Genomic DNA, 57671 nt, shown 5'->3' with positions numbered 1-57671 from the left:
GACTCATCCTTGTACACCAACTTTCATCAATTCATTCAAAGACTAATGAAGATTCATCAAAGGGATGAAGTGAAACAACTGCAGCCAGAGGGATTTGAACAAATCATATTCCATCCTTTTACGAACCCTTACATCATACAAGCTTTGCAAGGGGACCATTCTTTGAAAAGAATGGAGGAGGAATTAAAGATTCTCCATCAAGATATCGAATGTATACAGATGGACGTGTTCGATGTTTAGGATATTCCGTCCTAATCATCGATACGATAAATCGTTACGTCTAACAGTGACGAATGCGATGCCTTATCTAATCAGGATAAAGAAGATGTAAATTTGATTCGACAGCCATGGGTATCTATTGTTCGGTACCATGAAAGGAAACGAAAAAAGATGACCTCCGTTGAACTGCATTTCAACGGAAGTCATCTTTGTTTTTTTAGAACTTCATCATAATTTTCATGTTCCCTCCGCTGTTGCTAACAAATCGATTATTCTCATCAAATGCAAGAGGTCCTATCGCTGGAAAAACAAATAGACTATCTCCTTCACGCATTCTTTCTTCATAACGTATTCTGGCAATGGCCCATGCTTCCTCTAATGACAAAGCTCCCACAACATCCATTAATTCATCTTTCTCTTTTGTTCTAAGAACGACATAATACTGATTCATAAATAATCCCTCCATCAAAAATGTTGATAAATAAAAACATCGGCAAGAATGCCAACGACTGTTTTCGTCAAACATCCCTACCGATGATTTTTAACCCATTCTCCGGACCCAAAAGGCCATCGTTTATTCAATTGCTGGAGTAAAAGTAAATAAAAAAGAATCGTACACTATTATTCTAACGGATGCTTTTTCAGGTTTTAACCCAATCTACATATATTCCAGCACAAAAAAGCGCAGTCATTCTTTATTTGTTACAATGGATAAAAAGCATTGTATTTAAATGGGATAGACTTTTATGCAGCAGGAATCAACAAAAAAATCAATAGAAAGATGGACACAGGCAACATCCTTCCCTGCTCCTATCCCCTATCATTGAACAAGAAAACGAGCGTATTTCCCATTCGTCCGTTGATTGGACCATACCAGCGGCAAAAGGGAAAGGCCGCTTCAAGAGACAAATCGAACCGAATCCATAGGGAGGGACGTGAAAAAACATGGATGAGAGCAAAGAATTCTGCCCATACTGCGGCGCTGATTTGCAGGGAGATCCGATTCCAAAAGAACTACAGCGGCATTACGGCAATGCTACCCATTTTAGCAGAAAAATTGGCATATCAAGTCTAGAGGAAGATCGAGTAATTAAATGGCAATGTCCTGACTGTGGGAAGGAATGGGACCGGGAGAAATAAAAAGAAGGAAGGAGCGGTTTGTGGCGTGGCATAGGCATAGCAGCGTATATGAGAATAAAAAGTCCTGCAGAAAATTCCTTCTGCAGGAATTTCGACATTTTCCGAGTAGTGGTGACAGGCACCGGACCAACTGGAGTCTGGCTGGGAAAGAGCAGTTAAAAGTGAACAGGCTAAAAGTGCTTATTCTTCACTGGTCCGTTTTTGGAAACGAGATAAAACGGAAAAGAGAAGAGGTTTTGATTAAGGTTTCAGATGACTAGATATCATCCATTTCAGGGTAAAGCCATTGTCGCTTTGCCTTTTTTCTTTTTAATTGAAGAAAGGAAAAAGAAAAGCCCCGCAGAGATTTCTCTCCACAGAGCTTTTCGATATATTTCGCTCGATGATAAAGCACTATTTCCTAAGAAGATTAGTCACCAACAACTACTTTTACAGGTACTTGATATCCACCAAAGTTAAATGTTGCTTTAAACGTTTCACCATTATCAGCTCCAGAGATAGCCACAGAAGCAGTACCGTTACCAATAATTGTATGATTTGCTGTGCCGACACTTGTATAGTCAGTAACTAGAATTGATGATGATGCTGTAGTTGTGTCTGCAAAAGTAATTGCACCATTTGCAGGGTTGATTGTTACTGTTTCACCATATTGATCCTCTACAGTTGCTCCTGTTACTAATGCAAACAGATTAGCAGCACTAATATTACCAGATGAATCAGCTACGTTAGCAACACCGTTGTCCACGAGATTTTTATCAAATTTAACAGAAGCTACTTGAGGTTTCGCTTGTGTAATTGTAAACTCTTGTGTTAACTGTTTACCATTAGCATTAATAGTAATTACTGCAGTACCTTTTGCCTCAGTGGCATCTTTTGCATATTGAACAAGTGATGTTCCTGTTCCTGAAGTTTCAGCAGCTTGAACGTTTAATTGATAACCGTGTGATGTGTTTGGTTGAATTACTTCAATACCTTTTGTAGAGCTTGTAACAGTGTATGCGCTTGATGGAAGTACAACTTTCTGACCATTCGCTAATACACCATATACTACAACATCACGAACATAAGAATCAGTATCTGAAGCGGCATTGATATCCACTTTAGAATCATCATATAATGGGTCAATTGCTTTTACTTCGTATGATACATATTCATCAGCTGCTGCTACGCGAGAAGTAAAGCTAAATTCGCTACCTGCAATAGGATTTCCTGCATTATCAAGAAGCGTAAGAGTAACTGTTTCTGTTCCTTTAGCTTGACCTTTAAGAACAATTTTATCTGCATTAGCGTCAATTGTATCTTGAGATGAAACAAAGTCAAGAACTGTATTAGATGGAATCATAGCCTTAATTTGATATTGACCTGCGCCCGTACCTACTTTATCAGTTAATTTGAACTCACGCTCATATTGGTCTTTTACTACAATATTGCTTAGTCCAAGTTCAAATTTTTGACCTACTTCTACGTTAGTAGTAACATCTTTCACACCAGCAATGTAAACTGGCTTAGCTGCTTCTTTTACATCAACAACGAGGTTCACAACTTTTTGAGTTGGTGTAATAGCTGTTACTGTTACTTTTGTTGGATTAGTGACACTTGTTAAGTCTAATACAAGGTTTGTAGTATTTGCTTTTGCATCTTTAACAAATGCAACACTCCCCGCTGTTGAAGTAACTCGAACTGCATTCAATAATTCATATTTATTAACTTTGTTTCCTTGTTTATCGTAAGCCTCGAATGGAAGCACAACTTTTTCTTTTGCTACAGCTAGTTCAGGTTGAGAAAGAACAAAGTTATCTACCTTTGCTCCTTCTTTAACTTCAACTTCATATTGTGCAACTTTTGCAGATGCTAGTGAAATGATTGAAACTGTTGTTTTACCAGCTGTTGCAGTTGAAGTATCAAGTTTCAATGCAATACGTTTTTTGCCATCTACTGTGATTTCTTTAAAATCGCTAGCTGTAGCTTTCGCAACTAGTGGGTTTGAAGAGTTAACAACTACACTGCTCGCATTTAAATCACTAGCTTTCAATTCGTTACCATACTGATCTTTTGCATTGATTAATAGGTAGAAATCAGCATCTCTAGTGTCTTCACTAAGTTCTTTTTTATCAGCATTGTAAAGACCTTCAATTGTTACTTCGCTTACTTTTGAAGCATCACTAACAGTTAATACTTTACTTGTTGCAGTTGCAGTTTCGCCATGAACGAGCGTTAAGCTTAATTTGTCACCTGCTTTAGGATTTGTTAAACCTGTAATATTAACGATACCTTTCGCTGCGTCTGCAGATGCAGAACCAGAACTTGATGTTGCAGTGATTGTTGTTTTTGCAGTGATATCTTCACCATATTGGTTATACACTTTGTAACCAACGCTAACCGAAGAAGTACCTGTTAATACTGCAAGATCGGAAGCAATTTCAATTTTTGCAACTTTTTCGTTTTCAACTTTAACAGTTCCAGTCAATACTTGGTCTGTTAAACCTGTTACGTTTACAGTATAATCTCCAGCAAATAATTTGCTTGCAAGTTCAATTTGAGCTGCAGTTTTATCTTTATTCCAAGTGATTTTTGAAACGTTAGCAGTGATATTGCCACGTTTTACTTCAAATTTAGCTTTAGTATCGTCAACAGCTTTGTTAAATTTAACTTCTAATGTTTTAGCGTTAATCGCACTTACCGACACAACCGCCGGCGCAACATTCACGTTCGCCGCTTTAAACACAAAGCGCGCGAAGTCGCCGCGGGTGATGTTTTGGTACGCGCCGAAGCTTGTCGGCGTTTTGCCGCTCGTTACGCCGTTGTCATACAGCGCTTTGACGAACGGAGCCCACGTTGCGTTGACATCCGTGAACGGCAGGGCGCTGTCGTTTTGTTTTTCTAATTTGTAGGCGTTGGCGACGATTTTGGCCATTTGGACGCGGGTCAGTTTGTCGTAGGCGCCGAATTTGCCGTCGCCTTTGCCGTTCAATACGCCTGCTTCTACAAGCGCGTTGACGTATTTCGCGCGGTCTTTCGGAACGTCGGTGAAGCCGGCGTCTTTGGCGTTGTCAACGTCGAGTTTCAAGAGTTTGGCCAGGATGACCGCCGCATCCAAGCGGGTGATTTCTTCGTACACGCCGAATTGCGTTTCCGTTTTGCCGTTGGTTGCGCCTGTCGAGACTAAGAAGTCGACCGCTTCTTTGTATTGCGGCGCTACGTCGGTAAATCCTGCAGCTAAAGAGGCGACAGGAGCTACCGCAGATGCAACCATGGCTGCTGTTGCTGTTGTCGCAGCGAACTTGCGATAGGACTTAGGTTGATAAGCCATGAAGATTTCCTCCCCGTTTTGCATGTGTTTTTTATTTTTATAGTGAATCGAAGCCTGGGCATAGTGCGCCCATGTCTTCGATCGGCTAACGAGATCGGGAATGCAGCTGAACGTTTTGGCCATAGGCCGACGGATACCACACATGAGTATGTATGTTGGCGCGGTGGAAATGATTCCACCGTATGGCGTTTCACTGCTAAATCTCCCAAGCTCAACTACTATTCTATCAAAAACATGGGATTTTTCAACTGCTTTTTACAAATTTCTTGCATTGTTGGCCAGCTAGGAAATATATAACTCACAAACTTCATTATACAATAAATTCAGAATTTGTAAATGGTTTTCGAAAAAAATCCGCAGGCGTTACGCCTGCGGTTGGGAAGGGCGGGCGGCCGCCTCGTGGACGAACGCCATCGCCAAGCCCGAGATGAGCCAAAAGATCGTGTTCAGCTGCGGGATGAAGATTAAGTTGTTCGATAGATTTTGCACCAGAAAGGTGGCGCTTCCGGCGATCAAGGCGACGGTGATGAGCTTGCATAGGCGGTCGGTTGACGCGCGGTAAAGGCGGAACAAGTATGCGTAGTAGACGATGTAAATGGCCACGAACGCGATCAAGCCAAGAAAGCCCGTTTCCGCCCCGACTTTTAAATACGAGTTGTGGACCGAGTATTGGTCATGGCCGATATCAAGCTCTGGGTATTTCGTCACGTACTCTTTGTAGCGGACTAAATAGTTGCCGATGCCGACACCGATGACCGGGTTTTCTTTCATCATCGCCCAGCCTGTTTTCCAAAGGGTGACGCGGGAGACGACGGCGCGGTTGGTCGTCGCTTCGTCTTCCGCCGTTTCGTCCCCGTCCGCTTCATCGTCCAAAAATCCGCCGCCTTCGTCGCCGTTGCCGCCGGCTAGGCGGTCGGCGATGCCGCCCGGGAGGTGTTTGCTTACGATTTTCTCCATGGCGTACACCGCCGAATACGTGCGCGACTGCACGTCAGGCATGAAATAGACGATCGTCAGCAACACCATAAACGACAGAAGCATGTGCGGACGAACGGCGTTTTTGATGAACGTTTTCGGCATGAGCAGCACCACAAGCGCCAATCCGCCGAGCATGGCGACCCAGGCGGCGCGCGTGTACGTTAAGATCAAGTTGATGACATACATTGCATAGACGGCAAACGTGAGCAGCTGCGCTTTTTTCTCCCGCCAATAGACGACGGCAAGAAGCAGGAAAGCCGGAATGAGCAGGTTGACAAACGACGCGTAGTAGTTCGGATTGACGAGCGTCGAGTCGACGCGCCCTTTCGCTTCTTTCAACGCATACAGCCCCGCCGTGTTGAGCGAAATGCCGAAGATGTACTGGACGATCCCGTACGCGCCGACGATGAGGGCGGACAGGCCGAACGACTGGGCAAAACGCCGGTATTGTTCGCGGGTAAACTGCACTTTGACGACAATGAAAAACAACACGACATACGAAAGATAGCGGGCCAGCTCCATGATGGCCGGAGCGAGGCTCGCCGCCTTGACGAGCGAGATGACGGCGATGACGAAAAAGGCCGCGAACGCGATGGCGATCGGGGTGAACGGAAAGTCGTTCAGCTTGATCCGCCGCTTTGAATAGTCCGCCAAAGCGGCCACTGTGATGAGCGGGATCAGCACCACTTCGGCGGAAAGCGGCAGCGGGCCGACATACGTCTTGTACGGAACGAGCGGAATGAGAAAGAGCGCCGCTAACACGGCGTAATACGTGAATGGTTGTCTCGCTTGCATCGTTTAAACTCCTTTGTCCCTAGTTCGGTCGATGGCCAAGACGCGCTCGTATGTGGCCATCGTTTCTTCATACAGGCGCCGAAGCGAAAAATGGGTGGAAGCGTGCTTGTACAGCCGCTCTCCCATCGCTTTCAGCTCGTGTTTCCGTTGTTTCGCATCGCGAATGGCACGGGCGAGCGCCGCGCTGTCGCCGACGGGCACGACCCAGCCCATGTTTTCGGAGGCGATCAGTTGCTTCACCCCGCCGACATCTGTCGAGATGACGGGAAGGCGGGCGTTGGCCGCCTCAAGCAAGGCGAGCGGGAAGCTTTCGCTGTATGACGCCAATAAGGCGACGTCAGACAGCGCGTACAAGTCCGCCACATCGCTCCGGAATCCGAGAAATTGCACGCGGCGACCGATGCCGGTTTGCGCCGCGGTGTCTTGCAGCTCGCCGGCGAGCGGGCCGTCGCCGATGACGAGCAGCTGAATGTCCGGGGCGGAAAGGGCGGCGAGGGCGGAAAAGACGAGGGCATGCCCTTTGACCGGGTGGAGGCGGGCGACCATGGCGATCACCAATTCCTCGTCCCGAAGCCCGAGATCGGCGCGCTGCAACGTGTGCGGACGCGGGATGTCGTCAAAGTCGATGCCGTTGTAGACGGTTTGGATGCGATCGGCGGCCATGCCGAGTTCGATGAGACTTTCTTTAAACCGTTCCGAGACGGCAAAAAAATAGTCGACTTTCCGAAGCGCCCATAAGTTGAGACGGGTGAACAGCGCCCCTTTGATCCCCGTTTTCATAAAGTCCAAGCGCGGGTCGCTATGGATGGTCGTCACCCAAGGGATGCGGATGTTCCGTTTGATCAGCGCCCCGTACAAGTTGGCGCGCGGCCCGTGCGTATGCAAAAGATCGAACTTTTCGGCGCGAATGAGCGCGACGAGTTTCGAGAGGACGGATAAGTCGTAGCGGGACGACTGGGAAAGAAGGCGCACATCCACCCCGAGTGCGCGCGCTTCGTTGGCGAGCGGTCCGTCTTGGAAGACGGCGAGCGCCGCCGTGTTGGGGGCAAATTTGGACAGGAGGGTGACGACGTGTTTGCGCGACCCTCCTGTTTCCCCGCCGCTAATGACGTGCAACACTTTCACCGCGATCTCTCCTTGGCGGCTGTTCGGTGGTCGGCCGCTTCTTTTTCGGTCAACACTTTCCAAAGAAACTTCGGCAAGGCGAGCTGCCGTTTGAACCGCTTCGGATCGGTGATGAGGCGGTAAAACCATTCCAGTCCGAAGGTTCGGAACAGCTTCGGCGCCCGTTTCACATGGCCGGCGAAGACGTCGAAGCTGCCGCCGACGCCTTGGAACACTTTGACGTCAAGTTGATCGAGATGCGCCCGAATCCACAGCTCCTGCCTTGGGCTGCCGAGGGCGACAAACAGCATATCGGCGTTGGCCGCTTGAATGGCGCGGACGACCGCCCCGTCATCGTTGACGTAGCCGTTCATATACCCGGCGATGCAAAGGCCGGGGTATTTCGCTTCTAAGTTTTGTTTCGCTTTTTGGACGACTTCTTCTTTGGCGCCGTACAAAAAGACGCGGTACCCTTTGTTCGCGGCCAGCGCGATGAGCCGTTCCATCAAGTCGATGCCGGTCACCCTTGAGGCGAGGCGGCCGCCTTTTAGTTTCGACGCCAGGACGACGCCGATGCCGTCAGGGATTTGGTATGTCGCCGCGTTGATGAGCTGCTTGAGCTCGGGGTTTTGGCCGGCGGCGATCAGTTTTTCCGGGTTGACGGCGATGATCGTCGATTTTTTTCCGGCGGCCATGCGCTGTTCGATGTCGGCGAGAATGTCGTCGTATGTGAACGTGGACACATAGACGCCTAAATATTGTTCCTTGTTCATGCCGCTCATACTCTCTCCACATCTTGAATGGCTTGGACGACCGATAAATGGCCGATTTTGTATACGGTCACGTCTTCGCTGTCAAGCGCCACGCAGTTTTTCGTGTCGAAGATCACTTTTGTTTTCATCGGCGCCAGTTCTTCGGCCGTCATCGTTTTGAATTCGTTATGGTCCGCCAAGACGACGACAAGGTGCGCCCCGTCGAGCGCTTCGTCTTTCGCGGCGAGCGGAAACGGCACTTGCGACGGCTTGACGTGCGGGTCGTAGGCGCGGACGTCAAACCGTTTGTTCCGCCGCAGCTGTTCGTAAATGTCGATGGCCGGGCTTTCGCGCACATCGTCGGTGTTGCCTTTGTACGTCAACCCGAACACGGCGATGACCGGCGATGCGAGTTCGGCCGTCATGCGTTCGATTTGTTCGACGACAAAGCGCGGCATTGAATTGTTGATGCGGCGCGCCGTCTGAATGAGCTGCGACTCTTCTTTCGCTTTTTCGACGATAAAGTACGGGTCAACGGCCAAACAATGCCCCCCGACTCCCGGGCCCGGGAGGTGGATGTTGACGCGCGGATGCTTGTTGGCGAGCTCGATCACTTCATGAGCGTTGACGCCGATGCGTTTGGCGATTTTCACGAGCTCGTTCGCCAAGGCGATGTTGACGTCGCGGAACGTGTTTTCCATCAACTTTGCCATTTCGGCGGTGACCGCTTCCGTTTCGATGACATCGCCTTTGACGATCGCCCGGTACACATCAGCGGCCCGCTTCGCCGCCTCTTTCGTCACACCGCCGACAATTCGGGTGTTTTCTATGAGTTCAATGAGAATGCGGCCCGGCAAGACGCGCTCCGGACAATGGGCCAAATAGACGTCCCGCTCCGGATCGAGCCCGGATTCGCGAATGATCGGAGCGACAACGTCATCCATCGTGCGCGGCGGAATCGTCGATTCGACGATGACGATGTTGCCTTTGCGCAAATGGGGCGCCACCGATTTGGCGGCGTCAATGACATAATCAATGTTGGCCGTATAATCGTCGTGAATGGGCGTCGGGACGGCGATGATGAACACATCCGCCGCTTCCGGGGCGAGCTGGGCCCGGAATTTCCCTTCTTTGACGACCCGGTTGACGAGTTCGGCCAACCCGGTTTCTTCAATATGAATGCGGCCGCTGTTGATCGTCTCGACGACGGTTTCGTTGACATCGACGCCGATGACGTCAAATCCGGCATCGGCGAATATCGCAGACGTCGGAAGTCCGATGTAGCCGAGTCCGACGACACATACTTTTTTCATTGTGACAACCTCTCTTTATAGACTAGAATTGCGTTATATTCGAGCCCTTTCGACCAATCACGTTATAGTATAACAAAATGCGACTCGTTTTGCATCATTGAATCTAGCAAGGGCAAATGCTACAATTAAGGTTGATTTTTGCGGAACGATGTTCGTTTAGAGGAGGAGTTATGTCGTTGAAAATTGTGATCTCAGGCTTTTACGGGCTCGGCAATACAGGGGATGAGGCGATTTTGGAGGCGATTATCGACAACCTTCGCGCCGCGTTGCCGAACCCGGATATTACGGTGTTTTCGCTTTCGCCGGAACAAACCGCGAACACGCATAACGTCAAAAGCGTCTACCGCGGATGGCGCCGTGATAATAAAGGAAAAATTCGGGCGCTGCGCGAGGCGGATTTGTTGATCAGCGGCGGCGGGGGCCTGCTGCAAGATACGTATCCGACGCGCTTTTTGTTCGGCCCGCTTCCTTATTATTTATTAATTGTGTTTTTGGCGAAGCTGTGCGGAACGAAGGTGATGTTTTTCTCGCAAGGAATCGGTCCGGTGAACACGAGATGGGGGAAGATTTTAATGAAAGTGTTTGCCAATATGGCCGATTTTATTACCGTTCGCGATGCGTACTCGAAACAGCTGCTTCATGAGCTTGGGGTGACGCGGCCGGAAACGGTCGTCACCGCGGATATTGTGTTTGCCTTTCATCATAAGGAAGATGACGCCTGCCTCGAAAGCCTTCCGCTTCGCGGCGATGAACGGCTCGTGGCCGTATCGGTGCGCCCATGGCTTGACCGGCGCGACTATTACGGGCACATCGCCAAGGCGCTTGATGAGCTGATTGAGCTTGAAGGCATCACCCCGGTGTTCGTGCCGATGGAAGGGCATCATGACGTGCGCGCGTCCGAGCAGGTCGTCGGGCAAATGAACCACCGGTCCGCTTGCCATATTCTCGGTCCGGACTTTACCCCGAACCAATATTTGCATTTTATAAGCCGCTGCCGCTTGACGATCGGCATGCGCTTGCATTCTCTCATTTTTTCCGCCTTGGCGGGCGTTCCGCATATCGGCCTCAGCTATGACCCGAAAGTGGAAAGTTTGCTAAAGCGCTCCGGCATGTGGGACTATTCGTTTCGCCTTGAAGACATCGAAGTCGGGCGGCTTGTGGATAACGCCCGGTATATGCTCGCCCATCGCGACAGCGTGAGCACCATTGTCCGGCAAAACGCGGCACAAATGCGGCAAGAGGCGATGGAAAACATCCGCCTGCTGAAAGCGAAATTTCTCTCGCAAGGAGAAGATGGCCGATGAACATTTTACTCGCAACTGTTTTCAACTACCCTCACGCCGGAGGGTTGTCGACCCATGTGACGACGTTGAAAGCCGGGCTTGAAGCGCGCGGGCATCACGTCGACGTCGTATCGTTCAGCGACGTTCCCCCGGCTGTGCAGACGCTGTTCGCCAAAGGGCCGAGCTTTTTGTTGAATAAAGCGGCGAAAGGAACGGGCATTCTATGGAGCCATGCGGTCCGGCAGCGGCTTCTTTCCAGGCTGATCGCCGAAAAAGCGGCGAGCCGGCGGTATGATGTCATCAACGCCCAAGAAGTGTATGCGACGCTGGCGGCGCTGCCGTCCGGCATTCCGACGGTGACGACCGTGCATGGCTATATGACCTATGAAGCGATCAGCCGCGGAGCGGTGGTGGAAGGAAGCCGGCAGGCGAAACGCTTGCTTGAAATCGAGATTGAAGCTTACACGAAAACGCGGAAAATTGTGACCGTCGATCAGCGCATTAAAGAGTATGTACGGGAAAAAGCGGGCGTGGACGCGACCGCCATCCGCAACTTTATCGACGTCGACCGCTTCAAGCCGGAGAAGGCGAAGCGGCTCGCTTATCGGAACAAGCACGGTTTGCCTGAAGAGGCGGCGATCATTTTCGTGCCGCGGCGGCTGACGAAAAAAAACGGGGTCATTTACCCGGCCCTCGCCTTGCCGCGTGTGTTGGAAACACATCCGAACGCCATGCTCATTTACGCCGGCATGGGGGAAGCGTACGACGAGCTGAAGGCGCTCATCGAGCAGCAAGGACTGGGCAGCCAGGCGAAGCTGCTGGGCGCCGTTCCGCATGAGACGATGACCGAATACTACGCGCTTTCCGATATCGTGCTCGTGCCGAGCGTCCACTCGGCCGGCGTCGAAGAGGCGACGTCCATTTCCGCTTTAGAAGCCATGGGGTCAGGGTCGCCGCTCATCGCGTCGGCCGTCGGGGGATTAAAGGAAATTGTCGAGCACCGAAAAGACGGCCTGCTTGTGGAGGAAAAAAATGTGGACGAGCTCGCCGAGGCGATCATCGAACTGCTCGACCGCCCGGAGTTCGGCCAGCAGCTGGCCGCGGCGGCGCGCGCGAAAATTGAAGAACATTATTCGCACTTATCGGCGGCGAAAAAATACGAAGACATTTATCGGGCTGCGCTGGCGCTGTAACGATATGGCCGTCTCTTTGCCAGAAGGGGCGGCCTTTTCGATGTTGAACGAAGGAAGTGACGACGATGTCCTCATTAAAACGGACGGCCGTTTGGATCACCTTGCTCGCTCTCGTTGTCAAGCTGGCGGGATTTTTGCGGGAAAGCGTGATCGCCAAGCAGTTCGGCGCCAACGAATACACGGACGGCTACTTGCTGGCGTTTTCCTTTATTACGCTCGTTTTGGCCGTCATTTCCGTCGGGTTTAATAACGTCTTTCTTCCTCTCTATATTCAAACGAAACAGACGGACCCGAAAGCGGCGGAGCGAAACGCCAACGGCATTATGAACGCCACGGTGGCCATCTTTCTGCTCATTGCCCTCGTTGGCTATTGGTCCGCCCCTTCATTCGTCCCCGCCATCTTCGGGCGGATGACGGCGGCCACTGAAGCGGTGGCAGTGAAGATTACGCAGCTTTTCTTCTTGTTTATGGGCGCGATCGCTTTAAACGGCATTTTGGATTCGTACTTGCAAGGGCGGCGCATTTTTGTCCCGTCGCAAATATCGAAACTGCTCGCCACGCTGATGGGAGCGGTGTTCGCCTTGCTGTTTGCCGATGTGTGGGGCATTTACAGCCTCGCCTACGGATTCGTCTTTGGCATTGTCCTCGGCGTTGTGCTCATGTTTTTCTATTTATACCGGAGCGGATACCGATGGACGCCGACGCTGGCTGTGGATCCCGATTTCCGGCAAACGTTTTTGCGCCTGCTTGTCCCTTCGCTGCTGAACGCGTTTGTCGGGCAAATGAACATGTTTATTGATAAAATATTCGCCTCCGGAACGATCGGGGGAGCGGTGACGTATTTAAACAACGCTTCATTGCTTGTCAGCCTTCCGCACACCATTTACGGAACGACGATCGCCGCCATTTTGTTTACGCTGTTGTCTGAACAAGTGCAACGACCGCGCCAGTTCCAACAAACGTTTTTTGCCGGTGTCGAGCTGTCGCTCATGACGTTGCTGCCGGTCGCGGCCGGGCTGTGGGTCGTCGGCGACGCCGCCCTTTCCGTGATCTACGAGCGCGGCCAGTTTACGGCAGCCGACACGCATCGCACCTATGTCGCCTTGCTTTGTTATTTGCCGCTGATCGTCACGCAAGGGGTGCAATATATCGTCGCCAAATCGATGTACGCAAAAGGCAAAACGGCTCTCGTATTGCGGATCAGCGTCACGACGATTGCGCTCAATATCATCTTGAACAGTCTGTTCGTCCGCTCACTCGGCTATGCCGGCATTGCGCTGTCGAGCTCGCTCGTTTCGCTCTACTATGTCACCGCCTGTTCGGTCGCCGTGTACAAAGACTTTGAGCGCGGGGAGGCGAAAAAGCTTTTGTCATTGTTAGTCCGCGTCGGCGGCGCAACGGCCGTTATGGCCGGGGTGTTGTACGGGGTAAAAGAAGCGGCGCAGATCGGCGACTGGCCGGCGCTGTTGGAATTGGCGGTGCTTGTGCCGCTCGGTGCGGCCATTTACATCGCCAGCACGTACGTCTTGTACCGCGAAGGCTTTGACCGCCTGCTGCGCACGCTTCGCGCAAGGCGGGGCGCGAAGCCGTCAGCGTAGCGCAAGGGTTGGCCTTGAAACATCGTCCTTCTAGATAAAAAGGTGTCCCGGCAAAAGTCGGGACACCTTCTTTTATGACGATTCGCAACAACGACGCGTCGTTACTTCGCCACCGGCAGCGGCGATAACAAATCGCTGCGGATATACGCCGAACCGGTCGCCGGCAAGTCGGGAACGATTTCATACCATTCATAGCCGTCCGGCTGTTTCGGCGTTTTGCCGATCACCGCCACCGGCGTATTGGCCTGTTTGTACTCATACCAAACCGGCGGAACGACAGCTGGCTGCAACCGGACGTTCACACTGTCGGTATTGGTTGCCATCACCATATATTGGCCAAAGTCTTTGCCGCCGAGGAACTTGTCCGCTTGGTACATCCATCCGGCGATTTTTTGCCCCCAATACGGGTCGGACGCATAGCGGATGTTAAAGCCGACCGATTTGTCCCCGAGCACCGCGCCGTTGTAGCGCCAATCGCCCGGATTGGCGTATTGCCCGGCGACGATCGTTTTCGCCATATAGTCGATGCACTCGGCGAACGAAGCGAACGAATCGGCGCTTCGCAACGGGTCGCTATCATACGCTTTAATGCCAAACAAATTGTTTTTCGTCTGCGCGAGTTCACTGAGCCCCCAGTTGCTTTCCAAAATCGCATGGGCGAGCAAGTACAGGGCGTTGACTTGATACTTTTCCTCCGCTTGTTTAAACGCCGCGCCGAGCTCTTTCAACGGGCTCGCCGCGCGATAGGCCGCGACAAACCGGTTTAGCTCATCGGCTGTATAATTGGTTTTCGTTCGCAGCGGCAACACATTGAAATATTGATACGCCGTTCCGACGAGCTGACCGGATCCGTTATAAAACACGTCGCCGTTCCAGCTGTAGTATTTCTGCCCTTCTTGCATAAACGACGGCGCTTTTCCATACACATAGCTTGCATATGTATTGCTCGTCGTGTTGTAAATGACATGGACAAGGGTTCCATTTTCCACTTTGTAATACGACCGTCCCTGCAAAAGCGCAGTCGGGACAAGGAGCACATCCGTTTGTTTCACATAGCCGACCGTGTCAGCGATTTGCACCTTCACCTTTTCCTCGTCCGCCTCTAAATACTTCATTTCCGTATTGGGAGCAACGTAGGTGAGCGAAGCGCTGAAACCGGCGTTGTAAACCGTTGTCGTCGACTTGCCCGGCGCAGGCTGAGCGATCGCATGCCCGCTTGCCATTTTGACAATTTTTGTGCCTTGGACGATCACTTGCGACGATGGATTGGTCAGCGCCGCCTCTGCTTGGTCAAACGTCGCATACCGCTTCGGCCAGACGATGAGCTCCCCTTTTTCAATCACGCCGATTTGATACGCCATCTCGGGCATCTGCTCGGCCCACACGTCAAGCAGGCGGTACAAAAACGCCGCCGCATGCGCCCGCGTCGCTTCCGCTTTCGGGTCAAAACGGAACGAAACGCCATCTTCGTTTGGAATGCCGCGAATAATGTTGTAATAGACGTTATGGGCGATCGCCAGCTTCGCGACCGAGGACAGCTCGCTGACATCCGTAAACGAGGCAAGAGACGCCGGTTGTGTTGGAATTCCTAAATAGCCAAACACCCGGTCGATCATCAACGCCATTTGTTCCCTTGTAATCGGGTCGTTGATGCCAAAAGAGCCGTCATGATACCCTTCGACAAGGCCGGCCGCGCTCGCCTTGTAAATGCCATCCGCCAGTTTGGAAGACGGCGATACATCGGAAAAAGCAACCGTTCCTTTCGCTTCAGGCAGCTGCAGCGCCCGAGCCACAAACGTGGCGAACTGGCCGCGCGTAACTTGTTCGTTCGGACGATATCGCCCATCTGGATACCCTTGAACGACGCCTTGACTCACCATGGCCCGCATCTCTTCCTCAAGCGCGATGCCGGTAATGTCATCAGCGAAGGAAACGGAACTATTGACAAACAGCAAGCTGAACAAAAGGACAAAACTAGCGACAAAGCGCAACAGCGTTCCCCTCCCTCGTTTTCATAGATTTATAGAATCATAGGCAAAAAGCGGCCTATGGCGCAACGACAAAATCTCTTATGTTCTGGCTTAAGCATAGTCATATTTTAGCAAACATTGCCGAAACTTGTATTACGTTTTCGTTACATTTTTGTTACTTTGGTAATGTTTTTGATAAAAATTAGAAAAATAGAAGGTATTTTTTTCAATAGTATCGTAATCTTTTTGTGTGATGTCCAATTTTTCAAAAGGAGAGAGCGCTTTGCAACTATCACACTGCTTCCGTACGTTGTTATCGCTAGGGATGGCGGCCTCACTCGCCTTTTTCGGCAGCGGCCCGCCGCTCACCGCATCGGCCGCCGTCACGAAAAACGAAACCACTGTGGCGTCTTTGCTCGACCGCCTCGGCCTTTCGGAACAATCGGGCAAATTTCAAGCGGCTGCGCCAAACAAGAAACAGCCACCGCCTGCCTTTAGCGACAATGAATTGATCATCAAGTACCGGCAACCCCTTTCTGCCAAGGAACACGAACAAGCAGGAGGCAAACTGCTCAAACGCATCGCGTCGTTGCACTATGACATTGTCCAGTTGACACGAAACACAAATATGGACGAGGCAATGCGCCGCTATGCGAAAAACGGTCATGTCGTCTCCGTTTCGCGCAGCGCCCGTTTCGTCCCGTTGTCCGTCCCGTCCGGCGACCCGAAGCATGATCGCGCCTATTATTTAACAGCCTTGCACATCGAACAGGCGCTCGCGCTCGCCGGTCCGCACCCGGTCAAAATAGCGGTCGTCGACACCGGAGTCGATGCCCGTCATCCCGAACTCGCCGGCCAAGTGATCGCCAACTACAACGTCATGAACCCGCTCCAAAAAGGGGCTGCTGATGTCCATGGAACGCATGTCGCCGGCATCATCGCCGGCAAGAAAGACAACGGCATCGGCGCACACGGCGTCTTCCCGGGCGCCCGACTCATTTCGATTGATGTATTCAACCGCTCATTTTTCAGCTCCGATTATGTGGTAGCGGAAGGCATTTTGGAAGCCATTCGCCAAAAGGCGCAAGTCATTAACTTAAGTTTAGGCTCGTCGGTTTCGTCCCCGATCGTCGAAGAAGCGATCCGAAAGGCGCTGGCCGCCAATATTACCGTTGTGGCTGCTGCCGGCAATTCGGGAACAAGCATGTATGAGTATCCTGCCGCCTATAAAGGGGTCATCGGAGTCGGAGCGGTGAACGATCGACGCCAGCTTGCCGATTTTTCCACTTACGGTCCGACCGTGGATGTCGTCGCTCCTGGGGAAGACATTTACAGCTCCGTATACGACGTGGACAAAAAATCGACATTTGCGGAATTGAGCGGAACATCGATGGCCGCCCCAATGGTGACGGCTGTTGCGGCCATGCTGCTATCAAAGCACCCGAACTTGACGCCGTATGAGATTCACTACATTTTAAACAAAACGGCGAGCGATTTAGGGAAAAAAGGGTACGACTTGCAATACGGATACGGCCTTGTCAACCCCGTTGCCGCTTTGCGGTTCGACCTGAAGCATATCCCGGCTCCTCCATCGGCAACAGGGACAAAAGTCCTGCAAAAAGCGAAGCGGCTGACGATGGACCGGGCCACGACACAAACGGGCACCATCACACAACTAGGTGAGACGGACTGGTACGCACTTTCGGTCCGCAAAGGGGACTATATTCAAGCAAAAGTGAGCGGCGCTGCCGATTATGACTATCAATTTGATCTGCTCTTTTTCCAAAACGGTCAATCGGCGCCAACCGTTTCAGTGCCGGTTAATGATGCGGGCCAAGGAGGGGAAGAAGGCGATTTGTTCATGGCGCCAGCCGACGGGACGGTCGCCATCGGCGTGAAAGATGCGCTTGGCAACTACAACGAGAACGGATCGTCGAAGTACACGCTGTTTGTCGGCCGAGAAACGGCACCGCTCGATGACGGCAACACCGTCGAGCAACCGTTTGTGATCCATTCCTTGCCGTACCATTCGCGGCAACAGCACGGCCCTCTGTTTTTCACGAATGAGCCGCCAAGCCCTGTTCAAAACGAGCCGAACGAGGAGAAAACGGAGTCGAAAGCGAAGGCAGGAGAGAAAGAGGCGCCATCCCAGCATCCAACGACTCTGCCTGGCGACAGCGACTATTTTTCCTTCTCGCTCCCTGTTTCAGACGAACCAGCAGACCAAACGGTTCACATCTCCTTAAGCGGGGTGGCTGGAATTGATTCGGCGATCAACGTGTATGTGATGGAACCTAAAGACCCGAATTCGGAAAATGGCGAGGACACACCTTCTTCCGATGAACCTCCGGCACCGGAGACAAAGCCCGCAATGAATCAGTGGCCGATCGATTCTGCGAATATGAACGGGTACGGTCAAGGCGAAGAGCTGACCTTTACGGCGACTCCAGGGATGAACTATATCATCGAAGTGACGAACAAACCGATCAGCGACCCGGCGCTGCTGCCATTGGCAAATGAAATGAGGATCGATCTCAACCGCAACTTCTCCTCGCATTTGCCTTACGAGTTGACGGTGGATGCCGCAACCTTGCCTGCGGATGAAGACGGGTTTCCGATGGCAAGCGGACAGCTAGAAGAAGAAGTGAAAAACGGAAACATGGAAGCATATAGAACGAAAAAAGAAGAGTTGCAAAAACGTTGGCAACAAATGGCGTCCGGCCTTGTCGCGTTCTATGGCGATGAGGACTGGAGCAAGGCCGTGCGCCAAGCAGCCCGGCCGTATGAAAACGGGCAAACGGCCAATGGCTATTTCCAATACAGCGGCGATGAAGACTGGTTTGCCTTCGCCCCTAAACAAGACGGCGTTTACGAATTCCGATTCGCAGCCGATCACCAACATGACGTGCCGATGGCGACCATTTTCGTCTACAGCGAAAAAGAAAAAACATTCAACTATATCGGCTCCAACGCGAGCTATGATGGCTTCAACTTCAAACCAAACGCCCGACTGGCCATTGGTTTGAAAAAAGGAAAAACATACTATATTCAGCTCAATGACAAAACATATCGCCCTTCCGTCAAAGCGTATGCCTTAACATCCGCTTTGCTCGCGAGCCATATCAACGACCGGTTTGAAAACAACGATGATTTCGATGCGGCGACAACGATCGGCTTAAAAGCCATCACGGGAAACTTCGCGGCCGCACAAGATCTCGATACGTATTACTTCGAGCCGAAGAAAAACGGGCTGTACGGGTTCGCTGTCACCCCAACAGCGATTCCGTCCCGCTATGCGTCTTTGCCTGCAGAACTGAAAGGGCCGATTGACCCGGTCATCATCGTCGTCGAAGATACAAATAAAAACAAACGGCTCGATCCGGAAGAGGAAGGGCGCACATGGCTCATTGACAGCGGGCTGGACAATGAGGAAGAGCGCGGTGCGCTGCGGGCCGACCAAACGAAAGGATATTTTCTCGTCACCGCCGATTTTTACGGCCATACGTCCGTGACGCCATACGTGCTGTCTTTAGCAGCAGCCGACCGGCCAGATGAAGACCGCGGCTCCGTCGTCCGCCGCGGCGTGCCATCGAAGCCGCTGGCCCTCCGGACGCCAAAGTCAGGTACGTGGTACAATAGCGGTTATATGAATGCCTCAACCGCGCAGGGGGATGCCGACTACTACGCGTTGACAGTCCGCACGGCAGCCACATACACGTTGCAGCTGCACGTCCCGTCCGATCTTGACGGCGTGCTGGCCGTGTACAACGCGAACGGCAAACTCATCGCCAAAGGCGACTACTATCCAAAAGGCGACGATGAATACATGACTGTCAAACTCGCAAAAGGAGCCTATTTCATCAAAGTGGAAGACGCCTTTGGCAACGCGAGCGCCAGCCCATACAAACTGGTGATCCGGAAGCCGTAACAGCCTCCAAGCGGCGCGGCACTCATCGTCCGCCCTCTCCGGTCAGCCCAAAACAAGAAGGTGTCCCATCGTTGAGGGACACCTTCTTATTGTTTATCGAAACCGCTCATTCGACGCCCGGGCGGCAAACACAAAAAACTCAAGCCGTTTGACAAATTGATACGGCCGGAACGTGCCGTTCGGATACCCATCGGCAATCCGGGCGGCGGCCAGCTTGGCGATGGCATCGTGCCCGGTCACGTTCGGTGTGACGTCGCGAAACGCCACCGGTGCACCATCCGGAAGATCGTAAGCGCGCGATAACACAATGGCGGTCTCCGCCCGCGTAATCGGTTGCTGCGGCCGGAACGTGCCGTCCGGGTACCCGCTGATCAACCCGCGCTCATAAGCGGACTGGATGTAGCCGGAAGCAAAATCGGCAGAATGGACATCCCGAAACACCGTCTCCCGTTTCGTTCCGTCAAGATGGAGCGCGCGGCCGAGCATCACTGCTGCCTCGGCGCGCGTAATGGTCGCATACGGCCGAATCGTTCCGTCACGATAGCCTGACACAATCCCTTGGCTCGATAAGTAGACGATCTCCGGCATATACCAAGAGTGGACGGACAAGTCTTTATAATACGGATCAGAAACGACGACCTCCATAAAACCGATCGGTTCTGATTCCGTTCCGTCACGATGGACGGAAGAAAACGCATACCGGTACGTTCCTTTTACAACATAGTCTTTGTATATCGCCGCTGTTTGCAGCGGTTCGATCAATGTTCCGTTGCGATAGACGCGGTATCCTTTCACCTCGCTTCCCGACGGGGTGACGGAAAACGAAACTTCTCCGCGGTTTGCCGACAACAGTTTCACCTCGAGGTCGGGAGGGGTATTAGGCATGGCTTGCACGAGCCCGTAACCGTACCATGGATCCTTGCCGGGCGCTCCTAAATCAAGGGCGCGGTCTCGCAACATTTGGCGCAACTGGGCGTTTGTCCGCTCCGGGTATTGCTGCTTATACAGCGCCAACACCCCGCTGACAAACGGCGCCGCCATCGATGTTCCCGACATGTGTGTATACCCGTCGCCGCGGCCGTCAGGGTCAAGGGACACCGGCACTGTACTATAAATCCCTTCACCCGGCGCCGCCATTTCGACAGCCGGCCCGGTCGCTGAGTATGGCACGCGGACATGATCTTGATTGACGGCGGCCACGGCCACAACGCTATCATATTTGGCCGGATATTCGACCGTATCGCCGGCTCCATTTGCATGGCCGTTGTTCCCGGCGGCGGCCACGACGAATATTCCGCTTTTATACGCCTTCTCCACCGCTTCTTTCAATACGGGGGCATCTTCTGGAGCGGCTAAACTTAAGTTGATAATATCCATCCGATGTTTGATCGCCCACTCAATGCCGGCTAAAATGGTCGACACGTTGCCTTCCCCGTAGCGGTCTAACACTTTCAGCGCATAAACGCTCGCACCGGGAGCCACGCCGACCGATCCTATATTGTTATCTTTCGCCGCAATAATGCCGGCGACATGTGTGCCATGTCCGTTATCATCTTGGTACGAATTCGGACAATAAGATAAGAGGCAGGCTCCGCCGGCGACCGACAAATCCGGATGACGCAAGTCAACGCCGGTGTCAAGAATCGCGATTTTCACACCCTTGCCCGTGACCCCACGGGTATGCATGACCGTCGCCTTCGTTTCAGCTACCCCCCAGTTAGCCGCTTGGCTGTCGATCGCGACTGTCGTATCTTGCTGAACGTAGTCGACACCCGGCCAACGGCGCAGCAGCTCGACCGCCGAAACCGGCACGGACGCCGCTACGGCCGGGAGAACGTCAAACCGTTTTATAACGCGCCCACGCAACGATTCCACCGCTTGCTCATCAATTTGCTGCTGAAAGACCACAATCACATTAACCGCCAACGGATTGGCGGCCTCGGCCGCACCAGCCGCCCGTCCCGGGGCCACAGCCGCCGCCAACATCAGTGCCATCACGAACATTCGCCACATTTTCCCCATCGCCGTTCTCTCCCCCCAACTCCCACACGAACAAGTCCTTGCCGCGTTTCAGCAGCTGCGCCCGCAGCGGCGCGATGTCATGAAACGGGAGAAGCTTTGTCTTTGTCGCTACTGAACCCGATCGTACAACGGCTGAAAATCCAGCCCGCTTTCGAGCGCATAGTAATCGAGAATGCCAAGATAGATCGCTTTCGCCGCCTGCTCCTGCCAATATGGCGATCCGAGTTTTTCCGCATCTTCCTTGCGGTCGATAAAGCCAAGTTCCACTAATACGGCTGGCATGCTGTTTTCGCGCAATACGTGCAAATTGCCTCTTTTTGTTCCGCGGTCAACAGCGTTCCACGCCTCCACGAGCCGCTTTTGGATGCATTGCGCCAACTTTTCGCTTTGTTCCACATACGGGTTGGTCGCCGCGGCGCTGTAATAATACGTTTCCGTTCCTGTTCCGCCCCCGGCATTCGTATGAATGCTGACGAAAACGTCACCCCCCTGCTCCTTGGCAAAGGAGACGCGGCCGCTTAAAGGAACGAAAACATCCGTTTCGCGCGTCAATGCGATGCCAAATCCTGTATTCTCAAACAACGATTTTACTTTTAAAGCCACATTTAAATTGATCTCTTTTTCCAAGAGTCCATTCGCGACCGCGCCAGGATCGTAACCCCCGTGCCCGGGGTCAATGATGATCGTCTGCGTTCGAACGTAATCGAGCAACTCATTGTTTTCACCGGGCTCGGCAGCACCGCCGGACAAATAAGCGCGGCTCACAAATCCTTCAATGCCCGATGAACGGACGTACGCCCAATTGCCGACAACGTGCAAAAGGTCCACCGATTGCCCGCGATACAGCAAGCCGACAGCACCATAATTCGTCGACGGACCTTTGCGGACATTTAACGCCGAAGCCGTGACCGTCGCCTCGCCTATGGATGACAGCTGGGGGTTGACACGGTATTGCGGGTTAATGGCTCTTGCCACAAACACAGCAAAATCCGCGCGAATGATCGGCTCGTCTTCGCCAAACGTGCCATCCGCCTTCCCTTCGGCAATCCCTCTCATTTTCAATTGCTGTACGGCGGCGGAAAGCGTCGTGCCGCCGAGCGAATATGCGCGGTTAATGAGAAGCGCCATTTCTCCGCGCGTTACAAACTGGTCGGGCCGGAATGTGCCATCTCGATAACCGTTGATTATGTTATGTTCGACCGCCTCTTGTATGTATCCGGAGGCAAAATTCCCTTTCCCGACATCTTTAAAACGTGTGGCCCGCGGTTCCCCGTTAAAGTTTAACGTCCGGCCAATAATCGCCGCCGCTTCCGCCCTCGTCACATACTTGGCCGGATAAAAGCGGCCGGATAGGCTCCCAAGCACAATTTGCCCCTCTGCCAAGTAATAAATTTCATTTTTGGCCCGGTGGGTCGTGCCCACGTCGTAAAAGTATGGAGCCGCCTTCGCATGGTGGAGCGGCGCAGGCCATGTCGCCAACATCAAAAGACAAAAAACGATCCATAGTTTCTTTTTCATCATCTTTGGCGAGGAGCCCCCCACTGCAACGACTAAAGGGAGAAAGTGGGGGGAGGGGTCGCCTTTCCTCCTTTCTCCTTTTTCGACACATTTTTCTCTCATTCTACCATAAGTGACATCTATCATGAATAGATAATGAAGCGCATTTTTGATCCAAAAAAAGCGATGACCGTCTCGCATTCGGCCATCGCTTCAGGCTGTCAACCTGCTCTATTCCTAATTTTCCATTCCGAAACATGGAAGAAAGGGAGGCCTTCATCTATTGTTTTCGACAGCCGGTGTTCGAACACCTGTTTAGAGGCCCGCGGCCTCTCCTCCTTTACTGTTTTCCATTTTGGCTGCGCCGCCCGGTTTCTTGTTCTGTTAACCGGCGAATGTGGTACTTTGCCTCCATTTTGCATGTATAATCGATATCGTCTACACCTAACCGCCCGATAAGCTCATTCAACGTCCGAATCTCTTGTTCCGTCGGCGGTTCATTCAATATTTTTTCGATCACGTCGTTAATTTTCTCAGCCAATTCCTCATGAAAACGCGGATCGCGCTTGATTTCGTCATCCAGCTGACGAAACCATGACGCATTCTCTTCCGCGTACGTTCGCCAATAAGCTAAAAATTGGTCGATGGCATATGTTTGTTCGTCCCACTGGATCGATTCCATATATTTCTCAAACGCCGAAGAAATCGATCTCGTCACACTAATTTTCACTTCTTTCGGGAGACTGTTTAACATAATCGCGCTCTTTTAACCTCCTCACTCCCAACGGATTGTTCCCCGCTAGTTTCCCCCTTCACGGCATTGCCCCGGTCACAGTTTACGGGCGGAACATTTCCGGCCGTTTTTCCTTGTAGCCGAAGTAGTACAAAATCGCTTCAACAATCCGTTTGGACGCTTGTCCGTCCCCGTAAGGGTTGGACGCTTTCGCCATTTTTTCATGCTCCCCTTGGTCAGTAAGCAATTGTGACGCCATGCGGTAAATCGTCTCTTCGTCCGTTCCGGCGAGTTTCAATGTCCCGGCTTCGATGCCTTCGGGGCGCTCGGTCGTATCGCGCAACACGAGAACAGGGACGCCAAGCGACGGGGCTTCTTCCTGCACACCGCCGGAATCAGTTAAAATCAAGTACGCCCGGGCGGCAAAATTATGGAAATCGAACACATCAAGCGGCTCAATCAAATGAATGCGCGGGTCGTCGCCCAATACGTCCGCTGCCGCTTCGCGCACCGCCGGGTTTAAATGGACGGGATAGACGACTTGGACATCGTCATGGTCGCGAACGAGGCGTTTGATGGCCCGGAACATGCCGCGCATCGTTTCACCTAAATTTTCGCGGCGATGGGCGGTTAATAAAATCATCCGGTCGTTGCCGATTTTGTCGAGAATGTCGTGGCGATAATCGTCTTTCACCGTCGTTTTCAGCGCATCAATGGCGGTGTTTCCCGTAATAAAGATCGACTCCGGTGCTTTGTTCTCCCGGATTAAATTATCGTACGCCTTTTGCGTCGGGGCGAAATGAAGATCCGTCAACACCCCGGTCAGCTGCCGGTTCATTTCTTCCGGGAACGGCGAGTATTTATTCCAGGTGCGCAGCCCCGCTTCCACGTGGCCGATCGCAATTTGATTGTAAAAGGCGGCGACGCTGGCGACAAACGTCGTCGTCGTATCGCCATGCACGAGCACCAAATCGGGCTGTACTTTCCGCATCACATCATCGAGCCCTTCCAAGGCGCGGGTCGTAATGCCGGCGAGCGTCTGGCGGTCTTTCATAATGTTCAAATCATAATCCGGGCGAATGCCGAAAATGTCCAATACTTGATCCAACATTTGCCGGTGCTGCGCCGTCACCGTTACAATCGGCTCGATCCACTCCGATTGTTTTTGCAGCTCGAGCACGAGCGGCGCCATTTTGATCGCTTCCGGTCTTGTGCCGAAAATCGTCATTACTTTCCGTTTCGTACCCATTGTTTCACCCGCTATTCGTTGTGGTAAAGAAAACTTCAACAAACTACAATATCACAATTCGAGCACTTCCTCAACTTTTGCTTCCCCTTAACCTTCAACACAAACAAAACGGCACGATCCCACTGTAACGGTTCGTGCCGTTGAATTTCTCCAAATGTTGTTCAACCGCCTTCACAAGCTTCCCATGCGCGCCAGCGAACCGGCCCGGGACGGCTGCGCTGCTGCTTTGCCTCGGATCGGCTGAAACGGCCGTCGACAAAGCGGTTTCGGACAGCTGCGCTACAACCGTTTCGCCCCTAAATACCGCGCTTTCCAATACGGATTGCTCAATTGACTGATCGTCACGCCCGTTGAGGCGCCGCTATGGACGAACTGGCCGTTGCCGATGTAAATGCCGGCGTGCGACGGGCCTTTTTTGTATGTTTCAAAAAACACGATGTCTCCGACAGCAGGCGAAGAGACTTGTTTCCCGACGTTCCAAATCTGCGCCACTGTCCGCGGCAAGGAGACGCTTTGTTTCTTGAAGACATAGAGAATAAACCCGCTGCAATCAAAGCCGACTTCCGGCGTTTCGCCGCCCCACACATACGGGGTGCCGAGCAGTTCGGCCGCATCGGCGATAAGCCCGATCGGATCGAACGAAACGGCTGGGGCTTGTCCGATCAGGCGCTCGTATGTATCGCCATCCACAACCCCGGTCGCCGGGAGCTTGGCGTCTTGTTGGAAGCGGCGGACCGCATCGGCCGTGGCCGTGCCGTAATAGCCGGTAATGGTTGGGTAGGTGAAGTAGCCAAGCTGTTTTAAGTTCGTCTGCACGCGTTCCACATCGTGGCCGCGTGAACCGATGGTCAAACGTATGGCGGGGCGGTTCGGTTCAGCGGGCGGAGCGGTTTTTTTCTTTGCCGCATCGGCGATGCGCGCAAGCGTCGCTTCGTCAGCCAAGCCGGTGGCCGGCAGCCCGTTGTCCTTCTGGAAGCGGCGGACCGCATCGGCCGTGATCGTGCCGTAATAGCCGGTTACGTTCGGGTATGTAAAATAGCCGAGCTGTTTTAAGTTCGTTTGCAGTTGGCTGACTTGGGAGCCGCGCGAGCCGATTTTCAAGGCCGCCGGTGAAGGCGATGCGGCAGCCGCCCGTTGGCTCGCCGCCCGCTCGAGGCGCTCAAGCGTGGCGGCATCGGCTGTTCCATTGGCCGGGAGTCCGTTTGCCCGTTGAAACTGCTTGACCGCTTTTTCCGTCACCGTTCCGAAATAGCCGGTGATCTCCGGATATTGGAAGTAGCCGAGTTGCTTGAGACGCTGTTGGAGCACTTTAACATCGTCGCCGCGCGAACCGACCGCCAGCGCCCGGGCGCTTGGGGTGAACGCGCGCAGCTTCGCGTATGTCGCGTCATCGACCACGCCGGTGACCGGCAAGTTCACCGCCCGTTGAAACGCCTTCACCGCCTCTTCGGTAATCGTCCCGAAGTAGCCGGTCGCCCGCGGATAGGTGAAAAAGCCTTTTTCTTTTAATAGTTGTTGCAGCTCTTTTACTTTCGGAGAAGTCATTCCTTCTTTCCATTCCGCTGCTTCCCCGTCACCTGGCGCCAAAAAGAGCGCAGAGGCAAAAGCGGCAGCTAACACGACATGGCTTGGCTTCACTTTCGTTTCCTCTCCCTTCCCCATTCCTTCCTATTTTGAGTCTATATCATTCGTCTAGTGCGCCACATTGCGGCAGAACCCGACAAATCAGGCGCATTCGACAGCAAAGCTTGACGTTTTTTCCTTTTTCTTTAAGTATAACGAACAGATGATGGGAAAGGAAACACTTTTTTCATATACGAGCGCGGGAACTGGTGGTCGAACAGCTTCTTGCTACTTTTCGCGGTTGTTTCGGGCTGAGTATGGAAACAAGTAGGAAATGCGGCGATGATCACAAATATAGATCGACTGCAAAATTTCGTAAATTAACTGTTTTTCCATGGACAGCCATTCATTGGTGCGGATCAACATGTATTTTTGTTGGAGCTGATTCCATTCGTAGAGGGCAACAGCTAACGTTTTCAAACGGAGGTCAAGCTTGACGATAAACATGTAAAGCTGGCTGACGCATTTAAATACCAAATAAAGCTGGGCCTCATCCGAACAGGCGACTGTGCGAAACAACGTCTCGCCCTCGAATGAAAAATTCCCCTTCTCCCCTTTGCTTCTCAAACAGCGGAGCGAATCAGTGAAATTAGTCGGAACGATCGTTTTCAAACGGATGGAGAACGGGTGTTTCATTTCCTTAATGAATATACGGTACATGTTTTCTCCTTTTTTTGCCTCGTTTCGTTCACGGACAACGAAATCGGCGAGATAAATATTCACTTCCATCCCTCTTTTTCCTATGGTAATAGTAAATATTTACCCTTTTTTACTTATTGTACTATGTCTAGTAAAAGGAAAAAAGATGTCGACCGTTGGAGGGGAAGGTAGTATTGTTCTGATTATGAACGTTTAAGGGTGATGGGCTGAAAAGGAACGAAAATCATCATCGCGCTTTCCTATCTTTAAGATAATGATGTAAAGCGTGGTGACAAACGATGGAAAACCTCGGCGAGATGCTGAAAACGTTGCGGAAACAACAGCGCTGGACACAGGAACAACTGGCTGACAAGTTAAACGTTTCCCGCTCACAAATTAGCAAATGGGAAAACGGCAGCTTGCTTCCTGACATACAATCGCTTAAAAAGCTTTGTCATCTATTTAACGTCAGTGCTGATGTGTTGATTGGCAGTGAAGTGCAGCGGCGAGAACTGTTGCGTGAAGTCAAGCAGCTGTACGGGACAACGGACATGGATGAGAAGACGCTCGCCGCGATTGATTATTTGTTGCAAAACCGGGATATGAGCGAGGTGATGTACACGTTGGCGAAACTGCCCGAGAAAAAGCGAAAGCATGCGGAAACGATGTTGATGACGATCATTAAGGAGTATACTGAAGCCCTCGGCTGACTCCCGCCCTTCGACAAAAAAAGCGCTAACATCGGCTGCTAGCGCCATCGTTGGGGAGTTTTTGAGGACACATTTCTTTCTCTTGAGGATTCGTTTAGAAAGGCATGAATGAGGAAACAGATTAGACGTGCTCCGGCCATTCCCGTGTTTTGCCGGAGTGAAGAAACTGAACCGAATCAGCGACGACTTCCGTCACATAGACGCGTTGACCTTCTTTATTGTCATAGCGGCGCGTCTGGATTCTTCCCGTTACCGCCACCATCGATCCTTTCCGGCAGTAATGGGCGGTATGTTCCGCCGTTTTCCGCCATAACACACATGGAACGAAATCGGCATCAATCCCCCCTTCCGTGTTGCGGAAATTTCTCGCCACCGCCAAGGTGACGGTCGTGACGGCCGCTCCTTCGGCCGTGTAGCGAAGTTCCGGATCCTTCGTCAACCGGCCGACAAGTACGACTTGATTGATCATGTTCCGGTGCATCCCCCCTTTCCGTCCACCGCATCCTTATAATAAAGGATCTCGTTTTTTGCCGTAAAATCGCGATTTTTGTATTTTTCTGCGCAATCTATACATACAATCGACGAAAAAAGCGAAAGCTGCATCCACAATAGGGCCGCAAAATGGTGTTTTTGTCATTCCACATCAAAAAATGTGGATCGCTTTTTCGGCCGCAGGCATGTCATCCGGTTTTTCTTCCCATGACCGCCTATGCTATAATCATGGGGAAGACAACGGTAATGAGGTGGACGATATGAAAACGTTCAAGCTTGTCGGGCTCTCGGTCATTGATAGGGAAATGCGCCGCCAGGACATCCCGTTTATTGACGGCTTGATCATTAATAAAGAGGACGGCCAAAACCGCTGGCTTGTCGAAGCGTATTTGGATGATCATTATGAGCCGATGTTTGCCGGCTTGAAGGAACAACCGGAGTTTCAGCTGCAAGTGACGATCACCAATCCGGGCAACGATCCGGCGAACATGCTTGTCGCCGTCCGTTCCATCACGAAAATGAACGGCCATATTAGCGTTTTAATGGAAGGATTGATGATCCCAAGACGGACCCATTTAGCCGAAGTCGTATTGGCCGGCCTTGTCGAGAAAGGACTGCAAGGCGAAGCGCTGCTCAAAGAATTCCGCCAACAAATGGACGAACGGCAAGGCGCAAGAACACATCATGAACGAAACAGATAAACGGCTAGGGAGCGCGCTCCCTAGCCGTTTGATGTTCGATGTTCCGGCTGTCAACTTTTCCATCCCGCTTCCCTTGAAGAGGGGGATTTTTTGCCTACAGATTCCGACAAAGTCGCGCGAACGGCCTTGTCTATCCGGACAGGGCGGGCGGTGACGATATAGCGTTTCGGGGCGGGACCGATGAGGCGAAACGGATAGCACGTCGTCACGGTCAGCGTCGGCCGCGCTTTATCGACTAAAACGGTCCGGTCATCGTCATCGACGATGCGAATATGGACAACACGATAATGAATGACCTCGTCATTTGCCCGAATGATGAGCGCATCGCCGACCCCGATTTCCCCAAAGCGGCGAAACACGGTGTCGCGGTGGCCGGACAATACGACATGCCCGTTGCCGCCCGGCCAGGCGCTCGCCGGGTAATGGCCGACGCCGCGACGGAGCTCTTGTTCCCGAACGCCTTCATATACCGGAATCGCCACCCCGAGCTTCGGAATGGCCAGTTCGCCAAGATAGACGCCAATCGGCAGAGAAAAAGACCCTTCCCGACCGTCAGGCGGATGAACAGCCCGAGAACGCATGTCCGCTTCTCGTTTAGGCGCATGCCATACAGGAGGACGGGCATTGTCTTGCTTTGCCGCTCCCCGCCCAGCCATGTACCAATATCCGTTCCAGCCGGCCATCATCATTCCGATGACAATGAACATGAACGCCGCATACCGAACGGCCCGGCCTTGCCGGGAAAGCCGGTCCGTATATTGCTCACGCCCCATCACGTCTCATCCTTTGAGCCGTCCGACCCGCCAATAAAGAAGAAAACCGGCGGACGCGAGCAGCAGCCCGGCGAGAGTGTACGCCAAGTATGGCGACGCGGTATCCGGCAGTTTTTCCCCGTACATCATCGTTTTCATGTCAAGCGCCAACAATCCGGCATCGATCCCTTTCTTCCCGGCGCGAACGATGTAACCAGATGTCAGCATTTCTCTCGTAACGGCAATATCGGCGATTTCCTCGCCTTGACGATTATACAACTTGATGACCAGCGGCTCCGCACCGGCCGCTATAGCCACCGCTGAAAATCCCGTTTCCCTCCCGTCAACGTAGAGCTTGGCCTTGAGTTGCAACAAGTCGAGCGCTTCTTCCCAAATCGCCCGCAACTCGCGGCGCTCTTCTTTTGTCCATGGCCCTTCCGCTTGTTCAAACGAACTCAACCGCTTGTTGAGCGCCGCCAGTTGCCCGGACAGCTGCGGATTGTCAAGTGAAGCGATATGACGGGTGAGCTCGCGCACTTCTTTTTCTGTCATCCCGAGCACTCCAAGCAAATCGTTCAGTTGCTGCATGGCGGCGTTACGCTTCGTGTAAAAGCGAATGGCCGCGTCCAAATCTTCAACAAACGTATACTCTTGCATCGTTTCACCAAATTGGCCGAGCAGTGCCTCAAGCTCCTCGACAGTCAGCCCGTGCCGGCGCAATACGGCATGGAGCCGCTCGTCTGTCAACGGCGTGCCGAGCCATTGCTTTAACTCCCCCATCGTGCGAAAATCAGCGACGGTCAACCCGTACCGGTCCAAATAGGCAAGCAAGTCGCTTATCGTCCAGCCAACACTTTCAACGTATTGTTCCAGTTCGGTCCGGCTGATGGCGGCAGCTGCACTGACGGGAGATAACGCCACTGTCACTACGAACATAGCCATAACGAGCCATTTCCGCATCGTCGTTTCCTCCTTTCCATTGCTGTTTCATACATTGGTAGTATTTTCCGAACAGCTTCTTCCTATGTACGAAAAACAGCCATGGCGGAAACAAACATGCGGACGGTAAAAAAAGATGCCCGCAACCCGGGCATCCCGTTCCTTCTTTATGACAGCTGACCGACCGTCAGCTCTTGAAAGTAGGCGTTATACAACGCGCGGACGGCCTCGTTGACGACGTCTTCTTTGACGCCAAACATCATGCTCACCTCAGACGAGCCTTGGTTGATCATCTCCAAGTTAATGTTGGCGTTGGCAAGCGCGGTCGCCGCTTTCGCCGCCATCCCGACCGTTTTTTCCATCCCTTCGCCCACAACCATAATGAGCGCCAAGCCATATTCAATCGTCACTTCATCCACGACAAGTTCGCCGCGGATGCGGGCCAAAATGCGCTCATCTTTTCCATCGGCAAGCTGGCTGGCCCGCAAAATAACCGACATGTTGTCGATGCCGGACGGCGTATGTTCGTACGAGATACCTTCATCTTCCAAAATTTGCAACACGCGCCGGCCAAAACCAATTTCGCGGTTCATTAAATATTTGCTGATGTTGATGCTGCAAAAGCCCGTATCGCTCGCAATGCCGGCGACCGGTTCCTCGATATGGTTGCGTTTGGCGACGATCCATGTGCCCGGGGCGGCCGGGTTGTTCGTGTTTTTCACACAAACCGGAATGCCAGCCCGATACACCGGCTCCAACGCCTCATCATGAAAGACGGAAAAGCCGGAATACGACAGCTCGCGCATTTCCCGATACGTAATTTCTTTCAGCTTGCGCGCATCGGCAACGATCGACGGGTTGACGCAATAAATCGAATCGACGTCAGTAAAGTTTTCATATACGTCGGCTTTCACGCCAGCGGCGACAATCGAACCGCTAATGTCCGAGCCGCCGCGCGGAAAAGTCACGATATGACCTGAAAGCGAATAACCAAAAAAGCCTGGGATTACAAGTACACCGCGGCGTTCACGCAGCTGCCGCAGCCTTTCGTACGACTCCGGAAGCACTTGGGCGTTGCCCGGTTCGTCCGTCACGATAATGCCGGCTTCCAGCGGGCTGACATAGCTCGCCTCAAGCCCAACATCTTGCAAATAGAGCGCCATCAGCCTTGCGTTATGATCCTCACCGCTCGCTTTCATCGCATCAAGCAGACGGGCCGGCTCGTTCCGATAGGCACTAATTTTCGACTGTAAATCATCTTCGAGCTCAGCCAAAAAACCGTCAGCTTCCAGTTCAAGCTCATCGGCAATGTCAGCATACCGTTTCACGATCGCCTGCATCGTGTCTCCGTACGGTTCGCCGGCCAACACTTGTTCAGCCAGCCGAATGAGCATATCCGTCACTTTCACATCCTCTTTACACCGCTTCCCAGGCGCTGATACAACGACGATACGACGTTCAATATCCGAGCTGACAATATCCGCCACTTTGCGGAACTGCGCGGCGCTCGCCACCGAACTTCCACCGAATTTGGCTACTTTCATGTCCACGACCCCTTTTATACGAAAATCTCTATAATTGTTTATCATATCACATTTTTTGGCCAGTGGAATCATTCATTTTTTAGAAATTTCCGCAACTAGCGGAAGTCGCCGTCCTTTTTTCAATATTCCCTATGAAACGAGCCGGTTCTCACGTTTGCGCCACATTGCCGCGACGGACATTGGAAATCCCTTCCTTACAAACCCCATACGGCAACCATGAACAATGGCGGCAAAGATGATCCAAATCATCCGGTTTCACGTTTTCCGCCGTCCGCCGGACCAATTCCGACTTCCAATACACCTTGCCCGCTTCAAGCCCTAAATGGCGAATGACGTTCCCATCGAGCGAGCGGACATGCGCGTCGGAATTCGGTCCCGCCTCGCACGCTGTCTCTCCGTGATGCGGACAGGCGAAGCACGCCTCATCCAGCGCCGCTACGACTTCAATCGGAAAATCGTCCTTCTCATCACGGATACGTTCGACGATCTCCCACATTTTTTCGACAAACGACGGGCTGTAACCCATACCGCGAAACCCATGCACACAAAGCAAATGATGACCGCGCAAACGCAGCGGCTTCATGCCCCTCTCCCCCCTTTTCCCTTCTTCTCGTTCGAGCATATGACGGAGGCGTAGGAATATGCCTCCCATATCGTTTCCATCTTGAACACTCTCCCGCTTACACGGACGAGATTCTCCGGCAGACTGTCAGCCAAACCCACCCCATACGTTCCACGATCCTATCACTTTCCAAAAACATTCAACAATTGAACATTCCCCCACCTGCACGTACGCTTAGAGGGGGAGGTGATAACATCATCATACGCCAATCTTGATCTTCCGGCAATCACGACTTGTCCAACGCTTCCCGTCCCGCTTTTCCATTCAAGGGTGGGAGGCCGTGAGGCGGCATGGTACAATGAAAACGATGACTTTGCAACGAAAGGAATGGCGGATGATGACGAAAGAAGAAGCAGCTCGTTTGCTTTCTGTTTTGCTTCACGAACTGACAACGCCATGGCGAAAAGAAAAAATCCATTCCGATGTGCTGGAGATCATTATGAACCTGCGCATCCAGGCGGCGGATGACGAGCGCTACATGCATGATTTGCTCAGCAACATCGCCTTTGCCGGCGAATCGGCGCATGCGTTAAAGCAAATTTGGAGCTACATGCTTCGCGAGCAAACGTTTCTGTCGCCCGGTACGATCGAGGCGATGCTCACGGACGCCCAACAGGCGATCCGCCGCCGTCTTCCCGAACTGACCGCCCGCTACAGCCGTCCGTTTCAACAAATCGACAGCTTAACGGAGCGGAAACATCAGCTCGAACGCTCCTACAGCGCGCTCCTTCTCTTTAACCGGATCGCCACCGATTTTTTGCTTCAGTTTGTCCGGGAAGAAAATGAATCGGCCGCCCGCGCGTTTTTCGCCGCCGATCCGAACGAACTGATCGAAGTGTTCCACCATCTTTGCAGCGTCTATGCGAGCCGCTGGCTTGAAGGACTGGAAGTCGACTAACGCCCCGCCCTGCTCCGGCAGCAGGGCGGTCCGTCTTCCGGTAGTTGACGGTTTTTCGTTTGACAATATTGTCCAGCCATGCTACCCTAATCATCAGGAGGAATTTTCTAAATATTCCTCCAATGTAAGCGAATACGAAATCAATTGAAGGAGGAATCGGGGATGATCTACGCACAACCAGGCCAGCCAGGCGCGCTTGTCACGTTCAAAACGCGCTACGAAAACTTCATTGGCGGCAAATGGGTGCCGCCGGTCGACGGCGAATATTTTGAAAACATTACGCCGATCACCGGAAAACCGTATTGCGAAGTGCCGCGCTCGAAAGCGGCGGACATCGAGCGGGCGCTTGACGCCGCCCATGCGGCCAAAGAGGCATGGGGGCGCACGTCTCCGGCCGAGCGCGCCCGTTTGCTGAACAAAATCGCCGACCGGATGGAAGAAAACTTGGAAATGCTCGCGGTCGCGGAGACGTGGGAAAACGGCAAGCCGATCCGCGAAACGCTGGCGGCTGACATTCCGCTCGCCATCGACCATTTCCGCTATTTCGCCAGCTGCATCCGCGCACAAGAAGGCACGATTTCCGAAATCGACCATAACACCGTTGCTTATCACTTCAAAGAACCGCTCGGCGTCGTCGGGCAAATCATCCCGTGGAACTTCCCGATTCTCATGGCGGCGTGGAAACTCGCCCCGGCATTGGCCGCAGGCAACTGCGTCGTCTTGAAACCGGCGGAACAAACGCCGACATCGATCCTCGTCCTCATCGAACTCATCGAAGATTTGCTTCCACCTGGTGTCGTCAACATCGTGAACGGCTTTGGCTTAGAAGCCGGAAAACCGCTCGCCTCGAACCCGCGCGTGGCGAAAGTGGCGTTCACCGGCGAAACGACGACCGGACGCCTCATCATGCAATACGCTTCACAAAACATTGTGCCGGTCACATTGGAACTTGGCGGCAAGTCCCCGAACATTTTCTTCGCTGATGTCATGGACAAAGATGACGAGTTTCTCGATAAAGCGCTTGAAGGGTTTACAATGTTCGCTTTAAACCAAGGCGAAGTGTGCACATGCCCGTCGCGCGCCCTCATTCACGAGTCGATTTACGACGCCTTTATGGAGCGGGCGCTTGAGCGCGTCAAGCAAATTAAACAAGGAAACCCGCTCGACACCGAAACGATGATCGGGGCGCAAGCGTCATCAGAACAACTGGAGAAAATCTTGTCGTACATCGACATCGGGAAGCAAGAAGGCGCTGAACTTTTGATCGGCGGCGAGCGGAACATGCTCGAAGGAGAACTTTCCGGCGGCTATTACGTCAAGCCGACGATCTTCAAAGGGCATAACAAAATGCGCATTTTCCAAGAAGAAATTTTCGGCCCTGTGTTAGCCGTCACCACCTTTAAAGACCAAGACGAAGCGCTTTCGATCGCCAATGAGACGCTGTACGGCCTTGGCGCCGGCGTCTGGACGCGCGACATGAACACCGCATACCGGTTCGGCCGCGGCATCCAAGCCGGCCGCGTCTGGACGAACTGCTACCACGTCTATCCGGCCCACGCGGCGTTTGGCGGCTACAAAATGTCCGGCATCGGCCGCGAAACGCACAAAATGATGCTTGACCATTACCAACAAACGAAAAACTTGCTCGTCAGCTATTCGCCGAAAAAACTCGGCTTGTTCTAACATTGACCCACCTGCTCTTTCACGGCAAAAGGCAGCGCCGGAGCGCTGCCTTTTTGCCCCTGTTGCACCTGCCGCCACCAAAACCGTGCAAGCACCTTTTGATTCACCTTATTATCTGTATGAAATGGACCAAACAACGAAGCCATCATTCCTCATTCCATTCGAGAAATCAAGTGCAGCCGCGATGAGCAATGCCTGTCTTTGGCCGTGATGCGAAAGGAGGTGCATCCGATGATTGATGAACCGAAAGTCATCGCCACCGAAGCGGCGTTGGCGTTGATTGAAAAACTGAAAGCGAAATACGGCCCGCTCATGTTTCACCAATCCGGCGGCTGCTGCGACGGCAGCTCGCCGATGTGCTACCCGCTCGGCGAGCTGATCGTCGGCGATTCCGACGTGCTGCTCGGCGAAATCGGCGGCTGTCCGTTTTATATCGCCAAGGCGCAATACGAATATTGGAAGCATACGCAGCTGATCATCGACGTCGTTCCCGGGCGCGGCGGCATGTTTTCCCTCGAAGGGCCAGAGGGAGTCCGCTTCCTCACCCGCTCGCGCGTCTTCGGCCAAAACGAGACGGGCGAGAAGTAGCCATCAAGGGCCAACCGCCAGAAGAAAACGGCCGCGCCATCGGCGCCAGGCGTTCGCCCCTCATAAGCCGTATAAGGAAGACCGCTTCCGTTCTCCTTCGGACGCCCCGGCGCTTGGCCGCCGGTCAAACCGAAAAGGCGGCCGCCTCGTTCGCAAGCGAGACGGGCCGCCATGCTCCTCATTCATGTTCCGCCTGGTTCAACGTCTTCACCGCTTCAACCCGATCGGACAAGACAATCCGCTTCAAGCCGAATACGAAAAGCAAGCCGATCGCAATAAAGGCGAGCCCGAACCAAAAGACGGCTTGGAGCGAATCGACAAGCGACTGCTTCAACACCGGCACGAACATCTCCCGCAGCGGCGCCGGAATTTTCGCCATCGCCTCCGGGCTTAACAACAGCGAATACAGCCCTTGCGGATCGGTATGGATCATGTCGGCAAAACGGTCAACAAGCCCTTTCGCTTGCGCCGGGAGCGCTTCAAGCTTCGGCATGAGCCGCTCATCGAGCAAAGCGCTCGAACGATGGTTCATGATGGCGCCAAGCACCGTCATGCCGAACGTCCCGCCGATCGAGCGGAAAAATTGGCTCGATGACGTCACGACGCCAAGCTCCGATTTCGGAAAGCTTTCTTGCAACGCAAGCGTCAAAATCGGCATCACAAGCCCGGTGCCAAGGCCGAGAATAATCATGTACACCGTCGCCGTCCATTTCGATGTGTCAACGCCCATGGTGCCAAGCAAACCAAAAGCCGCGGCCATAATGGCCATGCCGATGATAAGCTGCGGTTTCACGCCGATCCGGTACACAAGCCGCCCGCCAAGGACGCTGCCGATAATCATCGTGATCATCATCGGCGTCATGATCGTCCCTGACTCGGTGGCGCTCACGCCGATGATGCCTTGCATAAAAAACGGCACAAACATAATGGCGCCAAACATGCCGACGCTCATAAAAAAGCCGATCGCATTGAGCAATGTAAACGTCCGATGACGGAACAGCCAAAGCGGGATGATCGGCTCTTCCGCCCGCTTTTCCGCCCAAATGAACAAGGCAAAAGCGAGGACCGACGCCGCAAACAGCGAGACGATTTGCCACGAGCCCCACGGATACCGGTCGCCGCCGAACGTCAACCCGAGCAGCAAACTCACCACGCCGACGGTCAAGGTCGCCATCCCCGCGATATCGAATTTGACCGGCCCTTCGTCTTTATATTTGCTTAATCCCATCGCAATCAACACCGTCGCTAAAATGCCGACCGGCAAGTTGATGTAAAACACCCAGCGCCAGTTCAAATGGTCGACGATAAACCCGCCGACTTGCGGTCCCAGCACCGAGGCGAGGCCGTACAAGCCGCCAAACACCCCTTGCCATTTCGCCCGCTCTTTGCCGGTGAACACGTCGCCGATGACGACCATAGCCATCGGCATCATAATCCCGCCGCCCAATCCTTGAATGCCGCGGTAAAGGATGAGCTCGGTCATATCGTCCGCCATGCCGCACAGCGCGGAACCAATCATAAAAATGACCAATCCGCTCACATAGACAATCCGCCGGCCCAATAAGTCGGCGAGCTTGCCGGCGATCGGCACGACTGTCGTTGACGTGAGCATATACGCCGTCGTCAGCCACGTCATGACGCCCAGCCCGCCGAGCTCGCCGACAATGCGCGGCATCGCCGTTCCGACAATCGTCCCGTCCAACGCCGCAAACAACATGGCAATGATCAGCCCGGTAATGAGCAGCGGGCGATGGCGGATCGTGCTTGCCGGCGCCGCTATTGCTTTTTCCATGTTTCCCTCTCCCATCGGTGAAGTCGTTCATACGTGTTGATTTCTTCGCTCAGCGCATCGACCGCTGCGGCGAGCGAAGGCGCTTGTTGATGACGCAAATACAACATGAGCGCGTCAACAAGATACGCCCTTGGCGGTCCATCTTGCCGAAACAGTTCTTCCTCAAGCGCTGCGGCCGCTCCGCGCACTTCCTCCGCCTGAACCGGCTCCAGCTCCGCGGCCGCCTCGCGAACCGCGACGAATGCCGCAGTGAGCCGCTCCCGCTGTTTTTTCCGCTCACGCTCCTCGAGCTCCATCCATGGCGCGATCGACTCTTCGGTCAAAAGCGGGCGCTCATCCGCCGCGAAACTCGCGACGATCGCATCGAGACGGCGCACAAGAAAGCGCGCGGCTTCTTCCGCATCAAAGGCGTCATCACGGAAAAAGAAGAAAAACAAGTATTGGCGGATCATGCCGTTCGTGATCATCGCCACGTCATACACGTACGGCTTGACTCCCTCGCCGTATACGTCTATCAGACGGGCGCAATACCACAAAAACAAGCGCCCATGCTGGCGGAACATATACCGCTCCACCTCTGGATTGACTTTCGGCAACTGTTCGGACACGATCATGCGCAAAAAGTCTTTGTATTCGCGAATGTGGGAGAAATGGGCCGTCAACTGGCGGATGAACCGCTCCTTTTCCGGGCCGTCCCCGCCGGATGCCGTGAAATCGGCCACCATTTTTTCGCTGTAATAGCGAAGCACAGCAAGAAGCAGCTCTTCCTTCGAAGCGAAGTGATGGTAAAACGCCCCTTTGGAAATGCCCCACGCCTCAACCAAGTCTTGAATCGAGGTCGCATGGTACCCTTTTTCCGCAAACAGTTTCATTGCGGTTTCAATAAAGCGAACGCGCCGTTCATCCATGGCAGCCGTCCATCCCTTTCCCGTTCACTTCCAGCCATTGCTGGTACGACGGCAACGAAACGCGCGGCTTCACCAAGCTAGCACGCACATGACGGCGCTGAAGCCATTCGACCAACCGCTGAACATCAGCCATTCCTTCTCGCCTCCATTTTTTACGCTGACCAATCGGTCACCGTTATTATAAACGACTAGCATCCGTTCATGCAACCAAAACGACGTTAGTTATGACTACTCAGTCATACGTTAATCTGTTTTTTTGAACCGTTGGTCAAACAAAGCCTGTTCTAGAAAAATATACGCATCTTGATAAGCAGCGCTCATGCCAAAGGAAAGCGAAATGCGCCTATCGATTTGTTCAACAAAACCGGCCGCCCATGCCTTCATACGACATGGACGGCCGGCTGGGTTCATCCTCTAGCCGCAGCGGCGAGCGCCAACGCACCTGCAATGCCGGCGTTGTCGCCAAGCCCCGGAAGGACAATATATTCATCAATCCGTCGCAAAATCATCTCGTGCTCGACATACCCGTTGAGCAGTTCCTGCACATAGCGGCGCACAAGCGGCAACACGTGCGTCTGCTTCATCACGCCGCCGCCTACGATCACTTTTTCCGGCGATAAAACGAGAATGTAGTTCGCGACCGCTTGGGCCAAGTAAAACGCCTCGAGCTCCCATACCTCGTCTCGATCGGCAAGTTCCACGCCCTTTTTCCCCCAGCGCCGCTCTATCGCGGGGCCGGACGCCATCCCTTCCAAACAGTCGCCATGGTACGGGCAGACGCCGGCAAACGCGTCATCCGGGTGGCGGCGGACAAGAATATGCCCCATCTCCGGATGAAGCAGCCCGTGCAGCAGCCGCCCTTCGACAATCGCCCCGACGCCGATGCCTGTTCCGACCGTTATGTACAGGCAGCTGTCAAGCCCCCGCGCCGCCCCCCAGCGCTGCTCGCCGAGCGCTGCGGCGTTGACATCGGTGTCAAAGCCGATCGGCACCGGAAAATGCCGCTTCATCGCGCCGACAAAATCGAAGTTTCGCCACGCCTGTTTCGGCGTGCTCGTAATGTACCCGTACGTCGGGCTGCCCGGGCGCAAATCAACCGGGCCGAACGACCCGATCCCGATCGCCTCCACGTTGTGCGGGCGGAAAAAATCGATAACATGCGCCATCGTTTCTTCCGGCACCGTCGTCGGAAACACCGCCCGCTCATGAATGTTCCCTTGTTCATCGCCGACGGCGCAGACAAATTTTGTGCCTCCGGCTTCAATGGCTCCGAGTATCATACGGATTTCCCTCCCTCATCCATTTCCTCCCTCGATCTGCTGCGGCAGCGCATCGCCATTCCCGGCCTCCCGCTGGCGGCGAAAGCTTGTATACAAATGGTGGACCAATCCGGCAAACACGGCAAGCCATGCCGCCATGGCCACGTAGACCATAAAACGGGGGATGACAAGCAAAAACGGAATGTGCAGCGCTTTGGACAGCTGATATGTGCTTGTCGTATACATGGCGAGCGGAAACGCCATTCCCCAAAATTGCGGATCATATTTGAGCGGGTAATGATGGTACAAGTGACGCCACACCATTAAAATGAACAACAGCGGAATCCACCACGTTCCGGTAATCCAGAAAAAGAGCGTGAACCCTCTTAAAAACGGAAGCAGTTCGCCAAGAAACGCCCAGTTGCCCGCATGCAGCATCAAGGTCGAGCCAGCGAGCGTCGTGATCGCCACCGCCCCCATGTTGATCCAATACGGCGGCGTCAGCGCCGCAAACTTCAGCTCAACGAACGTAAAGCGGTAGAAAATGAGGGTAATAATGTTTAAATACAACATACACCCGAGCAAATACGCGCATAAAGCGACAAACAGGACGATGTCCCGCCCGCTCTCGACATGCGGGGAAAGGAGTGTGCCAAGGACGGAAATGGACTGCGTCGCCACCGCCGCAATAAGCCAGGCACCGTTAATTCCTTCCGACAGCGTCGGTTTGTTTTTTCGCACCGTCACCGCGGTGAAAAACGTGTACATGATCATAAGCCAAAGGAAAATGGCCAAACACCACAAATAAAAAGCCGGCTCGTAGCGATGGGCTACGGTAATCAACTGGCTGCCAAATACGCACGTTCCGGCCACCAACGTGAAAAACCCGGGGCCTAGCGTATGGCTTGTCAAATCTTTCACCAGCCGCGGCGTGAAGAAGAGAAGCCGGTACAGCGTCAATCCCCATAAAACGGTATACGCCGCCATATTGAAGTAGAGCAATCCTTTGGAAATGACGTGCATATCAAGCAAAAAGGTTGCGATCGACAATGCGCCGGTCGCCATCACGAGGGCAAAGTAGCCTGGAAATAAGTTCACCGACATTTTTCGAATATAATAGATCACCATCTTTCCCCCAATCTTTGCATCCGCCTTCCCCTCCCTTAGACACCAGGATGGTATCCATAGGCGGTGAACAAAGCCGTTCTGTGCATGCCGCTGTTCAGCATCCAAGCAACCGAAGCTCGCCGCCCCGAACTTCCGCCTTCCGTATAGGAACTACGGAGTTCCTGGCCGGGAACGCCCCATCGTTTTTCACCGCTGCCGCCTCTATGGATGCCATCCTCTACTTTCATTGTATTCAAAACGACAGGCAAAAACAAAGGCGAAACCGTATTCAATGGCAAGATAGAAAAAAACACCGTTCCGAAACAAGCCCGTTGCATCGGAACGGCGTCTCCCCATTCTTCTGCTCTTTTAGCTTTTCCAACGCCTCAGCCGGCAGTCCGGTCAATTCGCAAATCGTCGGCACGTCGCACCCTTTCGCCAGCATCCGTTTGGCCACGTCCATTTTCCCTTTTTCCATTCCCCGTCGCTCGTATGAGATCAGGAGATCGTTCACTTTTTTCGCTTCCTTCGTTTCCATTTGGCTCACCTCGTTTCGCAATTGGATTTCTTCTTGTTCGGACAGCGTCAAATACATCTCGAAAAACCGAAACAACAGCCGCTGCCTCGCCCCGTCAAGCTCCAAGCGGACGAGCATGCGCAACAATTCCCGTTTCACTGCGACTCTCTCACTTTCATGATCCCCCATTTTGCTTAACAAGACAGCGGCAACCGGGTTGTCGCGTGGCGAATGTACTTGCGCCATGGCAGTTTGCACAGTTCAACAGTAAGAAAGCGGAAATCGACAACGGTGAGGAACGGAATTTTCACGGTGAAATGACAAAGCCGCCCGGCGACAGGCGGCTTTGTCAATCGTTTTCGAAGCGGCCGTTTAATGTCCGGCCGCTGTTTTGGTCTGTTTGAAAAATTGCGGCAAATATTCTTTATGCGCTTCCAACATTTCATCCAAAATTTGTTTGGCGACCGTGTCAGACGGCACAAGCGGGTTGATCGTCATCGCGACGAGCGCCGTTTGGTAGTCGCCGGTCACCGCCGCTTCCGCCGCGACGCGCTCAAACGATTTGATTTGCTGGACGAGCCCGCGCACCGCCACCGGCAAATCGCCGACCGCGATCGGTTTCGGGCCGTCTTTCGTGATGACGCAGTTGACCTCGACCGCCGATTCTGCCGGAATGCTGGCGATAGCGCCGTTGTTTCTCGTATTGACCGGCTGGATGTCCCGCTTGTCGTTGTAAATCGAGCTGATCAGGCTGCAAGCGGCGTCGCTGTAGTACGCCCCACCGCGCTGCTCGAGCTGCGGCGGCTTGATGGCCAAGTTCGGATCTTTGTACAGCTCGAACAGCTCTTTTTCGAGCTGCTGCACAACCTCGGCGCGCGTTCCTTTCGTTTTCGCCGCTTCAAGCTCTTCCGCGAGCATTTTGGCCGTTTGAAAGTAATACCGATGGTACGGGCACGGCAATATGTTCAGCCCTTTCAAAAAGTCCGGCTCCCAGCCGAGGTCGACGATGTTTTTCATCGTCACGCCGGAACGATCCGGGTTGGCGATAAGGTCGATCACTCGTTCTGTCACGTCATTGCCGTCCAGGTAGACGTGCAAGCCAAACACCATATGGTTCAGTCCGGCAAAATCGATGTGCACGCGATCCGCCCCGACACCAAGCAGCTTGGCGACGCCCATGCGCATGCCGATCGGCACGTTGCACAAGCCGACGACTTTTTCTTGCTTCGTATAGCGCAAAACGGCTTCCGTCACCATCCCGGCCGGGTTCGTGAAGTTAATGAGCCACGCGTCCGGGCACCATTCTTCCATGTCGCGGATGATGTCCAAAATAACCGGAATCGTCCGCAGCCCCTTAAACAAACCGCCCGGGCCGTTCGTCTCCTGGCCGATCACCCCGTATTTGAGCGGGATGCGCTCGTCTTTCGCCCGCGCTTCCAGCCCGCCGACGCGAAACTGCGTGGTGACAAAGTCAGCTCCTTCCAAAGCCCGCCGGCGATCCAACGTTAAATGAATGTCAATCGGCACGCCGGCCTTTTCCACCATCCGCTTGGCGAGCGCTCCGACGATTTCAAGTTTTTCTTTGCCTTCCGGAACATCGACAAGCCATAGTTCTCCGACTGGCAGTTCATGATAGCGCTTAATCAATCCTTCCACCAGTTCAGGGGTGTAGCTCGAGCCGCCGCCAATCGTCGCAATTTTCAACCGTTTTTCCACACTCCTCTTCCCCTTTCGGCCTGTTAGGCATGGTATAATAATGGCAATGCGAAGGCGAGGTGTCTTGATGTTTACTCCAGAACAAATCGCTCAGTTTTCCGAACTCGACTACGCCATTTACGATTATGTGGTGAAGCACCCACATGAAGTCGTGTACATGCGCATCCGCGAGCTCGCCGAAGCCGTCCACGTCTCACCGCCGACCGTGCTTCGCTTTTGCAAAAAGGTCGGCTGCGACGGCTTCAGTGAGTTTAAAACGAAATGGAAGTTGCATTTGCGGGAAAGCGAACAAACGTCGATCATCAGCAGCCAAGAGGCGCTGCGCGAATTTTTTGAGCGGACGATGACTGCCGATTACGAGCGGGCCATCCGTGAAGCGGCGGCCGCCATCGCCCGGGCCGATCACGTCATTTTTGTCGGTTCGGGCAGCTCCGGCATTTTGGCCGAATACGGCTCGCGCTATGTGTCCGCCTTTCAAAAGTTTTCCGTCTACATCAAAGACCCGTTTTTCCCGATTTACGGTCATTATTTCGATAACTGCGCCGTCATCGCCTTGTCGGTATCGGGAGAAACGCCGCATACGCTCGCCCAAGTGCACCGATTCAAAGAAAAAGGCGGTACGATCATCAGCATCACGAACCGGAAACATTGCACCCTTGCCAGCATCTCGGATTACAATTTGACGTACTACGCCACGCCAGAGCGGACCGGGCAAACCGATGTGACGACCCAGCTTCCGGTCGTCTACTTGCTTGAGCGGCTGGCGAAAGAAATGTACCGAATGCTGCCAAATCGGACAGCGGAAGGCGGAACCCAACCTCAAAGCCGGTAAGCGGCAGGCGGCGCAGGCCGCTTGGCGCCGTTTCCCGCAATGAATCCGTCTACTCTTACTAAACCGCGTTTTCCCCCAAAAGTAAAGGACATGGCAATATATTGGAACAAAAGCAAGCAGAAAAACATTTGTTTCATATCCGTAACGCTATGTTACGCAAAAGTGGACGCTATTCGTAACCGGCATGGCGCCGAAATGAGGAAAACCGGCGGGTCTGACGCCCTTCGACCACATGCGGCGCCTTCGCCCGCTCCGATCAAGCGGCGATGGCCGCCGTTTCATTGAAATGAAAAGTCCCCCGCTGCCAGCGGGGGACAAGGGGCATAGCCTGTTTGCCTGACGCAGGGGATCACGGGCGCCGCTATGGCAAAAAAATTTTCCCCGGATTGAGAATGCCGTTTGGGTCAAACAATTGTTTCAGCCGTTTCATCCACAGCACGGCGTCTCCCTTTTCTTCGCGCAAAAACGCCCGTTTGCCAAGTCCGATGCCGTGCTCTCCCGTGCATGTGCCGCCGCGCGATAAGGCATAGCGGACGATATGGGCGTGCACGCGTTCGATGCGTGCCATCTCCTCTGCATCGCTCGGGTCAAAGGCAAGCACGGTATGATAGTTGCCGTCGCCGACATGACCGAAAATGGCAGCCGTCATGCGCTCCTCATTAACGAGCCGGCGCGTATCGGCGATGGCGCCGGGCAGTTCGGACAGCGGCACGCACACATCGGTTGAGAGCATTGCCTTGCCTGGGTACGCCGCCTGAATGGCGAACGCCGCATGGTGGCGCGCTTCCCACAGCTTCGCGCGGGCGAGCGAGTCGGTCTCCACCGCAAACGAAACGGCCCCCTCCGCCTTGCACAACTCACGGACAAGTTCGGTCCCGTCCTCAACGCTTGATGGGCTGCCGCTCAGCTCGATAAACAGCGTCGGCTTCACCGGGTAGTCCGTTTTTTTGTAGGCGTTGACCGCGGCGATCGTCGCCTCGTCCACCAGTTCGATTTTGCCCGGACCGACGCCGGATCTTAAAATGGCAAATGCGGCCTCCGCTGCCGCCTCCAGCGTAGGGAAGCACGCTTTGATGGCGGTTGTCGCCTCCGGAATGCCGTGCAGGCGGACGACGAGGCGGGTGAACACGCCAAGCGTCCCTTCCGATCCGACGAACAAGCCGGTCAAATCGTAGCCGGCGGACGATTTCACCGCCAAGCTGCCGGTGCGGATCACGGAACCGTCGGCGAGCACGGCTTCAAGGCCGAGCACTTGATCGCGCATCACGCCGTATTTGACGCTGTTTGTCCCGCTCGCGTTCGTCGCCGCCATACCGCCGATCGTCGCGTCCGCCCCCGGGTCGACCGGAAAAAACAGTCCATATCGCTTCAGCGCCTCGTTCAGTTGCATCCGCGTCACTCCGGGCTCGACGACCGCCAAAAAATCATCGGGACGAATGGCGATGATGTTGTTCATCAATGTCAAATCGAGGCTAATTCCGCCTTGGACCGGAATGACGTGCCCTTCCAAACTCGTGCCGGCGCCAAACGGTGTGACCGGAATGCGATGCTCGTTGGCAAACGCCAGCACCCGGCTGATTTCTTCCGCTGTCTTCGGAAACACAACGACATCCGGCGCATGCGGCGCATGATAGGCGATGCCTTTGCTGTGGTGTTCGAGCACCGTCTCATTGACGCTCACCCGCTCACGGTCGCCGATCCATTCAAGCAGCGGTTCGTATATGTTCATCGTTCTCCCCCTTATCGCTCGGATGAAACGGACGCACCGTCCGCTCTGGCCTAGTAACGCAGCAACGTTTCAATTCCTTCCGCAATCCGCTCGGCGTTCGGCAGCCAGTCGTCCTCGACCGACGGCACCGGATACGGCGTGTCGTAGCCGGCGATGCGCACGATCGGGGCGGAAAGGGAAAACAGCGCCCGTTCGCTGATCAAGGCCGCCACCTCGGCGCCAAATCCGCCCGTTTTCACCGCCTCGTGAACGATCATCACCCGCCCTGTTTTTTCCACCGAGGCGATGATCGTGTCGAGATCAAGCGGCTGCAGGCAGCGAAGGTCGATGACTTCCGCACTGACCCCTTTTGTCTCGATCTCGGCAGCGATTTTGGCGACAAGCGGCACCGTCGCCCCCCAAGAGATGATCGTCACATCATCGCCCTCTTTGACGACGCGCGCCTGGCCGAGCGGAACGGTGTACGGTTCTTGTGGCACTTCCATGCGAAACGCCCGATACAGCTTCATCGGCTCCAAAAACAGAACCGGGTCTTCATCGCGAATGGCGGAGATCAATAGCCCTTTCGCATCATACGGATTGGACGGCATGACGACTTTTAAGCCCGGCGAATGGGTAAACAGCGCCTCAAGCGAATCGGAGTGCAATTCCGGCGTCCGCACCCCGCCGCCGTATGGGCTGCGCACGACGATCGGGCACGAAAACCGCCCGGCCGAGCGGAAGCGGATGCGCGCCGCCTGGGCCGCCAACTGGTCCATCGCCTGGTAGGCAAACCCGAGAAACTGAATTTCGGCAATCGGGCGCATTCCGTTGATCGCCAGTCCAATGGACGTGCCGATAATACCCGATTCCGCAAGCGGTGTATCAAACACGCGCCCCTCGCCAAACTGCTCGAGCAGCCCGTCCGTCGCCCGGAAGACGCCGCCGTTTTCGCCGACATCTTCGCCCAGCACGATGATGCGCGAGTCGCGCTCCATCTCCTGGCGCATCGCTTCATTGATCGCCTCAATCATCGTCAATTCCGCCATTTATCTCACCCCGCTCCGTTGTTTGCGCCGCATCACTTCGTCTTTTTGTTCGGCAAGCAATTTGGGCGCCTCGCTGTACACGCAATCGAATGCATCGACAATCGAACCGGACTTGCTGGCGATGGCCGCCTCATACGCCGCGGTGATTTCCTCATTCACTTCGGCGACAAACGCTTCTTCCTGCACCTCCGTCCACAACCCGCGCCGTTCGAGCAGCGCACGCAGACGGTGAAGCGGATCTTTCGTCCGCCATGTCTCGACTTCTTCAGGCCGGCGGTATTTCGTCGGATCGTCTGCTGTCGTGTGCGGCCCGAGCCGGTAGGTGAGCGCCTCGATCAACATCGGCCCCTCACCGCGGCGCGCCGCTTCGACCGCCTGTTTCATCGTTTCGTACACCGCCAGCACGTCGTTGCCGTCGACCAGCACTCCTTTCATCCCATAGGCGAGCGCCTTCTGCGCAATCGTTCGGCTGGCCGTCTGCTTGCGGTACGGAACGCTAATGGCGTATTGGTTGTTTTGGCAGAAAAAGATGACCGGCACGTTGTACACCGCGGCAAAATTCATCGCTTCATGAAAATCGCCCTCCGACGTCGCCCCGTCGCCGAAATACGCCACCGATACTTGCGGTTCGCCTTTCAATTTCGACGCCCACGCACAGCCGACCGCATGAAGCGTCTGCGCCGCGATGATGATTTGCGTCGGGAACATGTTCAATCCTTCCGGCATTCGTTTCCCCGACAGACGCCCTTGCACATAATGGAAAAACTGCTCAAGCGGCATGCCGTGCGTCAAGCAAGCCGCCACTTCCCGGTAGCTGGGAAAAATCCAGTCGTCTTTTCGAAGCGCAAACACGCTGCCAATTTGCGCCGCCTCTTGACCGCTAAACGGCGCATATGTACCGATCCGCCCTTGCCGCTGCATGCGCAGCAACCGTTCATCAATGACGCGCGCCCGCCGCATTTCCCGATAGGCGCAAAGCAGCCATTCATCGGAAAACGCCGCCAACTTCCCCTCATCCCCGTTTCCGTTTTCATCGAGAATTTGCACGACCTCAACCGGCAATTTGTCCGGATCAAACATGGGGTCCCCTCCCATTTTTGTTTTCATGGGCGGCTCGGCCGCCGTTTCCATTTTGTCCTCTTCCGGCGCGAAGCAACGACCCGTCCATCACCGCACGTCCAACAACAGCACTTCCGGATTTTCCAAATAGTAGGCCACCGTCCGCATAAACCGCCCAGCCGGCTCGCCGTCGATGACGCGATGGTCAAAGGTGAGCGACATCCCCATCATATCGCGGATGACGATCTCGTCGCCGACGACAACCGGACGCCGTTTAATCGCATGCGCCCCCAAAATCGCCACTTCCGGATAGTTGATGATCGGCGTCGCAAACCAACCCCCGCCCGCCCCAGTGCTTGTGATCGTAAACGTGCTTCCTTGCAGCTCGTCAAGGCGAAGCGCCTGGCGGTGCGCTTTTTCCGACAGTTCGGCGATTTCGATGGCGAGCTCGCGGATCGATTTTTGATCGGCGTTGCGGATAACAGGGACAACGAGCCCCGCTTTCGTCGCCGTCGCGATGCCGATGTGAAAGCGCCTTTTCAAGACGATTTCATTCGTCTCTTCATCGAGCGAAGCGTTGAACATCGGGTATTGCTTCAGCGCCCTTGTCACTGCTTTGATCATAAACGGCAAATACGTCAGCTTGATCTGCTCTTTGGCCAGCTCGCCGGCAAGGTGCTTGCGAATTTCGACGAGCTTCGTCACATCCACCTCGTCCATGCCGGTCACATGCGGCGCCGTGTACATCGATTTCACCATTTTCTCGGCGATCTTTTTGCGCAAGCCGCGAAGCGGAATGCGTTCTTCTTCTTGGAACGCCGCCTCCACATTCGCAATGGACGTCCATGCGGCTGCGTTCGCCTGCCGTCCTGTCGCTGCGCTCCCGGCTGGCAAAACCGCGGCTTCGTTCCCCTCACTCCGCGCCGCCTCCGCCACTGCCGCGGCCGCTTCCCGCTCGCGGACGTATCGCTCCAAATCGGCGAGCGTCACCCGGCCTCCCTCGCCCGTCCCTTCCACGTCATCAATCGGAACGCCCAACTCCCGCGCCCGCTTGCGCACGGACGGCGCGGCAATCGCCCGCTTGCGCGCAGGACGGGGCGCTTCTTTGTGCAGAACCGGCGCAGGCTCCTGAGCCGAATTGTCGGTCGGCGCCGCTTCGGCCGCCACCGCTGCCTCGGTTTCCACGACAATGAGCGGCTCCCCAACCTTCACCGTCGCCCCTTCCGGCCCAGCGAGCGCCACCACCTTGCCAGCGACCGGCGTCGTCATCTCCACCATGGCCTTATCCGTCTGAATTTCGGCGATCGGTTGGTCGGCCTTCACCACATCCCCTTCACGAATGAGCCAGCGGATGATTTCCGCTTCATGCAGCCCTTCGCCGATGTCGGGCAACTTAAACTCATAGATCATTGCTGCATCCCCTTCCCCTTGTTCTCTTCCTCTGTTTGGAAACGAAAGCAATGGTGTCCTATCAATGGTGTTATGTTTGTGAGGCTATGCAGAGGTAAAGCGCTTACAAGAAAGCGGTTTGGCGCATGATGTTCTGCGGCGGGGTCATGTTTTCTGCAATCAAGCAACATTTCCTGCGGCAACGCCACGTTTTCTACAAAAATGAGAATTGAATATTCTAAATTTTTCAATCTACAAGTTTTATGATAGTATAAACGTTGTCCTACTGTCAATATCATGCTATCGGGCATTTCTCGCCTTCTTCGACAATCATCGGCAACGATTCACATTATGTTAAAATAACAAAACGAAGACAGGAGGAAAAAGCATGCCTCTCACCCGCATTCACCACATAGCCGTTATTTGTTCGGATTATGAACTCCGAGTTCGACAGTGTTTGAGGCCATTTTAGGCAAATGGAAATAACCAGAATGCTGTTATATCAAGGTTTTCAAGGTGCGCTATATACATGCCCCTTGAAAAGTCAACCTTTGCATCACGCTGCGCACCTCAAGCGTCGAAGCACCTATCAACACCGCCTACTTTTGCCTAACAATTGCTTTCGTAAACTCAGTGAAGTCTGTTAAATGGTCGTCGAGTATTTTTTGCAAAATCGTCAAGTTCAGTTCTTGATCATCATGCACAGCGATATTGCGAAATCCGACCATTGCTTTCATTTTTTTCGATAAGGATGGAGAGATGATGCCGTGTTGTTCTAAAAGAGAGAAAGCATCTCGACTTGTTTGTGGAAGTCCGAGCTTTTTTTGCGCAACGACATGCATCGCTAAGTCGATGCTCGCTTCACACGCTCGTTGGAGATTGAGGACAATGGAATCCTGCTTCGTGTAATTCTCCAAATGTTTTGGATTGTTTTCGTATTCTTCATGAATACGTTTCATACACCGTTCAATCACACTTACTTTATTGAATATAACATCATTCATCATAAACCGACCCACTCTCAACAATTTTTCGCAAAATGTCCGCTCGTTCTTCGTTTAGTTTCGCATACATTTTCAACACTCGCCATTCGAACTCCATTTTTTTTGTTCGTCTGAACAATAGATGACCTTGCCGCTACTGATGATTTGTGCTTGAAAAACGGTGCTCGCTTGCTTTAAATCGACGAGATCGACGTCTCGTTGTAATTGCTCTGCCAATTGTTGCGCGAGCATAAATCGTTCATAGTGGTCTAATGATCGTTCATCGCTCAAAAAAGCAATATCAATGTCGCTATCGTGGCGAAGATGTCCTGTGGTTGCTGATCCGAACAAATAAATGACAGAAGGGGAGACCGCATTCTTTAATGTTTCAATAATGATTTGTTCCATCTTGTCACCATCCCGTTTACCATCCCCTATTTCCATGCTATTACAATTATATTATTTTCGATTGTATGTGTCACGTTCCAAGGGAAAACGGAGTCAGTCAAGACTTTGTGGAAACTTTTTTGACAAGGCCGTGCTCCAACCCCGCACACAGAACCCCATACTCTCCCGACAAATTGTGCTAAAATGAAGGGCGACAAGAGTGAAAGGGGAATGACCATGGTTCGATTTGCGACGATCGGCACAAACTGGATCACCGAGTCGTTCATTGACGCCGCGCGGTTGGTCGACTCGTTCGAACTCGCCGCCGTCTACTCGCGGACGGAGGAAACGGCGAAGGCATTTGCGGCCAAAGTCAAAGCGCCGCGGACGTTTACCGATTTGCAGCGGCTGGCCGAAAGCGACGGCATTGATGCCGTCTATATCGCCAGCCCGAACGCACTTCATGCCGAGCAGGCGATTTTGCTCATGAATCACGGCAAGCACGTCTTATGCGAAAAACCGCTCGCCTCGAACGCCCAAGAGGCAAAAGCGATGATCGAAGCGGCTGAGCGAAACGGCGTCGTGTTGATGGAAGCGATGAAGGCGACGCTGCTTCCCACTTTCCTGTCCATCCGCGAGCACGTGCCGAAACTCGGCCGCATCCGCCGCTATGTGGCCAGCTACTGTCAATATTCATCGCGCTATGACGCCTACAAACAAGGAACGGTGCCGAACGCCTTCAACCCGGCTTTTTCGAACGGGGCGTTGATGGATATCGGCGTCTACTGCCTGTACCCGATGGTGGTGCTGTTCGGCAAGCCGAAGAGCCTCAAAGCGCAAAGCCTTAAGCTTGAATCAGGGGTCGACGGCGAAGGGGCGATCGTCTTGGACTATGGGGGGATGGATGGGATCGTCTTTTACTCGAAAATCGCCAATTCCTACTTGCCGGCGGAAATTCAAGGGGAAGACGGAAGTATGATCATTGACGCCATCCATACGCCAACCAAAGCGGAAATCCGCTACCGCGACGGGCGCGTCGAGGACATCACCGTGCCGCAAGACAAACCGCCGATGTACTATGAAGTGAACGAATTCATCGATCTCATTGAAAGCGGGGCGCGGGAATCAGCCATCAATTCGCACCGCCATTCGCTTTGGACGATCGAAATCATGGACGAAGCGCGAAGACAAACGGGCATCGTGTTCCCGGCCGATCAGCGATAAGCAAAAAAGGTTCCAACTTGAGCCGCATAAGGCTGGTTGGAACCTTCTTTGTGTGCAGCGGTTTCCCTAGCCGCTAGAGCGGCATGTTGCCAACGAGTCAGGAACGTTGGCCCGCATCGCTCCAGCTGCCGGGCGTTTGGGCTTTTCACCCGCAGCGTCGTTTGGTTTCGTTCGTCTCTGTCCGCTTTGCGCCTATTCACCCGTCTCGGCAAACCGGCGGATGCGCGCGCCAATTTCATCGCGGACGCGGCGGAACACGGCGAGCTTCTCCTCTTCCGTTCCTTCCGCTTTCGCCGGATCGTCGAATCCCCAATGGACGCGCTTCACATGCGGTGGGGTGACTGGGCAATGGTCAGCCGCATGGCCGCACAGCGTCACAACCAAATCGGCGCGGTGGAGAAGATCCGGGTCGATGACATCGGACGTTTGGTTCGAGATATCGATGCCCACTTCCTTCATCACCTTCACCGCGTTCGGATTGAGGCCATGCGCCTCAAGGCCAGCGCTGTACACCTCCCATTCCTCACCAAGAAGTTGTTTCGCCCAACCTTCCGCCATTTGACTGCGGCACGAGTTGCCGGTGCATAAAAAGTATATGACTTTTTTCTTCATCGCTGGTTCCCACCTTTACGTTGATGTTGGATTGACCGAAGAAAAATACTTTCGCTGAAATGCCAATGCTACGTTGACAAGCGCCAGCATCACCGGCACTTCAATGAGCGGACCGATGACTGCCGCAAACGCCGCGCCCGAATGAATGCCAAACACCCCAACGGCGACGGCAATGGCCAGTTCAAAGTTGTTGCTTCCTGCCGTAAACGCGAGCGTCGTCGATACCGGGTAGCCGGCTCCCAATTTTTTCGCCAAAAAGAAGGAGACAAAAAACATAAGAACAAAATACAGCAACAACGGAATGGCAATCCGGACGACGTCAAGCGGCAAGCTGACGATCATGTCGCCTTTGAGCGAAAACATCACAACAATCGTAAACAAGAGCGCAACGAGCGTCAGCGGGCTGATTTTCGGCACAAACACCGTTTCATACCATGGCCGCCCTTTCGCTTTCACAAGCGCAAACCTTGTCGCCATGCCGGCCAAAAACGGAACCCCTAAGTACAGGAGCACCGATTTTGCCACTTCCGTCATCGTGATGTTCACGACCGCCCCTTCAAGCCCGATCCATCCGGGAATCACCGTGACAAACACATACGCGTACAGCGAGAAAAACACGACTTGAAAGAGCGAATTGAAAGCAACCAGTCCAGCCGCATATTCCGTATCCCCGCGCGCCAAATCGTTCCAGACGATGACCATGGCGATGCAGCGGGCGAGACCGATTAAAATCACGCCGATCATATACTCCGGCTTATCCGGCAAAAAGACAATCGCCAAGATGAACATCAGCAGCGGACCGATCACCCAGTTTTGCACGAGGGACAAAACGAGCACCTTCACATCTTTGAACACGCGCCCCATTTCTTCATAACGCACTTTCGCCAGCGGCGGATACATCATCAAAATCAACCCGATCGCAATCGGAATCGAGGTTGTTCCGACTTGCAGGCGGTTCAATCCATCCACAAATCCGGGAAACCAAATCCCTATACCGATCCCAACCGCCATCGCTAAAAAAATCCATACCGTCAAAAAGCCATCTAAAAACGACAACCGCTTCGGTTCGCAACAATCCATCATCATTCACCCCGTTGTCCATCATCAGCACCCGCAACGCGATGCCGGGTTCGCTTCCTCGATTTTGCGAATGTTTTCGTCTTGGTCCGGAACGTACGACAACACCGCTTGCAGCAGGGAGTAGTATTCGCTTTGCGGCCGGAGCGAATAATACACCCATTGCCCTCTCCGCTCCTCTTGGATCAGCCCGGCGTCTTTCAACTTGCGAAGATGCTGGCTGATCGCCGGCTGGCTTGACGAAAACACCTCGAGCAGCTCGCACACACAGCACTCCCGCTGATTCAAAATCGCCAAAATCGTCAGCCGCGTCGGATCGCCGAGCAGCTTCAACACCCGAGCCGCGGCGCTCATGTCCACCGTCAGCTGTGGCATGCCAATCCTCCTCTCCATCATCATGCCCTGCAACATCAAGACGGCAGCGGTCGTGAAGGTTTCCTTGACCTTTTGCCCCTGTCCGCATATAGCCCAACATCCATTGCGACATCTAGGTCCCTATCCATCACTATATGATTATTTACTTATATAACCACCAAACGGCAGGCTGCCGAGCCGATGTTTTACGTCAATAAGTATATAACTAAATACTTATATAAGTCAACCATCACACACTGGCATAAAAGCGCGGTGCGGGCGCGTCATTTTTCCGCCCCGCGCCTGCACGAGTTCTGGCTGCCCTGCTTCCTTCACTCCATTCGCTTTTTCGCCGCTGACAAAAGGTCGATCGCCTTCGTCCCCACCCCGACAAACGTCTCCAAAATCGCCTGCGCCCCGGCGATCGAAAAGATAAAAATAAACGGCATGGCGATTGTCGGGATGAATAAATACCCAAGCGCAAGAAAAATCGCGCTCCATACGCCTGCGCACCAGTAACAGTTCAACAAATAACCGAATTTCGATCTCGGCACTTTTTTGATTTCCGTATGGCCGTCTTCATGCTGGATTTTCTCTTTCTTCATAAACGGATTGCGGATAAATTCCGTGATTTTATCAAAGACGATCAAGTGAGTGAACCGATAGCTGGCCAAAATGATCATGATGTACGTCATCCAGTCAAGTTCACGAAGCATGGCGGACTCCTTTTCTCATTTTTCCCTAACGCAAACGACCAAATCTGCTTGCCGGACATACGTTCATCACGCTGCCCGATTAGCAGTTATATTTTTCTCTGACAGGGGCATTTTTATAAATGAACATTTTTTCGAATTTTGATTCATTGCGTGTCTTGTCCGTCGTATCCGTGTGGAAGGCCCGAAGAGGGATGCCTTCTTTGATATGCACCGGAAAGAACCGCGTGGATCTTCGCCTCGTACAGTCGATCGAGATGACAACCGATGGCATCGTCGTTGAATCAAGGAGGCTTCATCCTCGACCGAGTCAAAGTCAAGTGCATCTTTTGGCAGTGGACCATTTTGTAGATTTGTTGATTGGTTTTGTTATCCCCTCTTGCACATGCTATAATAGATGTGTACATTATAATCAGCGTATGTCTCGTATATGTTTTTTCAAAACAGGCATATGCTATTGCTAAGGTGGTGATAGCGTATGCGCAGAAAGGAGCATCGCCAGTTGCGAAGATCAGCCATTTCAAGACGAAAAGATGTGCGAGCACAGTCATTAAGATCGATTTATGCTAAACCTGCTGTGCGAAATCGATACGCAAACATCAATGCGTCTTTAAGTTCGAGCATTTGTTTTGATCGGTTGCCTTCTGCTCCTTTATTGGATGTTAACCCTGATGGTGTTGTGACTGTGAATCGCGATAATCCTGTGCACCAACGGTGGCTAGATGAAGAATGATGCAGCCAGGTGGTATTTACGATATATATTTTCGTTTTCAAGAAGGGCAGGGCGGTGCATATCGTCCTGTTCTTATTTTGGGTTTTAGAGGCAATCGAGCCATTGCTATTGGATTAAAAGTCACAAGATCAAAACCAACATCTCGATACCCTTATCGAATACCAATTGTTTATTGGAAACATGTTGGATTAAAGGCACAATCATATGTTCAGTATGACTGGTATAACGAAATTCCATCTACCGTTCGGTTTCGGAAATTTTACGGGATTATGCACCCTTACGATTTTAATCGCGTCCTTCATGCGTTTCGTCGTTATCACGGCATTTAATAGATACATAGTGATCAAAGGGCTTGCTTGCCAGAGCTTCTTTTTGGATTAACTCATGGTGTTACTCACATTTCGCACCCCAGCAGTGCAGAAACAAAGGATTTTTTATTCATTTTTTTAAAATATTTTTTGAGCCAACACAACAAGCGATGACAATCCTTTTTTTACCATCGCTAGTCGTTCCGTATGACGTTACACGTAAATGCTCTCATCCATGCCCAATCCCTGCAGAATCCTTCGCTGATCAGGGGTGAGCGGTTTCCCTAGCCTGCGTTGGATTTGCCCATCCGGCAGTTCCAACAGGACGACTCTGACATACCAAAACAATTGAAAAATCGCTTGTCCGGTTGGTCGGGTCAGTTTCCGGCCTCCTGCCCCCTTTAACGGGCGTTCGGGTGTGATGAACTGGCGCACCCGGCGCTGGAAGACGCGGTAAATGGCCAAGGCCAGCAGAAACAAATAGCCCAACACCGCCACTCGTTCCGGTTTTTTGACGTAAATTTCGTCTGTAAAGAACGGATCTTTTAGGAAGGAGAAGTTCATTTCCACCGAGATCTGCCCTTTATACAGCTTCAAGATCTCTTGGGCATCCATTGGTTGGCCCTTCCATTCCTTCGGAACGGTCGTGACGAGGACAAACCGGGACGCTTTCCGTCTCGCCTGTTCCCACGCGTCTTGGTCGAATTCCACGCTCAGGCGAAGGGTGTACAGCGTCTCCATTTCCGGTTCCGCCCCTTTTTTCGGTCGTCCGCGCCGTTTTTTCGGGCGCACGATCTCTTCAAGCCCCGATGAAACCGAGGACGAAGGGACGCCTTGAGGGACGCCAAGGCTTGTTCGGCGTCTTCCCGGCAAGAGAAAGGATGCCGCTCCCAACGGGCTTGTTCCTCGCGAAGAAGCTCCGCTTCTTTGGTTCGTTCTGTTTCGAGCGTCTTTCCTTTTCGTTGGTCGAGCGCACTCGATTCGACGACGATCAGCCGTACGGGCTGGCCTTCATACGTTCCCGCCGTTTCCCATACCCGATACACGGCGCCGTTTTTCTCGGCCAACGAAAAGGAGTCGCTCCACGCCGAATCGGGTTGGGCATCCGCCTCCGAAAGCGCGGTTTTGACGATCCGGAGCGACGAAGGGCCTCTGGTGATCAAAAAGGCATTGGCGGCTTTCGTCTGCGCCAGCGTGTCCTTCGTCATCGCGGCGGAATCCGCCACGTACATCCATTCGTCTTCGATCTTCGCTTGCTTCAGCTGTTCATGGACACGGGAGAGCACCTCGGGATTCCACGTTTTGTCCGGCGCGTTGCCGTCGTGCACGTCGCCGTAAAACGGAATGCCGTCCTCGTTGCCGATCAGGCCGAATCCGATCTGCTTTTGCCAGCGATGATGGCGGTTATAGCCATAGGTGATGTGCAACCCATCCGACGAATCGGATTCATACGCACCGTAAACCGTCTTGTCCGTCGTATCCGCGTGAAAGACACGGAGAGGGAGGCCTTCTTTCTTGTAGATTTGCACCAGGCAAGACGAAAGGACTTGATGGATATTGGCCTCATACAGCCGGTCCAAATGGCGAGCAATGGCATCGTCGTTGAACCAAGACGGATCCAATCCTGGCCGGATCAGCTTGGGCAAGTCGATGTCATGCGCCCACCGTT

Annotated in this window: 46 protein-coding genes and 3 pseudogenes (1 of these 49 running past the window's edge); 13 read left to right on the top strand and 36 right to left on the bottom strand. The window is 53.3% G+C overall.

Annotated features, from left to right (window positions below):
• Positions 1-240 carry the end of a replication-relaxation family protein gene (locus ACTVDO_RS12770; protein ID WP_442901659.1) on the top strand. 1017 nt of this gene lie to the left of the window's left edge, so 240 of the gene's 1257 nt are visible here — the last part of the coding sequence; its start codon lies beyond the left edge, outside the window; its stop codon occupies positions 238-240.
• Positions 241-436: 196 nt separating this feature from the next.
• Here ACTVDO_RS12770 and ACTVDO_RS12765 read toward each other — a convergent pair whose 3' ends face one another.
• From ACTVDO_RS12765 to ACTVDO_RS12740, 6 genes are all read right to left on the bottom strand, one after another.
• Positions 437-670, bottom strand: coding sequence for a hypothetical protein (locus ACTVDO_RS12765; protein ID WP_033006151.1), 234 nt, complete (start codon positions 668-670; stop codon positions 437-439).
• A 1098-nt stretch (positions 671-1768) separates the two neighbouring features.
• On the bottom strand, positions 1769-4669 hold the full coding sequence (locus tag ACTVDO_RS12760; protein ID WP_442901658.1) for an S-layer homology domain-containing protein: 2901 nt from the start codon (positions 4667-4669) through the stop codon (positions 1769-1771).
• A 363-nt stretch (positions 4670-5032) separates the two neighbouring features.
• The gene (locus tag ACTVDO_RS12755; RefSeq protein WP_442901657.1) at positions 5033-6442 is read right to left on the bottom strand and encodes an O-antigen ligase family protein; all 1410 of its coding nucleotides are present in this window, start codon (positions 6440-6442) and stop codon (positions 5033-5035) included.
• Positions 6443-6445: 3 nt separating this feature from the next.
• Complete coding sequence (locus ACTVDO_RS12750; protein ID WP_442901656.1) at positions 6446-7567, bottom strand: glycosyltransferase; 1122 nt, start codon at positions 7565-7567, stop codon at positions 6446-6448.
• Positions 7564-8319, bottom strand: coding sequence for a WecB/TagA/CpsF family glycosyltransferase (locus ACTVDO_RS12745; protein WP_442901655.1), 756 nt, complete (start codon positions 8317-8319; stop codon positions 7564-7566). The genes ACTVDO_RS12750 and ACTVDO_RS12745 overlap by 4 nt, the downstream gene beginning before the upstream one ends.
• Positions 8320-8324: 5 nt before the next feature.
• Positions 8325-9611 carry a nucleotide sugar dehydrogenase gene (locus tag ACTVDO_RS12740; protein WP_442901654.1) on the bottom strand — a complete coding sequence of 429 codons (1287 nt, stop codon included), beginning with the start codon at positions 9609-9611 and terminating at the stop codon, positions 8325-8327.
• A gap of 170 nt (positions 9612-9781) precedes the next feature.
• Between ACTVDO_RS12740 and csaB the strand changes: the two genes are divergently transcribed.
• The 3 genes from csaB to murJ all read left to right on the top strand — a co-directional run bounded on the left by csaB (position 9782) and on the right by murJ (position 13685).
• Positions 9782-10915 carry a polysaccharide pyruvyl transferase CsaB gene (csaB, locus tag ACTVDO_RS12735; protein WP_442901653.1) on the top strand — a complete coding sequence of 378 codons (1134 nt, stop codon included), beginning with the start codon at positions 9782-9784 and terminating at the stop codon, positions 10913-10915.
• Positions 10912-12087 (top strand): glycosyltransferase family 4 protein, encoded by a 1176-nt coding sequence (locus ACTVDO_RS12730; protein WP_020961293.1) that lies wholly within the window; start codon positions 10912-10914, stop codon positions 12085-12087. Before csaB ends, ACTVDO_RS12730 begins: the two co-directional genes overlap by 4 nt.
• 65 nt (positions 12088-12152) lie before the next feature.
• A complete protein-coding gene (gene murJ, locus ACTVDO_RS12725; RefSeq protein WP_442901652.1) occupies positions 12153-13685 on the top strand; it encodes a murein biosynthesis integral membrane protein MurJ in 1533 nt (510 codons plus the stop codon).
• 101 nt (positions 13686-13786) lie between these two features.
• On the opposite strand, the gene ACTVDO_RS12720 is transcribed toward murJ, so the two are convergent.
• Positions 13787-15676, bottom strand: coding sequence for an S-layer homology domain-containing protein (locus tag ACTVDO_RS12720; protein ID WP_442901651.1), 1890 nt, complete (start codon positions 15674-15676; stop codon positions 13787-13789).
• A gap of 262 nt (positions 15677-15938) precedes the next feature.
• Between ACTVDO_RS12720 and ACTVDO_RS12715 the strand changes: the two genes are divergently transcribed.
• Positions 15939-19583, top strand: a complete 3645-nt coding sequence (locus ACTVDO_RS12715; protein WP_442901650.1) for a S8 family serine peptidase — start codon at positions 15939-15941, stop codon at positions 19581-19583.
• Between the two features lie 93 nt (positions 19584-19676).
• On the opposite strand, the gene ACTVDO_RS12710 is transcribed toward ACTVDO_RS12715, so the two are convergent.
• The 6 genes from ACTVDO_RS12710 to ACTVDO_RS12685 form a co-directional block, all read right to left on the bottom strand.
• On the bottom strand, positions 19677-21605 hold the full coding sequence (locus tag ACTVDO_RS12710) for a S8 family serine peptidase (RefSeq protein WP_020961297.1): 1929 nt from the start codon (positions 21603-21605) through the stop codon (positions 19677-19679).
• Between the two features lie 108 nt (positions 21606-21713).
• Positions 21714-23126, bottom strand: a complete 1413-nt coding sequence (locus tag ACTVDO_RS12705; RefSeq protein WP_020961298.1) for an N-acetylmuramoyl-L-alanine amidase — start codon at positions 23124-23126, stop codon at positions 21714-21716.
• 316 nt (positions 23127-23442) lie between these two features.
• Positions 23443-23856 carry a hypothetical protein gene (locus ACTVDO_RS12700; RefSeq protein WP_020961299.1) on the bottom strand — a complete coding sequence of 138 codons (414 nt, stop codon included), beginning with the start codon at positions 23854-23856 and terminating at the stop codon, positions 23443-23445.
• A gap of 82 nt (positions 23857-23938) precedes the next feature.
• Positions 23939-25084, bottom strand: coding sequence for a non-hydrolyzing UDP-N-acetylglucosamine 2-epimerase (gene wecB / locus ACTVDO_RS12695; RefSeq protein ID WP_020961300.1), 1146 nt, complete (start codon positions 25082-25084; stop codon positions 23939-23941).
• A gap of 279 nt (positions 25085-25363) precedes the next feature.
• The gene (locus tag ACTVDO_RS12690) at positions 25364-26746 is read right to left on the bottom strand and encodes a C40 family peptidase (protein ID WP_442901649.1); all 1383 of its coding nucleotides are present in this window, start codon (positions 26744-26746) and stop codon (positions 25364-25366) included.
• Positions 26747-26935: 189 nt separating this feature from the next.
• Entirely contained in the window at positions 26936-27430 is a 495-nt protein-coding gene (locus ACTVDO_RS12685) for a hypothetical protein (RefSeq protein WP_081713499.1), read from the bottom strand.
• A gap of 215 nt (positions 27431-27645) precedes the next feature.
• On the opposite strand from ACTVDO_RS12685, the gene ACTVDO_RS12680 reads away from it, so the two are divergent.
• Positions 27646-28056, top strand: a complete 411-nt coding sequence (locus tag ACTVDO_RS12680; RefSeq protein WP_020961303.1) for a helix-turn-helix domain-containing protein — start codon at positions 27646-27648, stop codon at positions 28054-28056.
• A 121-nt stretch (positions 28057-28177) separates the two neighbouring features.
• Here the strand turns inward: ACTVDO_RS12680 and ssb are convergent, their stop codons facing one another.
• Entirely contained in the window at positions 28178-28537 is a 360-nt protein-coding gene (gene ssb / locus ACTVDO_RS12675; RefSeq protein ID WP_020961304.1) for a single-stranded DNA-binding protein, read from the bottom strand.
• 271 nt (positions 28538-28808) lie between these two features.
• Here ssb and ACTVDO_RS12670 point away from each other — a divergent pair, with 271 nt between their 5' ends.
• On the top strand, positions 28809-29249 hold the full coding sequence (locus tag ACTVDO_RS12670; protein ID WP_020961305.1) for a YwpF-like family protein: 441 nt from the start codon (positions 28809-28811) through the stop codon (positions 29247-29249).
• Between the two features lie 50 nt (positions 29250-29299).
• Here the strand turns inward: ACTVDO_RS12670 and ACTVDO_RS12665 are convergent, their stop codons facing one another.
• The 4 genes from ACTVDO_RS12665 to ACTVDO_RS12650 all read right to left on the bottom strand — a co-directional run bounded on the left by ACTVDO_RS12665 (position 29300) and on the right by ACTVDO_RS12650 (position 33067).
• Positions 29300-30022, bottom strand: coding sequence for a class D sortase (locus ACTVDO_RS12665; protein ID WP_442901648.1), 723 nt, complete (start codon positions 30020-30022; stop codon positions 29300-29302).
• 6 nt (positions 30023-30028) lie between these two features.
• Positions 30029-30961: a processed acidic surface protein gene (locus tag ACTVDO_RS12660; RefSeq protein WP_020961307.1), complete on the bottom strand. Its 933-nt coding sequence runs from the start codon at positions 30959-30961 to the stop codon at positions 30029-30031.
• Positions 30962-31107: 146 nt separating this feature from the next.
• Complete coding sequence (locus tag ACTVDO_RS12655; RefSeq protein WP_020961308.1) at positions 31108-32484, bottom strand: aspartate kinase; 1377 nt, start codon at positions 32482-32484, stop codon at positions 31108-31110.
• Between the two features lie 148 nt (positions 32485-32632).
• Positions 32633-33067, bottom strand: a complete 435-nt coding sequence (locus ACTVDO_RS12650) for a DUF1284 domain-containing protein (protein ID WP_020961309.1) — start codon at positions 33065-33067, stop codon at positions 32633-32635.
• A gap of 337 nt (positions 33068-33404) precedes the next feature.
• Here ACTVDO_RS12650 and ACTVDO_RS12645 point away from each other — a divergent pair, with 337 nt between their 5' ends.
• From ACTVDO_RS12645 to ACTVDO_RS12635, 3 genes are all read left to right on the top strand, one after another.
• Positions 33405-34004, top strand: coding sequence for a hypothetical protein (locus ACTVDO_RS12645; protein WP_442901647.1), 600 nt, complete (start codon positions 33405-33407; stop codon positions 34002-34004).
• Between the two features lie 162 nt (positions 34005-34166).
• On the top strand, positions 34167-35687 hold the full coding sequence (adh, locus tag ACTVDO_RS12640; RefSeq protein WP_442901646.1) for an aldehyde dehydrogenase: 1521 nt from the start codon (positions 34167-34169) through the stop codon (positions 35685-35687).
• A 231-nt stretch (positions 35688-35918) separates the two neighbouring features.
• Positions 35919-36275 carry a DUF779 domain-containing protein gene (locus tag ACTVDO_RS12635; RefSeq protein ID WP_020961315.1) on the top strand — a complete coding sequence of 119 codons (357 nt, stop codon included), beginning with the start codon at positions 35919-35921 and terminating at the stop codon, positions 36273-36275.
• A gap of 178 nt (positions 36276-36453) precedes the next feature.
• On the opposite strand, the gene ACTVDO_RS12630 is transcribed toward ACTVDO_RS12635, so the two are convergent.
• From ACTVDO_RS12630 to ACTVDO_RS12600, 7 genes and pseudogenes are all read right to left on the bottom strand, one after another.
• Entirely contained in the window at positions 36454-38067 is a 1614-nt protein-coding gene (locus ACTVDO_RS12630; RefSeq protein WP_442901645.1) for an MDR family MFS transporter, read from the bottom strand.
• Complete coding sequence (locus ACTVDO_RS12625) at positions 38052-38975, bottom strand: TetR/AcrR family transcriptional regulator (protein WP_020961317.1); 924 nt, start codon at positions 38973-38975, stop codon at positions 38052-38054. The genes ACTVDO_RS12630 and ACTVDO_RS12625 overlap by 16 nt, the downstream gene beginning before the upstream one ends.
• Positions 38968-39108, bottom strand: coding sequence for a hypothetical protein (locus ACTVDO_RS12620; RefSeq protein WP_020961318.1), 141 nt, complete (start codon positions 39106-39108; stop codon positions 38968-38970). The genes ACTVDO_RS12625 and ACTVDO_RS12620 overlap by 8 nt, the downstream gene beginning before the upstream one ends.
• 274 nt (positions 39109-39382) lie before the next feature.
• Positions 39383-40255, bottom strand: a complete 873-nt coding sequence (locus tag ACTVDO_RS12615; RefSeq protein ID WP_442901644.1) for an ROK family protein — start codon at positions 40253-40255, stop codon at positions 39383-39385.
• A gap of 15 nt (positions 40256-40270) precedes the next feature.
• On the bottom strand, positions 40271-41362 hold the full coding sequence (locus ACTVDO_RS12610) for a tellurite resistance/C4-dicarboxylate transporter family protein (RefSeq protein WP_442901643.1): 1092 nt from the start codon (positions 41360-41362) through the stop codon (positions 40271-40273).
• A 346-nt stretch (positions 41363-41708) separates the two neighbouring features.
• A pseudogene (locus ACTVDO_RS12605) lies at positions 41709-42169 on the bottom strand (DUF4351 domain-containing protein); the annotation flags it as partial.
• Between the two features lie 61 nt (positions 42170-42230).
• Positions 42231-43574: a 6-phospho-beta-glucosidase gene (locus ACTVDO_RS12600; RefSeq protein ID WP_442901642.1), complete on the bottom strand. Its 1344-nt coding sequence runs from the start codon at positions 43572-43574 to the stop codon at positions 42231-42233.
• A gap of 67 nt (positions 43575-43641) precedes the next feature.
• On the opposite strand from ACTVDO_RS12600, the gene ACTVDO_RS12595 reads away from it, so the two are divergent.
• Positions 43642-44406, top strand: coding sequence for a MurR/RpiR family transcriptional regulator (locus ACTVDO_RS12595; RefSeq protein ID WP_442901664.1), 765 nt, complete (start codon positions 43642-43644; stop codon positions 44404-44406).
• A gap of 361 nt (positions 44407-44767) precedes the next feature.
• On the opposite strand, the gene ACTVDO_RS12590 is transcribed toward ACTVDO_RS12595, so the two are convergent.
• From ACTVDO_RS12590 to mntA, 6 genes and pseudogenes are all read right to left on the bottom strand, one after another.
• Complete coding sequence (locus tag ACTVDO_RS12590) at positions 44768-46135, bottom strand: FAD-binding oxidoreductase (RefSeq protein WP_442901641.1); 1368 nt, start codon at positions 46133-46135, stop codon at positions 44768-44770.
• A gap of 50 nt (positions 46136-46185) precedes the next feature.
• Positions 46186-47163, bottom strand: a complete 978-nt coding sequence (locus ACTVDO_RS12585) for an alpha-ketoacid dehydrogenase subunit beta (protein ID WP_020961333.1) — start codon at positions 47161-47163, stop codon at positions 46186-46188.
• Positions 47164-48243, bottom strand: coding sequence for a pyruvate dehydrogenase (acetyl-transferring) E1 component subunit alpha (pdhA, locus tag ACTVDO_RS12580; RefSeq protein WP_041268023.1), 1080 nt, complete (start codon positions 48241-48243; stop codon positions 47164-47166).
• Between the two features lie 87 nt (positions 48244-48330).
• A complete protein-coding gene (locus ACTVDO_RS12575; protein ID WP_442901640.1) occupies positions 48331-49632 on the bottom strand; it encodes a dihydrolipoamide acetyltransferase family protein in 1302 nt (433 codons plus the stop codon).
• Positions 49633-50210: 578 nt separating this feature from the next.
• Positions 50211-50618 (bottom strand): type VII toxin-antitoxin system HepT family RNase toxin, encoded by a 408-nt coding sequence (gene hepT / locus ACTVDO_RS12570; RefSeq protein WP_041267798.1) that lies wholly within the window; start codon positions 50616-50618, stop codon positions 50211-50213.
• Positions 50608-51002: pseudogene (gene mntA / locus ACTVDO_RS12565) on the bottom strand (type VII toxin-antitoxin system MntA family adenylyltransferase antitoxin). The gene hepT and the pseudogene mntA overlap by 11 nt, the downstream one beginning before the upstream one ends.
• A 216-nt stretch (positions 51003-51218) precedes the next feature.
• On the opposite strand from mntA, the gene ACTVDO_RS12560 reads away from it, so the two are divergent.
• Positions 51219-52205 (top strand): Gfo/Idh/MocA family protein, encoded by a 987-nt coding sequence (locus ACTVDO_RS12560; protein WP_442901639.1) that lies wholly within the window; start codon positions 51219-51221, stop codon positions 52203-52205.
• A 192-nt stretch (positions 52206-52397) separates the two neighbouring features.
• Here ACTVDO_RS12560 and arsC read toward each other — a convergent pair whose 3' ends face one another.
• The 4 genes from arsC to ACTVDO_RS12540 all read right to left on the bottom strand — a co-directional run bounded on the left by arsC (position 52398) and on the right by ACTVDO_RS12540 (position 54964).
• Positions 52398-52817 (bottom strand): arsenate reductase (thioredoxin), encoded by a 420-nt coding sequence (arsC, locus tag ACTVDO_RS12555; RefSeq protein ID WP_020961338.1) that lies wholly within the window; start codon positions 52815-52817, stop codon positions 52398-52400.
• A gap of 15 nt (positions 52818-52832) precedes the next feature.
• A complete protein-coding gene (gene arsB, locus ACTVDO_RS12550) occupies positions 52833-53897 on the bottom strand; it encodes an ACR3 family arsenite efflux transporter (RefSeq protein ID WP_442901663.1) in 1065 nt (354 codons plus the stop codon).
• Between the two features lie 24 nt (positions 53898-53921).
• On the bottom strand, positions 53922-54269 hold the full coding sequence (locus ACTVDO_RS12545; protein WP_442901638.1) for an ArsR/SmtB family transcription factor: 348 nt from the start codon (positions 54267-54269) through the stop codon (positions 53922-53924).
• A 311-nt stretch (positions 54270-54580) separates the two neighbouring features.
• Positions 54581-54964 (bottom strand): DUF1360 domain-containing protein, encoded by a 384-nt coding sequence (locus tag ACTVDO_RS12540; protein WP_168367873.1) that lies wholly within the window; start codon positions 54962-54964, stop codon positions 54581-54583.
• A 726-nt stretch (positions 54965-55690) separates the two neighbouring features.
• Here ACTVDO_RS12540 and ACTVDO_RS12535 point away from each other — a divergent pair.
• On the top strand, positions 55691-56023 hold the full coding sequence (locus tag ACTVDO_RS12535) for a hypothetical protein (RefSeq protein WP_023817772.1): 333 nt from the start codon (positions 55691-55693) through the stop codon (positions 56021-56023).
• A 192-nt stretch (positions 56024-56215) separates the two neighbouring features.
• On the opposite strand, the pseudogene ACTVDO_RS12530 reads toward ACTVDO_RS12535, so the two are convergent.
• A pseudogene (locus tag ACTVDO_RS12530) lies at positions 56216-57671 on the bottom strand (IS1634 family transposase); the annotation flags it as partial.

The organism is Geobacillus sp. BK01 (assembly GCF_052220245.1).
Classification (GTDB): domain Bacteria; phylum Bacillota; class Bacilli; order Bacillales; family Anoxybacillaceae; genus Geobacillus.
Note: the sequence above shows the minus strand (reverse complement) of the source record. Positions and strands in the feature narration are given on the sequence as shown.

Bases quoted from the DNA above. Each gene is read 5' to 3' on its own strand.
- ACTVDO_RS12765 (WP_033006151.1), bottom strand. From the start codon at position 670: ATGAATCAGTATTATGTCGTTCTTAGAACAAAAGAGAAAGATGAATTA.
- ACTVDO_RS12760 (WP_442901658.1), bottom strand. From the start codon at position 4,669: ATGGCTTATCAACCTAAGTCCTATCGCAAGTTCGCTGCGACAACAGCA.
- ACTVDO_RS12755 (WP_442901657.1), bottom strand. From the start codon at position 6,442: ATGCAAGCGAGACAACCATTCACGTATTACGCCGTGTTAGCGGCGCTC.
- ACTVDO_RS12745 (WP_442901655.1), bottom strand. From the start codon at position 8,319: ATGAACAAGGAACAATATTTAGGCGTCTATGTGTCCACGTTCACATAC.
- ACTVDO_RS12740 (WP_442901654.1), bottom strand. From the start codon at position 9,611: ATGAAAAAAGTATGTGTCGTCGGACTCGGCTACATCGGACTTCCGACG.
- csaB (WP_442901653.1), top strand. From the start codon at position 9,782: ATGTCGTTGAAAATTGTGATCTCAGGCTTTTACGGGCTCGGCAATACA.
- ACTVDO_RS12730 (WP_020961293.1), top strand. From the start codon at position 10,912: ATGAACATTTTACTCGCAACTGTTTTCAACTACCCTCACGCCGGAGGG.
- murJ (WP_442901652.1), top strand. From the start codon at position 12,153: ATGTCCTCATTAAAACGGACGGCCGTTTGGATCACCTTGCTCGCTCTC.
- ACTVDO_RS12710 (WP_020961297.1), bottom strand. From the start codon at position 21,605: ATGGGGAAAATGTGGCGAATGTTCGTGATGGCACTGATGTTGGCGGCG.
- ACTVDO_RS12705 (WP_020961298.1), bottom strand. From the start codon at position 23,126: ATGATGAAAAAGAAACTATGGATCGTTTTTTGTCTTTTGATGTTGGCG.
- ACTVDO_RS12700 (WP_020961299.1), bottom strand. From the start codon at position 23,856: ATGTTAAACAGTCTCCCGAAAGAAGTGAAAATTAGTGTGACGAGATCG.
- wecB (WP_020961300.1), bottom strand. From the start codon at position 25,084: ATGGGTACGAAACGGAAAGTAATGACGATTTTCGGCACAAGACCGGAA.
- ACTVDO_RS12690 (WP_442901649.1), bottom strand. From the start codon at position 26,746: ATGGGGAAGGGAGAGGAAACGAAAGTGAAGCCAAGCCATGTCGTGTTA.
- ACTVDO_RS12680 (WP_020961303.1), top strand. From the start codon at position 27,646: ATGGAAAACCTCGGCGAGATGCTGAAAACGTTGCGGAAACAACAGCGC.
- ssb (WP_020961304.1), bottom strand. From the start codon at position 28,537: ATGCACCGGAACATGATCAATCAAGTCGTACTTGTCGGCCGGTTGACG.
- ACTVDO_RS12670 (WP_020961305.1), top strand. From the start codon at position 28,809: ATGAAAACGTTCAAGCTTGTCGGGCTCTCGGTCATTGATAGGGAAATG.
- ACTVDO_RS12665 (WP_442901648.1), bottom strand. From the start codon at position 30,022: ATGGGGCGTGAGCAATATACGGACCGGCTTTCCCGGCAAGGCCGGGCC.
- ACTVDO_RS12660 (WP_020961307.1), bottom strand. From the start codon at position 30,961: ATGCGGAAATGGCTCGTTATGGCTATGTTCGTAGTGACAGTGGCGTTA.
- ACTVDO_RS12655 (WP_020961308.1), bottom strand. From the start codon at position 32,484: ATGAAAGTAGCCAAATTCGGTGGAAGTTCGGTGGCGAGCGCCGCGCAG.
- ACTVDO_RS12650 (WP_020961309.1), bottom strand. From the start codon at position 33,067: ATGAAGCCGCTGCGTTTGCGCGGTCATCATTTGCTTTGTGTGCATGGG.
- ACTVDO_RS12645 (WP_442901647.1), top strand. From the start codon at position 33,405: ATGAAAACGATGACTTTGCAACGAAAGGAATGGCGGATGATGACGAAA.
- adh (WP_442901646.1), top strand. From the start codon at position 34,167: ATGATCTACGCACAACCAGGCCAGCCAGGCGCGCTTGTCACGTTCAAA.
- ACTVDO_RS12635 (WP_020961315.1), top strand. From the start codon at position 35,919: ATGATTGATGAACCGAAAGTCATCGCCACCGAAGCGGCGTTGGCGTTG.
- ACTVDO_RS12630 (WP_442901645.1), bottom strand. From the start codon at position 38,067: ATGGAAAAAGCAATAGCGGCGCCGGCAAGCACGATCCGCCATCGCCCG.
- ACTVDO_RS12625 (WP_020961317.1), bottom strand. From the start codon at position 38,975: ATGGATGAACGGCGCGTTCGCTTTATTGAAACCGCAATGAAACTGTTT.
- ACTVDO_RS12620 (WP_020961318.1), bottom strand. From the start codon at position 39,108: ATGGCTGATGTTCAGCGGTTGGTCGAATGGCTTCAGCGCCGTCATGTG.
- ACTVDO_RS12615 (WP_442901644.1), bottom strand. From the start codon at position 40,255: ATGATACTCGGAGCCATTGAAGCCGGAGGCACAAAATTTGTCTGCGCC.
- ACTVDO_RS12610 (WP_442901643.1), bottom strand. From the start codon at position 41,362: ATGGTGATCTATTATATTCGAAAAATGTCGGTGAACTTATTTCCAGGC.
- ACTVDO_RS12595 (WP_442901664.1), top strand. From the start codon at position 43,642: ATGTTTACTCCAGAACAAATCGCTCAGTTTTCCGAACTCGACTACGCC.
- ACTVDO_RS12590 (WP_442901641.1), bottom strand. From the start codon at position 46,135: ATGAACATATACGAACCGCTGCTTGAATGGATCGGCGACCGTGAGCGG.
- ACTVDO_RS12585 (WP_020961333.1), bottom strand. From the start codon at position 47,163: ATGGCGGAATTGACGATGATTGAGGCGATCAATGAAGCGATGCGCCAG.
- pdhA (WP_041268023.1), bottom strand. From the start codon at position 48,243: ATGTTTGATCCGGACAAATTGCCGGTTGAGGTCGTGCAAATTCTCGAT.
- ACTVDO_RS12575 (WP_442901640.1), bottom strand. From the start codon at position 49,632: ATGATCTATGAGTTTAAGTTGCCCGACATCGGCGAAGGGCTGCATGAA.
- hepT (WP_041267798.1), bottom strand. From the start codon at position 50,618: ATGATGAATGATGTTATATTCAATAAAGTAAGTGTGATTGAACGGTGT.
- ACTVDO_RS12560 (WP_442901639.1), top strand. From the start codon at position 51,219: ATGGTTCGATTTGCGACGATCGGCACAAACTGGATCACCGAGTCGTTC.
- arsC (WP_020961338.1), bottom strand. From the start codon at position 52,817: ATGAAGAAAAAAGTCATATACTTTTTATGCACCGGCAACTCGTGCCGC.
- arsB (WP_442901663.1), bottom strand. From the start codon at position 53,897: ATGGATTGTTGCGAACCGAAGCGGTTGTCGTTTTTAGATGGCTTTTTG.
- ACTVDO_RS12545 (WP_442901638.1), bottom strand. From the start codon at position 54,269: ATGCCACAGCTGACGGTGGACATGAGCGCCGCGGCTCGGGTGTTGAAG.
- ACTVDO_RS12540 (WP_168367873.1), bottom strand. From the start codon at position 54,964: ATGCTTCGTGAACTTGACTGGATGACGTACATCATGATCATTTTGGCC.
- ACTVDO_RS12535 (WP_023817772.1), top strand. From the start codon at position 55,691: ATGATGCAGCCAGGTGGTATTTACGATATATATTTTCGTTTTCAAGAA.